43 protein-coding genes (1 of these 43 cut by a window edge) are annotated in these 42,587 nt (G+C 73.1%); 21 read left to right on the forward strand and 22 right to left on the reverse strand.

The features are described 5' to 3' along the window. Both AB0I21_RS13985 and uxaC read right to left on the reverse strand, forming a co-directional pair. On the reverse strand, positions 1-163 hold the beginning of the coding sequence (locus AB0I21_RS13985) for a hypothetical protein (protein WP_360561108.1). The gene continues 341 nt to the left of window position 1, outside the view; only the first 163 of its 504 coding nucleotides appear in the window; it begins with the start codon at positions 161-163; its stop codon lies off the left edge, out of view. 17 nt (positions 164-180) lie between these two features. Further along, positions 181-1,590, reverse strand: a complete 1,410-nt coding sequence (gene uxaC, locus AB0I21_RS13990; RefSeq protein ID WP_360561110.1) for a glucuronate isomerase — start codon at positions 1,588-1,590, stop codon at positions 181-183. Positions 1,591-1,744: 154 nt separating this feature from the next. On the opposite strand from uxaC, the gene AB0I21_RS13995 reads away from it, so the two are divergent. From AB0I21_RS13995 to AB0I21_RS14035, 9 genes are all read left to right on the forward strand, one after another. Continuing rightward, a complete protein-coding gene (locus tag AB0I21_RS13995) occupies positions 1,745-2,743 on the forward strand; it encodes a LacI family DNA-binding transcriptional regulator (protein ID WP_360561112.1) in 999 nt (332 codons plus the stop codon). A 50-nt stretch (positions 2,744-2,793) separates the two neighbouring features. Beyond that, positions 2,794-3,999: an extracellular solute-binding protein gene (locus tag AB0I21_RS14000; protein ID WP_360561114.1), complete on the forward strand. Its 1,206-nt coding sequence runs from the start codon at positions 2,794-2,796 to the stop codon at positions 3,997-3,999. Beyond that, entirely contained in the window at positions 3,996-5,048 is a 1,053-nt protein-coding gene (locus AB0I21_RS14005) for an ABC transporter ATP-binding protein (RefSeq protein ID WP_360561115.1), read from the forward strand. The genes AB0I21_RS14000 and AB0I21_RS14005 overlap by 4 nt, the downstream gene beginning before the upstream one ends. Next, positions 5,048-5,926: an ABC transporter permease subunit gene (locus AB0I21_RS14010; protein WP_344499326.1), complete on the forward strand. Its 879-nt coding sequence runs from the start codon at positions 5,048-5,050 to the stop codon at positions 5,924-5,926. The genes AB0I21_RS14005 and AB0I21_RS14010 overlap by 1 nt, the downstream gene beginning before the upstream one ends. After that, positions 5,923-6,753 (forward strand): ABC transporter permease subunit, encoded by an 831-nt coding sequence (locus AB0I21_RS14015; protein ID WP_360561117.1) that lies wholly within the window; start codon positions 5,923-5,925, stop codon positions 6,751-6,753. Before AB0I21_RS14010 ends, AB0I21_RS14015 begins: the two co-directional genes overlap by 4 nt. Then, entirely contained in the window at positions 6,750-7,958 is a 1,209-nt protein-coding gene (gene manD, locus AB0I21_RS14020; RefSeq protein ID WP_360561119.1) for a D-mannonate dehydratase ManD, read from the forward strand. The genes AB0I21_RS14015 and manD overlap by 4 nt, the downstream gene beginning before the upstream one ends. Beyond that, a complete protein-coding gene (locus tag AB0I21_RS14025) occupies positions 7,955-9,259 on the forward strand; it encodes a mannitol dehydrogenase family protein (RefSeq protein ID WP_360561251.1) in 1,305 nt (434 codons plus the stop codon). The genes manD and AB0I21_RS14025 overlap by 4 nt, the downstream gene beginning before the upstream one ends. Before the next feature lie 69 nt (positions 9,260-9,328). After that, positions 9,329-11,413 carry a glycoside hydrolase family 2 TIM barrel-domain containing protein gene (locus AB0I21_RS14030; RefSeq protein ID WP_360561121.1) on the forward strand — a complete coding sequence of 695 codons (2,085 nt, stop codon included), beginning with the start codon at positions 9,329-9,331 and terminating at the stop codon, positions 11,411-11,413. A 100-nt stretch (positions 11,414-11,513) separates the two neighbouring features. Beyond that, positions 11,514-11,960 carry a nitroreductase family deazaflavin-dependent oxidoreductase gene (locus AB0I21_RS14035; RefSeq protein ID WP_360561122.1) on the forward strand — a complete coding sequence of 149 codons (447 nt, stop codon included), beginning with the start codon at positions 11,514-11,516 and terminating at the stop codon, positions 11,958-11,960. On the opposite strand, the gene AB0I21_RS14040 is transcribed toward AB0I21_RS14035, so the two are convergent. The 9 genes from AB0I21_RS14040 to AB0I21_RS14080 all read right to left on the reverse strand — a co-directional run bounded on the left by AB0I21_RS14040 (position 11,957) and on the right by AB0I21_RS14080 (position 21,207). Further along, positions 11,957-14,281, reverse strand: a complete 2,325-nt coding sequence (locus tag AB0I21_RS14040; RefSeq protein ID WP_360561124.1) for a DUF4132 domain-containing protein — start codon at positions 14,279-14,281, stop codon at positions 11,957-11,959. The genes AB0I21_RS14035 and AB0I21_RS14040 overlap by 4 nt on opposite strands. After that, positions 14,278-14,655 carry a hypothetical protein gene (locus AB0I21_RS14045; RefSeq protein ID WP_360561253.1) on the reverse strand — a complete coding sequence of 126 codons (378 nt, stop codon included), beginning with the start codon at positions 14,653-14,655 and terminating at the stop codon, positions 14,278-14,280. The genes AB0I21_RS14040 and AB0I21_RS14045 overlap by 4 nt, the downstream gene beginning before the upstream one ends. Before the next feature lie 41 nt (positions 14,656-14,696). Next, the gene (locus tag AB0I21_RS14050) at positions 14,697-15,698 is read right to left on the reverse strand and encodes a hypothetical protein (RefSeq protein ID WP_360561126.1); all 1,002 of its coding nucleotides are present in this window, start codon (positions 15,696-15,698) and stop codon (positions 14,697-14,699) included. 109 nt (positions 15,699-15,807) lie between these two features. Continuing rightward, the gene (locus AB0I21_RS14055) at positions 15,808-16,140 is read right to left on the reverse strand and encodes a hypothetical protein (RefSeq protein ID WP_360561128.1); all 333 of its coding nucleotides are present in this window, start codon (positions 16,138-16,140) and stop codon (positions 15,808-15,810) included. Between the two features lie 45 nt (positions 16,141-16,185). After that, a complete protein-coding gene (locus AB0I21_RS14060) occupies positions 16,186-17,268 on the reverse strand; it encodes a VWA domain-containing protein (protein WP_360561130.1) in 1,083 nt (360 codons plus the stop codon). Further along, a complete protein-coding gene (locus AB0I21_RS14065; RefSeq protein ID WP_360561131.1) occupies positions 17,268-18,227 on the reverse strand; it encodes a VWA domain-containing protein in 960 nt (319 codons plus the stop codon). The genes AB0I21_RS14060 and AB0I21_RS14065 overlap by 1 nt, the downstream gene beginning before the upstream one ends. Before the next feature lie 174 nt (positions 18,228-18,401). Further along, entirely contained in the window at positions 18,402-19,298 is an 897-nt protein-coding gene (locus tag AB0I21_RS14070; RefSeq protein WP_360561133.1) for a DUF58 domain-containing protein, read from the reverse strand. Between the two features lie 2 nt (positions 19,299-19,300). Then, positions 19,301-20,293, reverse strand: a complete 993-nt coding sequence (locus AB0I21_RS14075) for a MoxR family ATPase (RefSeq protein WP_344499303.1) — start codon at positions 20,291-20,293, stop codon at positions 19,301-19,303. Between the two features lie 29 nt (positions 20,294-20,322). Beyond that, positions 20,323-21,207: a trypsin-like peptidase domain-containing protein gene (locus AB0I21_RS14080; protein WP_360561135.1), complete on the reverse strand. Its 885-nt coding sequence runs from the start codon at positions 21,205-21,207 to the stop codon at positions 20,323-20,325. A 149-nt stretch (positions 21,208-21,356) separates the two neighbouring features. Between AB0I21_RS14080 and AB0I21_RS14085 the strand changes: the two genes are divergently transcribed. The 3 genes from AB0I21_RS14085 to AB0I21_RS14095 are packed head-to-tail and all read left to right on the forward strand — an operon-like array spanning position 21,357 to position 23,204. Then, the gene (locus AB0I21_RS14085; RefSeq protein WP_344499299.1) at positions 21,357-21,704 is read left to right on the forward strand and encodes a YciI family protein; all 348 of its coding nucleotides are present in this window, start codon (positions 21,357-21,359) and stop codon (positions 21,702-21,704) included. A 5-nt stretch (positions 21,705-21,709) separates the two neighbouring features. Continuing rightward, positions 21,710-22,912, forward strand: coding sequence for a sigma-70 family RNA polymerase sigma factor (locus tag AB0I21_RS14090; protein ID WP_360561137.1), 1,203 nt, complete (start codon positions 21,710-21,712; stop codon positions 22,910-22,912). 1 nt (position 22,913) lies between these two features. After that, positions 22,914-23,204 (forward strand): hypothetical protein, encoded by a 291-nt coding sequence (locus tag AB0I21_RS14095; RefSeq protein ID WP_360561138.1) that lies wholly within the window; start codon positions 22,914-22,916, stop codon positions 23,202-23,204. On the opposite strand, the gene AB0I21_RS14100 is transcribed toward AB0I21_RS14095, so the two are convergent. The 3 genes from AB0I21_RS14100 to AB0I21_RS14110 form a co-directional block, all read right to left on the reverse strand. Then, positions 23,156-23,854, reverse strand: a complete 699-nt coding sequence (locus AB0I21_RS14100; protein ID WP_360561255.1) for a glycerophosphodiester phosphodiesterase — start codon at positions 23,852-23,854, stop codon at positions 23,156-23,158. The genes AB0I21_RS14095 and AB0I21_RS14100 overlap by 49 nt on opposite strands. Before the next feature lie 5 nt (positions 23,855-23,859). Further along, positions 23,860-24,267 carry a discoidin domain-containing protein gene (locus tag AB0I21_RS14105; RefSeq protein WP_360561139.1) on the reverse strand — a complete coding sequence of 136 codons (408 nt, stop codon included), beginning with the start codon at positions 24,265-24,267 and terminating at the stop codon, positions 23,860-23,862. Positions 24,268-24,345: 78 nt separating this feature from the next. Further along, positions 24,346-25,191 carry a hypothetical protein gene (locus tag AB0I21_RS14110; protein WP_360561141.1) on the reverse strand — a complete coding sequence of 282 codons (846 nt, stop codon included), beginning with the start codon at positions 25,189-25,191 and terminating at the stop codon, positions 24,346-24,348. Positions 25,192-25,268: 77 nt separating this feature from the next. Between AB0I21_RS14110 and AB0I21_RS14115 the strand changes: the two genes are divergently transcribed. From AB0I21_RS14115 to AB0I21_RS14130, 4 genes are all read left to right on the forward strand, one after another. Next, positions 25,269-26,873 (forward strand): HD domain-containing protein, encoded by a 1,605-nt coding sequence (locus tag AB0I21_RS14115; RefSeq protein ID WP_360561143.1) that lies wholly within the window; start codon positions 25,269-25,271, stop codon positions 26,871-26,873. Positions 26,874-26,906: 33 nt separating this feature from the next. Further along, positions 26,907-27,629: an ElyC/SanA/YdcF family protein gene (locus AB0I21_RS14120; RefSeq protein ID WP_360561144.1), complete on the forward strand. Its 723-nt coding sequence runs from the start codon at positions 26,907-26,909 to the stop codon at positions 27,627-27,629. 73 nt (positions 27,630-27,702) lie between these two features. Next, positions 27,703-28,233, forward strand: coding sequence for a SigE family RNA polymerase sigma factor (locus tag AB0I21_RS14125; RefSeq protein WP_360561146.1), 531 nt, complete (start codon positions 27,703-27,705; stop codon positions 28,231-28,233). Beyond that, positions 28,230-29,405 (forward strand): hypothetical protein, encoded by a 1,176-nt coding sequence (locus AB0I21_RS14130; RefSeq protein ID WP_360561148.1) that lies wholly within the window; start codon positions 28,230-28,232, stop codon positions 29,403-29,405. Before AB0I21_RS14125 ends, AB0I21_RS14130 begins: the two co-directional genes overlap by 4 nt. A gap of 114 nt (positions 29,406-29,519) precedes the next feature. Here the strand turns inward: AB0I21_RS14130 and AB0I21_RS14135 are convergent, their stop codons facing one another. After that, the gene (locus AB0I21_RS14135; RefSeq protein WP_360561150.1) at positions 29,520-29,858 is read right to left on the reverse strand and encodes a hypothetical protein; all 339 of its coding nucleotides are present in this window, start codon (positions 29,856-29,858) and stop codon (positions 29,520-29,522) included. 90 nt (positions 29,859-29,948) lie between these two features. Continuing rightward, entirely contained in the window at positions 29,949-31,307 is a 1,359-nt protein-coding gene (locus AB0I21_RS14140; protein WP_360561152.1) for an MFS transporter, read from the reverse strand. Positions 31,308-31,369: 62 nt separating this feature from the next. Here AB0I21_RS14140 and AB0I21_RS14145 point away from each other — a divergent pair, with 62 nt between their 5' ends. Continuing rightward, positions 31,370-31,654 carry a hypothetical protein gene (locus AB0I21_RS14145; RefSeq protein WP_360561153.1) on the forward strand — a complete coding sequence of 95 codons (285 nt, stop codon included), beginning with the start codon at positions 31,370-31,372 and terminating at the stop codon, positions 31,652-31,654. Positions 31,655-31,680: 26 nt separating this feature from the next. Here the strand turns inward: AB0I21_RS14145 and AB0I21_RS14150 are convergent, their stop codons facing one another. The 3 genes from AB0I21_RS14150 to AB0I21_RS14160 all read right to left on the reverse strand — a co-directional run bounded on the left by AB0I21_RS14150 (position 31,681) and on the right by AB0I21_RS14160 (position 35,373). Then, a complete protein-coding gene (locus AB0I21_RS14150; RefSeq protein WP_360561154.1) occupies positions 31,681-33,267 on the reverse strand; it encodes a hypothetical protein in 1,587 nt (528 codons plus the stop codon). Between the two features lie 79 nt (positions 33,268-33,346). Then, positions 33,347-34,393 carry a hypothetical protein gene (locus AB0I21_RS14155; RefSeq protein WP_360561156.1) on the reverse strand — a complete coding sequence of 349 codons (1,047 nt, stop codon included), beginning with the start codon at positions 34,391-34,393 and terminating at the stop codon, positions 33,347-33,349. 89 nt (positions 34,394-34,482) lie between these two features. Further along, on the reverse strand, positions 34,483-35,373 hold the full coding sequence (locus AB0I21_RS14160) for an aminoglycoside phosphotransferase family protein (RefSeq protein ID WP_360561158.1): 891 nt from the start codon (positions 35,371-35,373) through the stop codon (positions 34,483-34,485). 48 nt (positions 35,374-35,421) lie between these two features. On the opposite strand from AB0I21_RS14160, the gene AB0I21_RS14165 reads away from it, so the two are divergent. Both AB0I21_RS14165 and AB0I21_RS14170 read left to right on the forward strand, forming a co-directional pair. Further along, entirely contained in the window at positions 35,422-35,931 is a 510-nt protein-coding gene (locus AB0I21_RS14165) for a MarR family winged helix-turn-helix transcriptional regulator (protein WP_360561159.1), read from the forward strand. Next, a complete protein-coding gene (locus tag AB0I21_RS14170; RefSeq protein WP_360561161.1) occupies positions 35,928-36,293 on the forward strand; it encodes a VOC family protein in 366 nt (121 codons plus the stop codon). Before AB0I21_RS14165 ends, AB0I21_RS14170 begins: the two co-directional genes overlap by 4 nt. Before the next feature lie 275 nt (positions 36,294-36,568). Here the strand turns inward: AB0I21_RS14170 and AB0I21_RS14175 are convergent, their stop codons facing one another. The 3 genes from AB0I21_RS14175 to AB0I21_RS14185 form a co-directional block, all read right to left on the reverse strand. Next, positions 36,569-37,045 carry a hypothetical protein gene (locus AB0I21_RS14175; RefSeq protein WP_360561163.1) on the reverse strand — a complete coding sequence of 159 codons (477 nt, stop codon included), beginning with the start codon at positions 37,043-37,045 and terminating at the stop codon, positions 36,569-36,571. Positions 37,046-37,279: 234 nt separating this feature from the next. Further along, a complete protein-coding gene (locus AB0I21_RS14180; RefSeq protein WP_360561164.1) occupies positions 37,280-37,942 on the reverse strand; it encodes a response regulator transcription factor in 663 nt (220 codons plus the stop codon). A gap of 525 nt (positions 37,943-38,467) precedes the next feature. After that, positions 38,468-39,634: a sensor histidine kinase gene (locus AB0I21_RS14185; protein WP_360561165.1), complete on the reverse strand. Its 1,167-nt coding sequence runs from the start codon at positions 39,632-39,634 to the stop codon at positions 38,468-38,470. A gap of 177 nt (positions 39,635-39,811) precedes the next feature. On the opposite strand from AB0I21_RS14185, the gene AB0I21_RS14190 reads away from it, so the two are divergent. After that, the gene (locus AB0I21_RS14190) at positions 39,812-40,576 is read left to right on the forward strand and encodes an ABC transporter ATP-binding protein (protein ID WP_360561166.1); all 765 of its coding nucleotides are present in this window, start codon (positions 39,812-39,814) and stop codon (positions 40,574-40,576) included. Positions 40,577-40,626: 50 nt separating this feature from the next. Then, a partial coding sequence (locus AB0I21_RS14195) for an ABC transporter permease (RefSeq protein WP_360561167.1) occupies positions 40,627-42,587 on the forward strand: 1,961 nt, incomplete at its 3' end.

A 42,587-nucleotide genomic window follows, 5' to 3' on the forward strand; every position in this document is an offset into this window, starting at 1 on the left:
GGTCGGTGAGGGTGAAGGTGCCCGTCACCCCGGCGCCCCGTGCCGCCCGCCAGGCCGGCACCGTCGTGATGGCCGCGCCCGCGGTGCCGACGCCGCCGAGCAGCAGCGCCAAGATGCCGAGGACCAGCAGCTTGGTTCGCGGGTTCGCGGCGATCACCGGCATGCGTCATCCTAGCCTGGTCACGGCGCGGGGCGGGTGTAGACCTCCTTCGGGATCGTGTAGGCGAGGTCGACCGCCGTCTCGATGGCTTCGTCGAGGTCCAGGTGGTGCTGGGCGACCAGGCCCGCCAGGTAGCCGGCGTCGATGCGGCGGGCCAGGTCGTGGCGGGCCGGGATCGAGGCGAACGCGCGGGTGTCGTCGACGAAGCCGGCCGTGTTGTAGAAGCCCGCCGTCTCCGTGACCGAGGCGCGGAAGCGGCGCAGGCCCTCGGGGCTGTCGAGGAACCACCACGGGGCGCCGAGGCGGACGGCGGGGTAGACGCCGGCGAGGGGGGCCAGCTCGCGGCTGTAGACCGTCTCGTCGACGGTGAACAGGATCAGGCGCAGCGCGGGGCGGCGGCCGAAGGACTGCAGCAGCGGGCGCAGCGAGCGGGTGAACTCGGCGGTGACCGGGATGTCGAAGCCGCGGTCCGGGCCGTACTGCTCGAACGCGGCGGTGCTGTGGTTGCGCAGGACGCCGGGGTGCAGCTGCATGACCAGGCCGTCCTCGCAGGACATGGCGGCCATCTCGTGCAGCATGTGGCCGGCGAACGCGCGGGCCTCCGAAGGGGTGACCTGGCCGGCGAGGGCGGCGGCGTAGATGCGGCGGGCCTCGGCCGGCGGCAGCGGGGTGGTGTCGGCGGACTCGTGGCCGTGGTCGGTGGCGAGGGCGCCCGCGGCGATGAACGCCTGCCGCCGGGCGCGCAGCGCCGCCAGGTAGCCGTCGTAGTCGTCGGTGGGGACGTCGGCGCGCTTGGCGAGCGCGGCCACGTCGGCGGTCCACCCAGGACGGTCGAGGTGGACGAGGGCGTCGGGGCGGAAGGTCGGGATGACCCGGCCCTCCCAACCCGAGGCGGCCAGGCGGGCGTGGGCGTCGAGGTCGTCCAGCGGCGAGTCGGTGGTGGCGAGCACCTCGATGCCGAACCGGGAGAACAGGGCCCGCGGGCGGAACTCCGGCGAGGCGAGGCGCGATGCCAGGGCGTCGTACAGCGCGTCGGCGGTGGCCGCGGACGGGACGACGGCGACGCCGAAGACCTCGACGAGCTCGTGAGTCAGCCAGTACCGCGACGGGGTGCCCCGGAAGAGCCGCCAGTTGGCGCAGAACGTCCGCCAGATCGCCCGCGGGTCGGTCGTCGCCGAGGGGCCCACGCCCAGCGCCTCCAGCGGTACACCCGCCGCATGCACCAACCGGGTCACGTAGTGGTCCGGGGTGATCAGCAGCGAGGCCGGGTCGCCGAACGGGGTGTCGTCGGCGAGGAGCGCGGCGTCGACGTGACCGTGCATGCAGACCAGCGGCAGCGACCGGGTCGCGGCGTAGACGGTGCGGGCGAGCTCCCTGGTCGTGGGGTCCGGTGGCAGGGCCCGGTCGGGGTCGAGGTGGAGCTGCGGCACCGTGGTGACTCCTCAGAGGTAGATCCCACAAACGTTCTCATCACTGTGTGCGCACGAAATCGCCGCGTCAAGAGTGAGCGTGAGGAATCTCTTGACATCGACCTACAAACGATTTCATGCTTGCCGTCATCACGAGACCCAGGGAGCGTGCTCGATGCCGGTGACGATCAAGGACGTGGCCCGCGTGGCCGGCGTGTCGCCGTCGACGGTGAGCCGGGCGCTGACCACACCCGCGCTCGTCCAGGCCGAGACCAGGTCCCGGGTCGAGCGGGCGGCCGCCGAGCTGGGCTACCAGCCCAACCGCGCGGCCCGCGGCCTGATCACCGGCCGCACCGGCAACATCGGGCTGATCGTGCCCGACCTCACCAACCCGTTCTTCCCGGGCGTCGTCAAGGGCGTGCAGAGCCGCGCCCGCGAGTCGGACTTCTCGGTCTTCCTCGCCGACACCGACGAGGACCCCAACGCCGAGGCCGGCCTGGTCAGGGCACTGAGCAAGCAGGTCGACGGCATCGTGCTCTGCTCGCCGCGCATGACCGAGGAGGACCTGCGCTCGGTCGCCGGCGAGACGCCGATCGTCATGCTCAACCGCCGGGTCGGCCAGATCTCGGCGATCACCATCGACAACGTCGACGGCATCCGGCAGGCCGTCGCGCACCTCGCCGCCCTCGGCCACCGGCGGATCGCCTACGTCGCCGGCCCGCGGGCGTCGTGGTCCAACCGGGAGCGGGCCAAGGCGCTGCGGGCGGTGACCGCGGCCGGCGACATCGAGCTCGTCGAGGTCGGCAACTTCGTGCCGCAGTTCGCCGGCGGTGTCGCGGCGGCGGACCTGGTGCTGGCGACCGGCGTCACCGCCGTCATCGCCTACAACGACCTGGTCGCGCTCGGCCTGCTGAACTGGTTCGCCACCCGCGGCGTGAAGGTGCCCGAGGCGATCAGCGTCATGGGCTTCGACGACATCGTGCTGTCCCAGATGGTCAGCCCGTCGCTCACCACCGTCGCCCAACCGCAGGAGCCGATCGGCCGCGCCGGCGTCGACATGCTGCTGCAGCTGCTCGAAGACCCCGACCGCGCCGCCCTCGCCCGCCGCGAGCTCCCGTCACAGCTCATGGTCCGCCACTCGACAGGCCGCCCACCCGCGGCCAGCACCACCTGAGCCACGCCGCACGACACCCCCTGAAGCGTGCACCAGAAGGGAATCCCGCTATGTCCCTGACCCGCAGACACTTCGCCGCACTGCTCACCCTCACGCTCGTCGCCGGCTGCGGCGCCCCGGCGAAGAACACCCCGTCGGCCGCGTCCAGCGGCGACCTGCCGCTCAAGCCCGCGTCCCCCGTGACGCTCAACATCCTCGACGTCGCCGGCAACCTGCAGCTCACCCAGGGCATGATCGACGAATTCGTGTCCGCGCACGGTGACACGATCAGCAAGGTCACCTACTCCAAGGCGACCGCGCCCGAGCTCGCGCCGAAGGTCAAGGCGCAGCAGAACGCCGGACGGGTCGACATCGACCTCGTGCTCACCGGTGTCGACGGCCTCGCCGCCGGTGTGGACCAGGGGCTCTGGCAGCCGTTGCTTCCCACGTACGCCCAGCGCCTGTCCAACATGAACAGCTACCTGCCCGGCGCCGCCGCGATGCAGAAGCTCGCCGGGGACTTCGGCGTCACCGTCACCTACTACCCGTCGGGCCCGCTGATCGAGTACCTGCCGGACAAGGTGCCGAACCCGCCGAAGAGCGCCGACGAGCTCCTCGCGTACGCGAAGGCCAACCCGGGCGCCGTCCAGTACGCCCGCCCCGCGAACTCCGGGCCCGGCCGCACGTTCCTGATGGGCCTGCCGTACCTGCTCGGCGACAAGGACCCGAAGGACCCGGTCAACGGCTGGGAGAAGACCTGGGCGTACCTCACCGAGCTCAACAAGTACGTCGAGCTGTACCCGAGCTCGACCAGCGAGACGATGAAGTCCCTCGCGAACGGTTCCGCCAAGATCATCGCGACGACGACCGGCTGGGACATCAACCCGCGCGTCCTCGGCCAGGTGCCGAAGGAGGCGAAGATCGGCTCGCTCAACGGCTTCCACTGGGTCACCGACGCGCACTACGCCGTCGTGCCGAAGGGCGTCTCCGCCGACAAGCAGGCCGCGATCCTGTTGCTGTTGCAAGACATGCTCAGCCCGAAGCAGCAGGCGAAGGCCTACGACAAGGGCTACTTCTACCCCGGCCCGGCGGTCAAGGACGTGCCGCTGTCGATGGCGCCCGCCGACAGCCAGAAGGCGATCACCGACTTCGGCCGCCCCGAGTACGACCAGCTCATCTCCGGTAACCCCCTGGAGGTCCCGCTCGACGCGAAGGCGCTCGTCGCCGCGTTCGACAAGTGGGACCGCGAGGTGGGCGGCGCGAAGGTGAAGAAGTGACCTTCAACCAGCTGCGGCTCGACGGCGTGACCCGGCGCTTCGGCGGCCAGGACGCGCTCGTCGACCTCAACCTGACGATCGAGCGGGGCGAGTTCATCGCCCTGCTCGGCCCGTCCGGCTGCGGCAAGTCGACCGCCCTCAACTGCCTCGCCGGCCTGCTGCCGCTCACCGCGGGCAGCATCTGGCAGGACGACACCCGCCTCGACACGCTGCTGCCGGAGAAGCGCGGCTTCGGCATGGTCTTCCAGAACTACGCCCTGTTCCCGCACCTGACGGTCGCGAAGAACATCGCGTTCGGGCTCCAGATGCGCCGCCTGCCCAGCGCCGAGATCCGCCGCCGCACCGACGAGGCGATCGCCCTGGTCCACCTGGAGCAGCAGGCGCGGAAGCTGCCCGGGCAGCTGTCCGGCGGGCAGCAGCAGCGGGTCGCGATCGCCCGCGCGGTCGTGCTGGAGCCGTCGCTGGTCCTGATGGACGAGCCACTGTCCAATCTGGACGCGAAGCTGCGGCTGGAGATGCGCACCGAGATCCGCCGCCTGCACCAGGCGCTCGGCCTCACCACCGTCTACGTGACGCACGACCAGGAGGAGGCGCTGTCGATGGCCGACCGCCTGGTCGTGCTCCGCAACGGGCGGGTCCAGCAGGTCGGCACCCCGGAGCAGCTGCACACCCAGCCCGCGAACCGGCACGTCGCCGACTTCATGGGCTTCCGCAACCTGCTGCCGATGAAGGTCGTCCACACCGGACCGTCCACAGTGGTGGAGGGCGGCGGGTTGACGCTGCACGGCACCCCCGTCGGCGACCTGACCGTCGGGGATGCCGTTGTCGCCGGTGTACGACCGGAGTCACTGCGGATCGCCGGCGACGGGTTCCCGGCCACCGTCGAGGTGGTGGAGTACCAGGGCCGCGAGGTGGCCGTGGAGGTCGTGACGGAGGCCGGACAGCGCCTGCACCTGCGCACCGGGACCCGGCCCGCGCCGGGCGACCAGGTCCGCCTCGCGGTGGACCCGTCGGCGCTGCTCGTGTTCCCCGCCGAAGGGGAGAGCTGATGGCCAAGGTGGCGCTGCGGCACCGGCTCGCCGAGCGCGGCGTCGACCGGCAGCTGCTCCTGCTCGGCCCCGCGCTGCTGTTCGTGGTGACGCTGTTCGTCTACCCGTTCTTCTACGGCATCGGGCTGTCGTTCCAACCCGAGGAGGGCGGGCCGTTCGCGGCCTACACGTCGTTCTTCAGCGACGCGTACGAGCGCGGCACCCTCACCACCACGCTGTGGCTGTCGCTGCCGGTGGCGCTGCTCAACGTCGGCGCGTCGGTGCCGATCGCCTACCGGATGCGGGGCAGGTTCCGCGGCAAGCGGCTGCTCACCACGCTCCTCGTCGTGCCGATCACCCTCGGCACGGTCCTCACCGCGCAGGGGCTGCTCAACTTCCTCGGCCCCACCGGCTGGTTCAACCGCACCCTGATGGCGGCCGGGATCATCGACGACCCGGTCCGGCTCACCCACAACTACTGGGGCGTGTTCTTCTCCCTCGTCATCACCGGCTTCCCGTTCGCGTTCCTGCTGGTGCTGTCGTACCTGTCGGGCATCGACCCGACCCTGGAGAAGGCCGCCGCGACCCTCGGCGCCGGCTGGGCGCAGCGCTTCCGGCGGATCACCCTGCCGCTGCTCGCGCCGGGCCTCGCCACCACGTTCTGCCTGACGTTCGTGCTCGCGTTCAGCGTGTTCCCGTCCGCAGTCCTCGTCGGCGACCCCGCCGGCGACACCCGCGTCATCTCCATCGCCGCCTGGCACGCCGGCTACGAACAGTACGACTACCCGAAGGCGTCCGCGATCGCGGTCGTCATGGGCCTCGTCGAGCTCGCCGTCATCGCCGCCGTCCTCGGCTGGCGGTCGCTGCTGTACACCGGATCCACCGGAGGCAAGGGATGAGACTCACCGCGCGTCCTGCCGCCTGGCTCGTCTGGGGTGTCGTCGCGTTCTTCTTCGTCAACCTGTTCGGCCTCGTCGGCTCCGTCGTCGTCAGTTCGTTCGGGACCCAATGGTTCGACACGTGGATGCCTTCCGGCTTCACCGGCCAGTGGTACGGCGAGGCGTGGCGCGACTTCGGGCTGCTCCCCGTCCTCGTCACCACCCTGGAGGTGTCCGCGCTCGTCGTCGGCATCTCCGTGCTCGTCGGCGTGCCCGCCTCCTACGTGCTGGCCCGCCGCGCGTTCCCCGGCCGGCGCGTCCTGTACCTGCTGTTCCTGCTGCCGATCCTGATGCCGCCGATCACGTACGGCATCCCCCTGGCGACCGTCCTCTACAAGTACGGGTTCGCCGGGCACATGACCGGGGTGGTGCTGGCGAACCTGGTGCCGTCGGTGCCGTTCGTCATCCTCACCATGACCCCGTTCATCGAGCAGATCGACCCCACCATCGAGCGTGCCGCCCGCATGTGCGGCGCCGGCACCCGCCAGATCTTCACCCGCATCCTCGCCCCGCTGCTCGTCCCCGGCATCCTCGCCGCGTCGATCCTCGTCCTCGTCCGCACCGTCGGCATGTTCGAGCTGACGTTCCTGACCGCCGGGCCCGACTCGACCACGCTCGTCGTCGCGCTCTACAACTCGATGTCCGCCGCCGGCATCCGCGCGCAGCAGTCCGTGGACGCGATGGCCGTCATCTACACCGGCACGATGCTCGTGCTGCTCGTCCTGGCGCTGCGCCTGGTGAACCCGACCCAGCTCGTCGCCCGGGTCAAGGAGGAGGACGTCACATGAGGATCAGCGAGGCCCGGGTCATCGTCACCTGCCCCGACCGCAACTTCGTCACGCTGAAGATCATCACCGACGAGGGCGTCACCGGCGTCGGCGACGCCACCCTCAACGGCCGCGAGCTGGCCGTCGCCAGCTACCTCACCGACCACGTGGTGCCGCAGCTCATCGGCCGCGACCCGACCCGCATCGAGGACACCTGGCAGTACCTGTACAAGGGCGCGTACTGGCGGCGCGGACCCGTCACGATGAGCGCGATCGCCGCCGTGGACACCGCCCTGTGGGACATCCTCGGCAAGATCGCTGGGCTGCCGGTGTACAAGCTGATCGGCGGCCGCTCCCGCGAGGGCGTCACCGTCTACGGCCACGCCAACGGATCCACGGTGGACGACGTGCTGGTGGAGGTCGCCAGGTACGTCGACCTCGGCTACAAGGCCATCCGGGTGCAGACCGGCGTCCCCGGGCTCGCCAGCACCTACGGCGTCTCCGGCGACAAGATGTACTACGAGCCCGCCGACGCCACCCTGCCGACCGAGAACGTGTGGTCCACGGCGAAGTACCTGAAGCACACGCCGTCGGTGTTCGCCCGCGTCCGCGACGAGTTCGGCCCCGACGTCAGGCTGCTGCACGACGTGCACCACCGGCTCACCCCGATCGAGGCCGCCCGGCTCGGCAAGAGTCTGGAACCGTACGACCTGACCTGGATCGAGGACCCCGTCCCCGCCGAGCTGCAGGACGGGTTCCGGCTCATCCGCCAGCACACCACCACCCCGATCGCCGTCGGCGAGGTGTTCAACACCGTCTGGGACTGCGAGCAGCTCATCCGCGAGCAGCTCATCGACTACATCCGCGCGACCGTCGTGCACGCCGGCGGCATCACCCACCTGCGGCGCATCTTCGACCTGGCGGCGCTGCACCACGTGCGGTCCGGCTCGCACGGCGCCACCGACCTGTCCCCGGTCTGCATGGCGGCCGCCCTGCACGTCGACGTCGCCATCCCGAACTTCGGGCTCCAGGAGTACATGCGGCACACGACCGCGACGGACGAGGTGTTCCCGCACGGGTACCACTTCGACGGCGGCTACCTGCACCCGTCCGAGGAGCCGGGGCTGGGCGTCGACATCGACGAGGAACTCGCCGCGCGGTACCCGTACAAGCCGGCGTCGCTGCCGGTGAACCGCCTCGAAGACGGGACGATGCACAGTTGGTGACCCGCCTGTCGATGTCCGCGCTGCGGTCGCTGCCCGCGTTGCCGTACGACCCGGCGGACGTGCGGGTCGGCATCGTGCACCTCGGCGTCGGCGCGTTCCACCGGGCGCACCAGGCCGTCTACACCGACGCCACCCTGGCCGCCGACCCGACCTGGGGGATCGCCGGCTTCACCCAGCGGTCCACGACCGTCCGGGACCAGCTCGCGCCGCAGGACTGCCTGTACACCGTCCTCGAACGGGGCGTCGGCGCCGGACCGCCGCGGATCATCGGCGCCCTGCGCGAGATCGGCCTGGCGTTCGAGCTGGTGAACAGGATCGCCGACCCGGCCGTGCGCCTGGTGACCCTCACCGTGACCGAAAAGGGTTACCGGCCCGGCAACGCGGTCGAGCGGCTCGTCGCCGGCCTGGAGCTGCGCCGCCGCGCCGACGCCGGGCCGCTCAGCGTGCTGCCGTGCGACAACCTGCCCGCCAACGGCGCCACCCTGCGCGGGATCGTCCTCGGCCACGCCGCCACCCTGCCGGCCGGTGACCGGCTGGTCGAGTGGATCGGCTCCTCGGTCGCGTTCCCGTCGTGCATGGTGGACCGGATCGTCCCCGCGACCTCCGCCGCCGATCTCGCCGATGTACAGCGGATCCTCGGCGTCCGCGACGAAGGCACGGTCGTCGCGGAACCCTTCAGCCAGTGGGTCATCGAGGACACGTTCGCCGCCGGGCGCCCCGCGTGGGACGCCACGTTCACCACGGACGTCGCGCCGTACGAGGCGGCGAAGCTGCGGCTGCTCAACGCGACCCACTCGCTGCTCGCGTACACCGGCGCCCTCGCCGGCCACGAGACGATCGCGGCGGCGCTGACCGACCCCGTCCTCGCCGACGCCGCGTGGCGCCTCATGACCGAGGACGCCGCGCCGACCCTGACCCTGCCGGACGGCTTCGACCTGCGCGGCTACCAGGAGTCGATCCTGCGCCGGTTCGCCGACCCGGCGCTCGGCCACCGGACCGTCCAGGTCGCCGCCGACGGGTCACTCAAGCTGCCGATCCGGCTGCTCGGCACCGCCCGCGACCGTCTCGATTCGGGACACACTCCACAGTGGACGGCTCTCGCCGTCGCGGCGTGGATGGTGTACGTCGCCACCCGCCAACCCGTCGAGGACCCGCAGGCGGCGGCGCTGGCGGCCGCGACGGCCGGCCGCTGCACCCCCGCCTCGCTCGTCGACGCGCTCCAGCCGTTCCTCGGGGACCCGCTCGGCACCACCTGGCGGGACCTGCTCGTCGAACAGGTCGCACGCCTGCGTTTCAACTGAACACGGCACCTCACCGCTGCCCCACCCGGGGCGGCGCGTACCGCCATACGTCCCGTTCGGGAGTGAACAATGCCCAGGATCGTCACGTGGCTCGCCACGGCCGTCATGGTCGTGGCCGCCAACGTGATCGCGGCGCCCCACGCGTCCGCGGCCACGTACACCCCGCCCGCGCTCCGGCAGCGGGTCGACCTCAACTCCGGCTGGCGCTTCACCAAGGGTGACGTCGCCGGCGCCGAGGCCACCGCCTTCAACGACAGCGGCTGGCAGCAGCTCAGCGTCCCGCACACCTGGAACGCCGCCGACGGCGCGGACGGGGGCGACAACTACTACCGCGGCGTCGGCTGGTACCGCCGGCACTACACCGTCCCGGCGTCCTTCGCCGGCAAGATGCTGTTCCTGCAGTTCGCCGGCGCGAACCAGGTCGCCGACGTGTGGGTCAACGGCACCTACCTCGGCAAGCACTCCGGCGGCTACTCCCGCTTCCGCTTCGGCGCCACGTCGGCGTTCAAGGTGGGGCAGGACAACGTCATCGCGGTCAAGGTGAACAACGCCAACAACGCCGACATCCCGCCGCTGTCCGCGGACTTCACGTTCTACGGCGGCATCTACCGCAACGTCAGCCTGCAGGTCGTCGACCCCCTGGCGGTGCGGATGCTCGACTCCGCCGGGCCCGGCGTCTACCTGCGGCAGCGGTCCGTCACCGCGGTGTCGGCGACCGTCGACGTGACCACGAAACTGTTCAACAACTTCACGTCGAGCCGCTCCGTCGTCGTCCGCACGGTCGTCACCGACGCGGCGGGCACCATCGTCGCGGACCAGTCGCTGCCCGCCCGTACCGTCGCCGCGAACGCCGGTGTGGACGTGGTGCAGACCGTCACCATCGCCAACCCGCACCGGTGGGACGGGCTCGCCGACCCGTACATGTACAAGGCGAACGTCGAGATCCGCTCCGACGGCCAGGTCACCGACGTGGTCACCGAGCCCCTCGGCCTGCGCACCTTCGGCGTCGACCCCGACACCGGCTTCACCCTCAACGGTCACCCGTACGACCTGCACGGCGTGAACCTGCACCAGGACCGCGCCGGGGTCGGCTGGGCCGTCGACGACACCCAGCACACCCAGGACTTCGACCTGATCCGCGAGATCGGCGCGACCACCATCCGGATGGCGCACTACCAGCACGACCAGAAGGACTACAACCTCGCCGACGAACGCGGCCTCGTCGTCTGGGCGGAGATCCCGCTCGTCAACGACACCACCAACTCCGCCGGCTACACGGCGAACGCCCGCCAGCAGATGATCGAGCTGATCCGGCAGAACTACAACCACCCGTCGATCGTCTTCTGGGGCATCGGCAACGAGCAGCGGGTCGACAACGCCGCCACCAACGCCCTGCTGGACAGCCTCGCCGGCCTCGTGAACACCGAGGACCCCGACCGGGTCTCGGTCTACGCCAGCTGCTGCGTCAGCGACACCGGCGCCGTCAACAACCACGCCGAGGCCAGCGGCTACAACAAGTACTTCGGCTGGTACAACGGCGGCTACAACGACCTCGGCGGGAACCTCGACAGCCTGCACGCCGCGAACCCGTCCCGCCGCATCGCCCTGTCCGAGTACGGTGCGGGCGCCAACACCACCCAGCACGCCCTCAACCCCGCCGCGCCCAGCCCCGGCGGCCAGTACCACCCCGAGGAGTACCAGGCGCTGCTGCACGAGGCGTCCTGGAAGCAGCTCGACGCCCGCCCGTACGTGTGGGGCACGTACGTGTGGAACATGTTCGACTTCGCCGCCGACGCGCGCAACGAGGGCGGCCAGCCCGGCATCAACGACAAGGGGCTCGTCACCCGTGACCGGGTCACCCGCAAGGACGCCTTCTACTTCTACAAGGCGAACTGGTCGGCGGCGCCCACCCTGTACATCACCAGCCGCCGCTGGACCCAGCGCACCACCGCCGCGACCGAGCTGAAGGTGTACTCGAACGCGGCATCCGTCACCGCCACCCTCAACGGCGTCTCGCTCGGCTCCCGCACCAGCGCCGACCACATCTTCAAGTGGACCGGTGTGACCCTGCGCGCCGGCGCCAACACCGTCCAGGTCACCGCCACCATCAACGGCACCCCCGTCACCGACACCGTGACCTGGAACTTGAACTGAGTGCCACGGGCGGTCCTTTCCGATGTCGAGAACGTGTTGCCGGCTCCGTCCATGGGGTAGGAACAACCGGTACCGTCCGCATCAGAAAGGACCGCCCGACATGGCTGTCGCCGAAGACCTCGACCGCGCCACCGACTCGAAGTGGGACTGGGTCGCCGAGCACACCCGCAAGTACCTGGCCTCCGGCGGCACCGAAGGGCACGAGTCGAACGGCGTGCTCACCCTCGTGCTCGCCACGACCGGCCGCCGGACCGGCGAGCCGCGCCGCAACTGCCTGATCTACGGCACCACGGGGGACGACTTCGTCGTCGTCGCCTCGAAGGGCGGCGCCGACGACGACCCGGCGTGGTTCAAGAACCTCGAGGCGGACCCGAGCGTCGGGGTGCAGGTCGGCACCCGCCGGTTCACCGCCCGCGCCCGCGTCGCGTCCCCGGCCGAGCGCGCCCCGCTCTGGACCCAGATGGCGGGCATCTTCCCGCTGTACGACGAGTACGCCCAGAAGACCGACCGCGAGATCCCGATCGTCCTGCTCACCCCGGTCGCCTAGGTGAGCTGGCGCAGGATCGACGGGTCGGTGATCTTGTGGTCGTCGGCCAGCAGCATGGCCTTCGACAGCACGATCGACAGCATGGCGTCGCCCTCGAAGGGGATGAAGCGCACCCCCGGGGTCTTGCCGGCGCCGGCCGGCACGATGCACAGGTAGCGGTCGTTCGGGGACATGAGGATGTTGCCGCTGCCGATGTGGATCCGGTACGTGTGGCGGCGGCCGTCGACGACGAGGTAGTGGCCGTCGAGCCGGGCCCGGTCGCGGATCTTCAGCCGCGGCAGCAGGTGCTCCAGGACCTGCCGGCGGACCTGGCCGTTGGCCGTCAGCTCGCCGAACGCGAACGACCGCCAGTAGCCGAACCGCGCGTCGTCGTCGCCGCGGTCGGCCCAGGTCGGGTCGGTGGCGATGGAGGTGACCCCGACGAACAGGTCGACGTCGCGCATCGCCTCGCTGAAGACCCGTCCCGGGACCTCAGCGAGGGGGACGTCCTGCCGCGCCCGGCCGCGGCCCCGCTCGAACCGGACCCGGTCGGTCGAGCAGAACTGCACGGGGTCGCCGCCGCCGTCGACGGCCTGCTCGTGGTGGAAGACGGCCGTCAGGCCGGCCGCGGGGAACTCCCGCTTCGCCTCGCCGTCGTAGCCGCCGTCCCAGCCGCCGAGGTAGTTGCTGCCCCACCGGCGCTCCTTCATAAGCGCGTAGGCCTGCTGGTACCGCAGGATGTGCGCCGCGAACCGGTTGGAGTAGAGGCGGGTCTCCTCCTCGGCGGGGGTCAGCAGGTACACCTCCCGGAATGCCTGCTTGAACGGCTGCGCCAGCTCGTGGTCGAGGATGTGCGCGCGCCAGGCGCGGACCTCCTCCGCATCGGCGTCCACCGGGTGCCACAGCCGCACCCGCGCCGCGTCGCCCGGTGTTTCCCCGCCGGGCAGGGTGAACCCGCCGTCCGCGTCCGGCAGGCCGGTGTACCGGTGGTCCCCGTCGCTGACCGTCCACAGCAGGCGGGTGGCGAGGCTGCCCGTGACCGGGTGCTCGGTGTACCGCTGCCGCCACACCGGGAAGGGCCAGTCGCGGTCCTCGACGAGCAGGTCCTCGAGGCGGGCGCGCTCGTCGGCGAGGGCCTTCTTCAGGTCGGCGGCGGCGCGGCGCACCTCCGCATCGGTCCTGTCCGCACCGTCGTCCCACGTCACGCGGACCCGGGCCCGCTCGTCGACCTCGATGAGCGCGGCTCCGAGGCGCCGCTGCCGCCGGCGGTCGAGGCCGCAGTCGGGAATCGTCAGCTCGGTGAGCTCCGAGCGGCTGATCCCGGCGGCGGCAGCGGCCTCGTCCAGCGCGGCCGCGATCTGCTTGAGCTTCCCGCGGTGCCGGGTGCCGCGCTGCATCCGCACGAGCGCGGCGATCGCGTCGGCGTCGCCGCGCCGGCCCAGCACCGCGTAGCAGGCGTTGAGCGGCTTCGGCTCGCGCAGCGTCGGCTCCAACGCCAGCACGACGTGCACCAGCCACTCCTCGCCGGACACCTGCGCCGCCCACAGCAGCCCCCGCACCAGGTCGGCGTTGTCCCGGCTGACCCGCAGGTGGAACGTCGCGTAGTCCTGCTCGACCGGTGCGGGCCGGCAGTTGTGAGCGAGATGCAGCAGGCGGTGCAGCAGCTCGAGCAGCCCGGCCCGGCCGTCCAGCAGCCCGGCGGCGCGCTGCACCCACGCCTTCGTCGGCCGCGGACCGGACGTCAGGGTCAGCGCGTGGTCGAGCAGCGGGCCGAGGTCATCGGCACCGGTCGGCGCGGACCGCAGCAGCGCGACCGCGGCCCGGCTCCAGCCGTCGCCGAGCCGGATCCGCCCCGCCCAGCCGGGCACGCCGCTGCCGGTGGTGTCCGCGAGCAGCGTCAGCCGCCGCACCAGCTCCGCCCGAGCCGCGGTGGACGCGCCGATCGCCTGCGCCTCCCAGAAGCGCTCCACGAGCTGGGCCCGGCCGGCCGCGTCCAGTCCTTCGGCGGCGCCCACGGCGACCCGGAGCACGGCCTCCGCCGACCCGCTGGACGCCTGCCGGGCGAGGTCGAACAGCAGCCCGACGTCGGTCACCGTCCACGCCGGCCAGCGGGCCTCCAGGTCGGGAAGGAGGCGGCCGGGCGCCCACGCTCCCCACCCGGAGTTGCCCGCCGCCCGCTCGACGAGCGCGACCGTGACGGACCGGACCTGCTCGTCTTCGAGGGACGGCAGCACGCGCCGCCGCACGTCCTCGACCGCGTCGGCGTTCAGCCCGGCGGGGTTGGGGAGCACCTGCGCGGCCCGGTCCCGGTGCGCGGCGAGCGCCTCGGCGGCGGCGGTCATCCGCCGACCAGTTGCACGAGGCGGATGAACACGACGCGGGACGCCTCGTCGAGCGTCAGCTCCTCGTCGAGGTCCTCCACCTGCCGGTCCCCGACGAGCACGAAGAACCCGTTCCGCTCGAAGGCGGCCTCCGCCGCGTCCGCCTGCCGCTCCCAGTCGATCCGCGCCGGCGTGGGCATCAGGTACCCGTTGAGATCCGCCTCGGCCGCCGTCGGCCGGACCAGCCCGTGGAACCGCTCGACCGGCCGCGCGTTGTACCGCGCGACCTCCTCCCGCACCCGCAGCCGGATCAGCTCCCGCAGCCGCACCGGCCCGGCGACGTCCAGCTCCAGCGCCCCGACGATCCGCCCGCCGGCCGTCTCGTCATGGATCATCACCCGCACGGCCGGAGCCTAGGCCACCCCGCCGACCCCTGTCACGACCCGCCCGCGCCCCGATCCCGATCCCGGAGCAGCGCCCGGCAGGCCTCCCGGTCCGGTGGCAGCCCGACCTCGGCGAGGCGCGACGGCGTGTCCGTCGCCCAGCCGCCCCAGACGGAGTCGTTGCCGACCAGCCGCCGCAGGAACTCCCGCTGGTTACCGGTGAGCGGCCGCTCCTGCCACCCGGCCGGAAACGCCACCCGCAGCAGCGGCCCCCACCCGTTCCCGGTCGTCCGGGCCTCCGGCGTGGCGACCACGAGGGCGCCGGGCACGAGCTCGTCGAAGCCGCCCGCCCGCTCTCCCGCCGCCGCCGCGAACTCCATGTGCAGCCGCAACCGTTGCAGCCGCGACCCTGGATCCAGCCAGTCGTCGTTGTCCGGGGTGTGCCGCAACGCCTCCTCCAGCGCCGCGACCGCACGGGCATCACCGGCGCTCGCCGGCGACAGCGCCGCGCAGGCCCGCACCGCCAACGCCGGCCGGTCCAGCAGGTCCGCCGTGTCGGCACCCAGCTCCGCCAACGCGTACGCCGCCGCCGCACCCACCCCGCCGTCATCCCGGCCGGCGACCGCCCGCAGCCGCCGAACCACAACCGCAACGCGATCCGCCACAGCAGTGCCCGCCATCAGGCCGCGGCACTCCGGCAGCAGCAACTGGACGCACCGGGTCACCGCGAACACCGCGGCGTGGCCGATCCGGACGTCGGCGTCGTCGAGGTACGGCAGCACGGCGTCGAGCACATCCCCGGCCACCGCCCGCACCCCGAGCCGCTCCGGCGCCTCCTCCCCGGCGATCAGATCCGCCAGCAGCAGACCTTCGGCACCCGCCGCGACGGCCGCCGCCTTCGCCCGCAACTCCTCATCGGTGCCGCCCCATGCCGGCGCGGTCGCCGCGTTGCCCAGCATCTCCAGCAGCCGGGCCCGCAGCGGCAACCGCGGATCGGAGAAGCCGGACACCCACACCCCGGCGGACCGCGCGTCGGTGAGCGCCGCAACGATCACCGGGATCAACGGCACGGTCGCCGGACGCGACTGCCCGCACGTCAAGCCGGCCCTCTCCAGGAAGTCGACCGCGAGAAAGCGCCGGCGCTGCGCAAGCACACCGGCGTGGTCAGGTCATCAGGAGCAGGGCGGCCACGGCCAGGGCGCCGAGGGCGAGCTCCGCCAGGGTCAGGATCAGCACCACGCGGCGCCTCGTCCACCAGGAGACGGAGAGCACGACCATCGGGGCGATGAGGACGTAGGAGAACGTCGTCCAGTGCGCGACGCGCAGCGCGCGGGACTGCTCGGGGGTCGGGTCGACGTCGGAGTCGGGGCCGAGCTGGCCGATGGCGTAGAGCCAGATCATCGGGCTCAGCAGCCACAGCAGCATGAGCGCGAGCAGCAGCATGGACAGGGGTGCCCGGCGCCAGGTGAACGGCGCCGGGGCGGGCCGGGCGGACATGCCGGTCAAGGTAGCCGCGGTGATCAAGTGCGCCGCCGGAGCGGGTCAGCGGCGGCTGGCCGCCGAAGCCGCGGGTGGCCGCATGCGGTTCCACCACTGGGACAGCGCGACGGCGAGCAGGACCAGCAGGGCGCCGGCGAGGGCGAACCACGACGTCAGCTCGGTCTTCTTGCGCTGGAGGGTGACCTGGCTGGGCAGGTCGCGGAGCACGTCGCCGAGGGCTTCGGCGTCCTCGGCCTTGAAGTACTTGCCGCCGGTGGTTTCGGCGACCTTCGTGAGGGTGCCCTCGTCCATGTCCTGGAAGCGGCCGCGGCCGCCGAACTGGCCGCCGGGGCCGGGGCCGCCGCGGAACTGGCCGCCGCCGCTGCTGATCTGGTCGCTGGAGCAGACCATCGGGGAGGGGACGGAGGTGCCGAAGCCGATCGTGTAGACGCGCAGGCGGCGGGCCTCGGCGGCGGCCGCGGCGGTCATCGGGTCGACGCCGTCGGTGTTGCGGCCGTCGGTGAGCACGACGATGGTGTCGGGCTCGTACTCGCCGGTGGCGGCGCCGTCGTCGGGGACCTCGACGCCGGTCGGTGGGACGTCGGGGTTGATCTCGGCGATGGCGTCGATGGAGGTGAGGATGGCCAGGCCGATCGCGGTGCCGCGGGCGGTGCGCAGGCCGTCGATGGCGTCGAGGAGTTGCTTGGTGTCGGTGGTCGGCGGCACGATCAGCCCGGCGATGCCGGAGAACGCGACTAGGCCGATCTTCTGGTTGCCGTCGTGGTCCTTGATGAACTCCCGGGCGGCCTTCTGCGCGGCGGTGAGCCGGTTGGGTGAGACGTCGGTGGAGCACATCGAGCCGGACACGTCCATCGCCAGGATGATCGTCGCGGCGCTGTCCGGCACGACGACGGACGCCTCCGGCCGGGCGGCGGCGGTGCCGGTGACGAGCAGTCCAGCGGCGAAGAGCCACAGCGGGATCCGGCGTTTCCATGATGTACGGCCGGGCAGCGCCGCCCGGATCAGCCCCACGCTCGGCAGCCGGACCGCGGCGCGGCGGCGACGGCGGCGGGTCCACCAGCGGACCGCGAGGAGCAGCGGAAACGCCAGCAGCGCGACGAGGGCCCACGGCCAGTGCAGCGACATCAGAGGATCCGTCCGAACCAGGTGGTCATCAGTACTCCCCCGATGGTGAGCAGCAGCACGGCGAGCGCCGCGGCGGCGCCGGTCAGCTCGACCGGCTTCGTCTGCACTGTGAGCCGGAGGTCCAGCGACTCGTACACGTCGTGGAGGGCCTCGGCGTTCTCGGCGCGGTGGTAGCTGCCGGTGGTGGTCTTCGCGACCTCGGTGAGCAGCTCCTCGTCCAGGGATGTCGCGACCTGGAAGCCGTCGACCTCGACGGTGGTGCCGTCGACGGTGCCGACGCCCACGGTCTCGATGTGGACGCCCGCGGTCGCTGCGAGCTGGGCGGCGGCGACGGCGTCGGGTCCGCCGGTGTTCTCGCCGTCGGAGAGCAGCACGATGGTGGCGTTGCCCCAGTACCCGAGGTCCGGTGCGGGCCGGCCGTCCTCCGGGAGGGTGGCGGGCTTGCCGGCGATGACGGTGAGGGAGGCGAGGATCGCCTGGCCGAGGGAGGTGCCGCCGTTGACCCGGAGCCGTTTGATGGCGGCGGTCGTCGCGGCCCGGTCCTCGGACGGCTGCTGGGTGGTGAGCGCGCCCTCGTCGAACGCGACGACGCCGATGCTGACGCTGTCGGGCTGCGCGTCGGCGAACTCGATCGCGGCGGCCTGGGCAGCGGCGAGCCTGGTGGGTGCGACGTCGTCGGCGCCCATGCTGTTGGACACGTCGAACGCGAGGATGACGGTCCCGGCGGCGCGGGCCACCGGCAGCTCGGCCTGGGGACGGGCGACGGAGAGCAGCAGCAGGGTCAGCGCGACGAGAAACAGCACGGGCGGCACGTGGCGGCGGATCCGGTCCTTGCCCACAGCGAGGCCGGCGGACCGCAAAGCCAGACCACGCTGCCGCTGCAGCCACCAGTAACCGCCGGCGACAGCGGCGGCGACGACCACTCCGGCAACCAGCAGCCAAGGGTTCTGAAAGGTCATGCCGACGCCTCCGCTGCGCTCCGGCACCGGCCTGAGCTCCACCCTGCACCCATGACTCGCGGGTCCTCGCTCCGCTGCGGCCCGCTCACGCCGACGCCTCCGCTGCGCTCCGGCACCGGCCTGAGCTCCACCCTGCACCCATGATTCGCGGGTCCTCGCTCCGCTGCGGCCCGCTCATGAGCGGCGCCGCTTCGACCAGCGGACCATGTCGACCAGGGCGAGGAGCGGGTCCTGGTCGGTGGTGACGAGGTGCGGGGTCACGCGCGCCCGGCGCATCGCCGCCGCGACCGCGGCCTCGCGGCCGTCGACCTCCTCGCGCAGCCGCTGCTGGAAGAGCGGGTCGCTGGTGTCGACGAGGACCTGCTCCCCGGTCTCGGCGTCCTCGACGAGGACCAGGCCCAGGTCCGGCAGGTCCAGCTCCATCGGGTCGGCGACCCGGATCGCGACGACCTCGTGCCGGTGGGTGAGCCGCGTCAGCGACGACTCCCAGTTGACGGTGTCGCCGCTGATGAAGTCGGAGATGACGAACACCAGGGACCGGCGGCGGGCCTGCGACGCGGCGAGGCGCAGCATCCCGTCGACATCCGTGGCGGCGCCCGGCTTGTCCCCGACGGCCGAAGCGGCCCGGGAGATCTCGTGGGCGAGCCGCAGGACGTGGTTGCGGCCGGTGCGCGGCGGGACGACCCGCTGCAGCCCGTTGTCGTAGAGGACGGCGCCGATCCGGTTGCCTCCTTTCGTGAAGAGCCGCGCGAGGCAGACCGCCAGCTCGGTGAGCAGGCCGTCCTTGCCGCCGGAGGTGCCGAAGCGCATCGAGGCCGACAGGTCGAGGACCAGCCAGGCGGTGAGCTCACGGTCCTCGGTGTACTGGCGCACGTAGGGCTCGTCCAGCCGCGCCGTGACGTTCCAGTCGATGTGGCGGACGTCGTCCTCGTGCGTGTACTCGCGCGGGTCGGCGAAGTCGATACCGGAACCGCGGAAGACCGTGCGGTAGGAGCCCAGCAACTGCCCGTCGAGTCTTCGGATCACCTGCCACTCCAGGCGCCGCAGCAGCCGGTCGGGTGCGCTCGTCACGGTCAGCGGCTTCCGCTGCGCACCGGCGCCGGCACCGGCAGCGCCGCCATGACCCGGGTGAGGATCGTGTCGGCGGTGATGTCGTCGGACAGCGCCTCGTAGGACAGCACGAGCCGGTGCCGGAACACGTCGAGGGCGAGCTCGGTCAGGTCGCGTGGGATGACGTAGTCGCGGCCGCGGATGAACGCGAGGGCCCGCGCGGCGAGGACCAGGTTGATCGAGGCGCGCGGGCTGGCGCCGAAGCTGATGTACCGCGCGAGGTCGCCCTGCCCGACCTCCTCGGGCCGGCGGGTCGCGTTGGCGAGGCGGACGGAGTACTCGATGAGCGCCGGGTCGACGTAGACCTGCTCGACCTCGCCCTGCATCTCGATCAGCCGGGTGGGGTCGACGATCGCCTGCAGCAGCGGCGCCGGGGAGATGGCCCGCTCGACGATGACGAACTCCTCCGTCGGGCTCGGGTAGCCGACGACGACCTTCATCATGAACCGGTCGACCTGCGCCTCGGGCAGCGGATACGTGCCCTCGGACTCGATCGGGTTCTGGGTGGCCATGACCAGGAACGGCCGCGGGATGTGGTGCGTCTCCCGGCCGATCGTCACCTGCTGCTCCTGCATGACCTCCAGCAGCGCGCTCTGCACCTTCGCCGGCGCCCGGTTGATCTCGTCGGCGAGCAGCAGGTTGGTGAACACGGGTCCGAGCGACACCTGGAACTGGCCACTGACCTGGTGATACACGCGGGTGCCGACGATGTCGGCGGGCACCAGGTCGGGGGTGAACTGGACGCGGTGGAACTGCCCGCCGATCGCCGACGCGAGCGCCTTCACGGCGAGGGTCTTGGCCAGACCGGGGACGCCCTCGACGAGGATGTGCCCGCGCGACAGCAGGGCGACCATGAGCCGCTCCAGGAGCGCGTCCTGCCCGACGATGGTCTTCTTGACCTCGTACAGGACCTGCTCGACCGCGCTGGTGATGCCGCTTTCGGATGGTGTGTCCACGTATCGTCCTTACGTCTGCGAGCGGGTGCTTACTGCTGTGGTGCCTGGTCTCCGCCACCCGCGCCGAGGGCGGCGCCGATCGGCACGGCGAAGCCGACGCCGACGAACGTGCCGGCGGAGGTCGGGTTGGCGAGGGCCACGACGATCGCGATCGTCTCGCCCTTGGCGTTGAGGAGCGGGCCGCCGGAGCTGCCGGGGTTCACAGCCGCGTCGAACTGGATGAGGCCGGTGAGCTTGGTGCCGTCGGGGTTGGTCGCGGTGCGTTGCAGGCCGGACACGACACCGGCGGTGGCGCTGCTGGTGAGCCCGAGCTGGTTGCCGATGGCGATGACGGTGTTGCCGACGGCGAGCCGCTCGGAGTTGCCGATGACGGCGGGGACCAGCACGTCCGGCAGTCCTTCGGGGGCGAGCGCGGCGATGTCGAGGGCCGGGTCGGACTGGGCGACCTTCGCCGGGGTCCTGGTGCCGTCGGCGAAGACGACCTGGATGCCGGCGGCGCCCTCGACGACGTGGAACGCGGTCAGGATGATCCCCTGCGCACTGGCGACGACGCCGGTGCCGGTCGCGGTGACGGCCTCGCCGTTCATGGCCTGGATGGTGACGACCGACGGGGCGACGGCCGCGTAGACCTGCGCGATCGTGGGCGGCCCGGACGCCGACGGCGAGGGCGACGCCGACGGGCGCGGCTTCGCCGTCTCGGCTCCGCCGCCGCCGGCCTGGAACGCGACGTAGGCGGTCAATGCCAGCGCGAGCAGGACCACGGCGGCGAGCACCACGTTCCTGCGGGGAGCGGGCAGCTTCGGCCACTGCCGGGGCGGGCGCGGCGGGGCGTCGGCACCCTGGGCGAGGACGTCGCCCTGGGCCGGGACATCGAACTCGACCTCAAGGTCGCGTGGTGCCTCCTCGCGGCGCATGCAACCAACGTAACGGTGCTTCCTGGGAGCCAGGTAAGAACTTCCTGCCAAATCAAATTCTCATCCGGCAATCACCGGGTCCTGATGTCCTTTCCCGGCGGGTGCCGATCGTTCCATGGTTGAGTTCCCGAGATGGAAGGAGCGGTCCGATGCCGCAGTACCTCGCACTGACCTACACCGCCGACGTCGACTGGTGGGCGCCGGAGCAGGCGGCCGAACTCGCCGAGTACCGGCAGTTCGCGGTCGACAACGCCGGCAGCCTCCGGGCGAGCGCCGTCCTGCACCCGACGGCGACGGCGACCGTGGTCCGGGTGGAGGGCGCCCGCGGCGGGAAGGTCGTCACGACCGACGGCCCGTACGCGGAGACGAAGGAGGCCCTGACCGGCTACTACCTGATCGAGGCCGCCGACCTGGACGAGGCCGTCGCGATCGCCGCGCAGATCCCGGCGGCGTGGGGCGGCGCCGTCGAGGTCCGCCCGGTCATCGCCGCCAGGTAGGCGGCGTGCACGACGCCGTCGCCGAGACGGTCCGGGTGGAAGGGGCGCGGATCCTCGCGACCCTGATCCGGACCGTCGGCGACGTCCAGATCGCCGAGGACGCCGTGCAGGAGGCGGCCCTCGCCGCCCTCGGGGCGTGGCCGGTGACCGGGGTGCCGCCGCAGCCCCGCGCGTGGCTCACCGTCACCGCCCGCCGCAAGGCCATCGACATCCTGCGCCGCGAGCAGGCCCGCCGCGGCAAGGAGGAGGAAGGCACCCGGATGATCGAGCTGGCCCGCGCGGACCTGCCGCCCGACGAGGTCGTGCACGACGACCTGCTCCGGCTCATCTTCACCTGCTGCCATCCGGCGCTGTCGCCCCCGACGCAGGTCGCCCTCGCGCTGCGGACGCTGTGCGGCCTGTCGCCCGCGCAGATCGCCGGGCTGCTGCTCAGTACCGAGGCGGCGACGGAGAAACGGCTCACCCGCGCCCGGCAGAAGATCGCCGCCGCGCACATCCCCTACCGGGTGCCGGCGCCCGCGGAGCTCCCGGCGCGGCTCCCCGCGGTGTGCGGCGTGATCCACAGCCTGTACACGTCGGGGCACGCCACCTTTGACGTGGACGCCTGCCGTGAGGCGGTCCGGCTCGCCGAGCTGCTGCACGCGCTGCTCCCCGGCCAGCCCGCGCCCGGCGCCGTCCTCGCGCTGCTGCTGCTCACCGAGGCCCGCCGGCCCGCCCGCCTCGACGCCTCCGGCGCCGCGGTCACCCTCGACTGCCAGGACCGCACGCGGTGGGACGCGGCGGCGATCGCCCGCGGGATCGCGCTGCTCAACGCGTCGCTGGAGGCGTCGCGGCGGCGCGCCGACCCGTATCAGCTGCAGGCCGCGATCGCCGCGGAGCACGCCCGCGCCGCCTCCTACGACGGCACCGACTGGCCGGAGATCGTGCGCCTGTACGACCTGCTCATGTCGGTCGCCCCGAACCCCGCGGCGGGGCTGGCCCGGGCCGTCGCCGCCGCGGAGGCGTCGGGTCCGGCGGCCGGCCTCGCCCTGCTCGCGGACCTGCCGCCGGATCCGCGCTGGCACGCGGTGCGCGCCGATCTGCTCGCCCGGGCCGGCCGCCACGCGGAGGCGGTCGAGGCCCTCACCTCGTCCCTCGCCGGCACCGTCACCGACGTGGAGCGCCGCCACCGCGAGCAGCGCCTCGCCGAGCTGCGCGGGCTGGCCTGACATGTCCGACATCCTGGCGGCGGCGCTGCGCCGGTACCCCGGCGACGAGATCGGCCGGATGCTGGGTGCCCCGGCGCTGCGGGCCGGCGGGCGCTGCTACGCCTTCGTCGCCGGCGACGACCTGATCGTGAAGCTGCCGGCGGCCCGGGTCGCGGAGCTCGTCGCGGGCGGGGCCGGCCGGCCGTGCTCGCCGCGCCCGGGCCGGCCGATGCGCGAGTGGGTCCGCGTCCAGCCCGACCTGTCCTACGTCGTGGAGGCCCGGACGTTCGTCGCCGGCCCGTCACCCGGCTGATCTCCAGGCTGATCACCGGCGATGCCCCGCAGCATCGGCAGGTTCTTGCTGATGATGCCGGAGACGCCGAGCTCGCGGGCCCGGGCCAGGTCGCCCTCAGTGTCGACCGACCACACCATGACGAGGTCGCAGTGCTGGTGCAGCTCCTCGACGACCTGCGGGGTGAGCAGGCTGAGCCGGATGGACAGCCCGGCGACCCGCTGCCGGCGGACCAGCAGCCGCGCCTTGGCCAGCTCGCGCTTGTTGCCCGCCGAGTAGATCCGCCGTACGTGCGGCTGGTCCTCGAACGCGTCCAGCATCCGCCACTGCCTGGAGCACACCGCCACCGGCGCCCCGGGCGCGGCCTCCCGCAGCGCGGCCGCGGTCGCCGGCGCCACCCCGAGGAACGGCCCCTTCAGGTCCAGCATCAGCCGTGGGTCCCCCGCCGCCGTCGCGAGCACCTCGGCCAGCAGCGGCACCGGCGTGTCGCGGCGGCGCGCCACGTCCCGCCACGGCTCCCACAGCAGCTGCGGCCCGAGCGCCTTGGCGTGCCGCATCTCCAGGGCACCCCGGTACAGCCGGACGTCCGCCTCGACGAGGTCGACCCCGGCGTCGAGCGCGTCCCGCAGCTCCGCCAGGTTGTTGCCCGCCCGGTGCGCACACAGCAGCATCCCCGTCACCGCGACACGATAACGCGCCTGGCGGGCGGCCCGGCAAAGCCCGGCCGCCCGTGTGGCGAACGGTCAGTAACCGATGGCGGTGGCGGCGACGTCGCGCATCGAGGTGGCGGTCGCGGCGGCGGCGTACAGGTTGCTGAGCGGGCGGGGCGACTCGCGACGCGGCTGAGCGCGGCGGGCGCGCCGAGGTCGACCTGGATCCACGCGTTGGCCGTGAAGGCGCTGGACCAGCGGGTGCCGGTGTTGCCGTCGACGGCGGCGGTCGCGGGCGTGCCGGCGTGCTCCACCGACGACGCGGTGACCGGCTTGTTCTGGGAGAGGACGGCCTCGGCGGCGCCGGCGGGCGGCGGGGCCGCGACCAGGCCGGCGGTGAGGAGGGCGAGGACGGCGAGCAGGCGGGATCTCATTGCGATGCGCTCCAAGCGATGGCGGGGTCGAGAGAGCGCTCTCTCAGACCGCCACTGTGAACCGCATGCGCACGCCTGTCAATCCCTCGGAGAGCGCTCCCCCACCGAGGCGATCGGACGCAGGGCGCGGCGGCGCACGTCGTCGCCGCGGTCCCAGACCAGCTCCTCGAACCGCGCGCCGGCCGGGTCGTTGCCCTCGGCGATCAGCTCGCGCCGGGCGGCCCGGGCCGCCGACACGCGGTGCCGGAAGTCGTTGAACACCTGCACCTCGCCCTCCGGCCACTCCAGCTCCAGGTAGTCCATGCCCCGGTGCGCGTTCTGGCCGAGCAGGTAGGCGCCGGGGGCGTAGGCGCGCAGGTCGGGCGCGGACGCGGTCAGCGCGAGCAGCCCGCCGACCCGGCCGATCCGCGTCCGCGGTCGCCGCACCGGCACGAACGGCGGCGACTCCACGCTGCGCGTCCGCTCATACCAAGGGATCGCCCGCTCCGCCGCCACCGGGTCGAGGCCGTGCGTGTGCCAGCGGACGGTGCCCTCGGGCGCGCCGCGCAGCGGCAGCTGACGCCGCAGGTCCCGGAACGCGCGGGTGCTCATGCCGGTCAGGTCCGACGGCACCAGCACGATCGGATCGCCGGGGACGGCGTCGAACGGGTTCGGGTCGATGTGCGGCAGGTCGATGACCACCAGCGTGTTCTGGCGCCGCTGGAACGACAGCCCCCACAGCAACCGGCCCAGCAGCCGCGCGCTGCGCCAGTCGCCCAGGATGTGCCACGTCCCGTGGTGGAAGTTCGTGCTGAACCGGCAGTCGGTGCCGGGCCGCGGCGAGATGACCGTGCGCGCGCGGCCGTCCAGCCACACCGTCCTGCGGTGCAGCTTCATGCGGTCCCCGACGTGACCGGCGCCCGCCGGCCGCTGCTGACGTTGCACGTCCACCTCCGGCGCACAGTGCAGCACCGGCGCCGCCGCACCGGCAACGCATTTCGATGCCGGGTAAGGTCGGCCGGGTGTTCGACGCGTTCTTCCGGCGCGCGACGGGTGGCCCGCCGGACCCGGTGCTGGCCGGCCTCGCCCGCGACGGGATGCCCGGCACGGTCCCGGCCGTCCCTGACCCGTCGCACCTGGTGCTCGTGTGGCTTTGGCGGCGTCTGTACGAGCTGGCGCCGCGCCGGCTGCTGCTCGCGCTGCCGCACGGGGCCCCGCTGGAACCGGTCGCCGGGGACGTCGCGCGGTGGCTCGAGGCGCTCGACCTGACCGGCGAGGTCAGCGTGCACGTGGTGATGGGCGGCGCCGGCGAGGCCGACCGGCGGTGGCGCCTGCACCCGCACCGGCCCGCGGTGGTGATCGGGTCCGCCGACGCGCTCGCCAGCAAGGCCCTCAACCGTGGCTACGGGCTGTTCCCGGGGACGTGGCCGATCGACTTCGCCCTCGTCACCAACGGCGCGCACTGGATCGTCGCCGAGCCGCACCGGTCCCCCACCGCGACCGCCACCCTGCGGCGGCTGCTGTCGTTCGCCGCGCCGGACGGGCCGTGGCCGACCGCCGAGCCGCTGTCGCTCACCTGCGTGTCGCCGGCTCCGGCCGCCGCGTCGCCTCCGCTCGGGCAGGAGGATCTCCTCGCCCTGTTCGACACGACGGCCGCCGTCGACGTGACGCCGTACCTCTCCGAGACCGGCGACTTCGACGTGCAGGTCGCGTGGGCGCGGTGGACGCCGGCCGACGGCTCGGGACGGCCCGTGCCGGAGGTCCGGCCGCCGGAGCAGCGGTGGCGGACCCCGGTGCCGTCCCGCACCGTCCGGGCCTTCGCCGGCCGGGTCGCCGTCTGGTGGTTCGACCACGCCGGCGGCGGCTGGGCCCGGGTGACGGCGGACTCGCCGCTGCGGCCCGGGGAGACCGTCCTCGTGGCCGCGCACGACGGCGGCCTCGACGCGTCCCCCGGCGGGCCGGTGGACCCGGCGCCCGACGTGGACCCGGTCCCGCGGCCGGTCGGTCCGGGCACCGGGTGGCTGTCGCTCGACCAGCACAGCGCCGACGTCCGCGACCAGGTCCGGGCGCTGCTGAGCACCATCGGCCCCGACCTGCCGCCGGGCGCGGCGCACGCCGCCGTCACCGCCGGATTCGCGCACGACCTCGGCAAGGCGCACCCGACGTGGCAGGACGCGCTGTGCCGCCTGGCCGGCGACCCCGAGCCGGCGTGGATCACCGCGGGCCGGCCGTGGGCGAAGTCGGGGATCGACGCGCCGCTGCGGTTCCGCGACGACGTCGCCTACCGGCACGAGTTCGGGTCGCTGCTGCTGCTCGACGGGCCGATGCGCGGGCTGCTCGACGGCGTCGACGACCCCGACCTCGTCCGCTACCTGGTCCTGGCCCACCACGGCAACCTCCGCCTGCGCGTGCCGCTGCCCGGAGACGTCGGCGCCGGCCTGGCCGTCGCCGTGCCGGCGTTGCTCGGGCAGCCCGCCGGCGTCCTGACGGGCGACCCGACGGTCGGGTGGCCGGCGACGGCTGCCGGGCTGCGCGACCGGCACGGGCCGTTCGTCCTCGCATACCTGGAGATGCTGGTCAGGGTCGCGGACTGGCGGGCGAGCGCGGGGCTGCCGGACGCGTCGTGACCGGGCTTGACCGCGGGTGTCAGGCTCGGGGTCATGCCTTCGAAGCCGGCGCCCCCGGTCGGGGCGGCGCCGGCGCGCCGCCGCTGGTGGCAGTGGCGCACCGTCCGTGGACTGGCGATGCTCGCCGCCGCCGGCCTGCACAGCGTGCTGCTGCTCATCGTCGGCAGCGTGCTCTGGGTCCGTTCGTCCGCCGACGGCCACCTGTACACCGAGCAGACGGTGCCGGTCGCGCCGGTCGCGCTGGTGTTCGGCGCGCAGGTGTACGCCGACGGGACCCCCTCGCCGTTCCTGGAGGCGCGGCTGGAGCTCGCCCGCCGCCTGCTCGAGACCGGGAAGGTCAAGGTGCTGCTCGTCTCCGGCGACAACATGCACCACGACTACGACGAGCCCACCGCGATGCGCGCCTGGCTGATGGAGCACGGCGTGCCCGACCGGAAGATCGTCCGGGACTACGCCGGCTTCGACACCTACGACACGTGCGCCCGCGCGAAGCGCGTCTTCGGCGTCACCCAGGTGACCGTGGTGACGCAGTCGTTCCACCTGCCCCGCGCGGTCATGCTGTGCCGCCGGCTCGGCCTGGACGCCGCCGGGGTCGGCGACGACAGCGTCAGCAAGTACACGTCCGTGTGGCGGGCCAACGCGCGCCGCGAGTACCCGGCCTGCGTCAAGGTCGTCTACGACGTGGCGTCCGGCCGCGACCCCGTCTACCTCGGGCAGCACGAGACCGGCGTGGAGGACGCGCTACGCTCCGGCTGATTTCCGCGGACCGCTCAACCTCCGCCGCGCCCGCCCCCGTCGGACGGGGTGAAGGCGACAGGGAGGAGCCCGGATGCGCGGCGACAGCGAGGCCGACTACACGACGTACGTGTCGGCGCGGCTGACAGCGCTCCATCGCGCCGCATATCTGCTGTGCGGCGGGGACCAGGACCGTGCCGACGACGTCGTGCAGGTCACCATCACGAAGCTGTACCGGCACTGGCGGCGGGCCAGCGGCGCCGAGAACCTCGACGCGTACGTGCACCGGATGCTGGTGCGCACCTACATCGACGAGAAGCGGCGGCTGTGGTCACGGGTGCGGCTGCTGCCGCACGCCGACGACGAGCGGCCCGGCGCCGACCGGCCGTACGACGCCGCCGACGACCGGGGCGTGCTCATCGCCGCGCTGCGCGGGCTGCCGCCGCGGCAGCGCGCCGTGATCGTGCTCCGGTTCCTCCTCGACCGGCCGGTCGAGGAGGTCGCCGAGACGCTCGGCTGCTCCGCCGGCACCGTCAAGAGCCAGTCCTCCAGGGGCCTCGCCGAACTGCGGGCCGCGCTGACGCCCGCGCCCGCTCCGGCCAAGACGATCGGAACACTGCGTTGAACACAGATGAGGAGCTCCGTGACCTGCTGCTGGCGGTCGAGGTGCCACCGACGACCGCCGACATCGGGCTGGCCATCGCCACCGGCCGCCGCCAGGCCGCCCGGCGCGGCGCGATCCTGGCCGGTGCGGCGGCCGCGCTGGTCGTCGCCGGCGGCACCGCCTACGCGCTCGGCGCCACGGCACCGGACGGGCACCGCGGCGCGCCCGCCGCGCAGGGGCCGCAGGACCCGCCGATCGCGGCGTGCGCGGTCGACACGATCCAGGTCCCGGGCGCCCCCGGGACCCCGGTGGTCGACCCCTCGGGGCGTTACGTCGTCGGTTCCGTCGGAGGGATCGCGTCCCGGATCACCGACGGGCAGGCCGTGGCCTACCCCGGCGCGACCGGCGAGGTGGTGGCGGTCAACGTCGACGGGGTGATCGCCGGCTACGACGACGCTGTCGGCTCGACCCACCAGCTGGCGTGGACCTACCGCGACGGCGCGAAGACGATGCTGCCGAAGCTCCCCGGGTACCCGTTCACGACGCCGACCGCCCTCAACGCCCGCGGCGACGTCGTCGGGTACGCCTCGGGCGAGGCCGGCGACGACAACGTCCCGGTCCTGTGGCCGGCGGACCGCCCCGGCACCGTCGTCGCGCTGCCGATGCCGCCCGGGTTCGGCACACCGGGCACCGGCGGCTCCCACGCCAGCGGCGTGTCCGACGACGGCATCATCGTCGGTGTGGTCCGCGGGGCGGCGGTCCGCTGGGTGCACGAGGGCAGCCCGGCGCTGCTGCCGCTGCCGGCCGGCTACGAGGGCGCCGAGGCCGTGGCGGTGCGCGGCACCATCGCGTACGGCTGGGCGGCGGTCACCGGCGGCAACCGGGTCGTGCCGGTCCGCTGGTTCCTCTCCTCCGCTGCGGGCGACTCCGCGTTCGTGATGGAGGGCGCCCCGTCCGACATCGCCGACGGCACCCCGACCGGCTGGTCGATCACCATCGGCGGCGACCTGCGCGAGCCGGTCCGGCTCTCCCCCGGCGGCACCGTCCAGCGGCTACCGCTGCCGCCGGGCGTGCGGCCGCTGCCCGCCGGACCCGGTGCCGGCGCGCGCTCGATCAGCGACGACGGCCGCACCGTCACCGGCTCGACCGGGGACCGCCGGTTGCTGATCTGGCACTGCGACACCCCGTCCTGAGCTCTGAGGCTCCGTTCATTGGAGCTCCGCTGCCGGGCCGCCTTCTCGGGCGGCCCGGCTTCAGGGGCGCTTCATTACGCCCTTCGTTCAGGGGCGCTTCGTCACGCCCTTGGTTCAAGGGCGCTTCGTCAGGTCCTTGCCCTCGATGCCGAGCAGGGGCGCGGTCGTCGGGCAGTCCGTCGACGGGCACTCGCGCGGGTGGGCGAGGAACGCCGCGTGGTCGATCGGGACCACCGTGACGGCGAGGGGCTGGAACGGCCCGCGCGACCAGTAGCGCTCGGTGCTGGCCGCCCGCCGCAGCGCGCGGTCCAGGGTCGGGCTGAACTGCGTGAAGTCGTGGCAGACGAGGACCGGACCGTAGCCCGGCCAGTCGATGCGCACCGCGAACCCGTCGCCCGGCGCCGGGCGCCGCAGCACCGCGCGGACGAGATCGGTGAGGTCTTTGCGAGGCATCGGCGAACCACCCTTCCAAGGACCAACGACCGACCAACGTAGACGTTATTCGTACACGTGTACGAACGCCAGCGTTGCGGGTGGTCTTTGTCAGGACGGTTCGGTGACCTTCTCCACCAACGGCGCGGGGGTGGCCTCGAAGTGGTTGCTGAGCCGGCGGTACGGGCGGCTGCGCAACGCGACGACGCTGGCGGCCAGGCCGACGAACCCCGTCAGGACGAACACGAGCGCCAGGCCGCGGTCGGCGCCGGTGCCGAACCAGTCGCCGATCAGGCGGGCGCCGGCGCCGTCGGTCATCAGCGGGATGAACACGAACTGGGCGACCGGCGCGATCAGGAACGCGGTCAGCGGCGACGCGGCCTGTTCGACACTCTGGGCGAAGCCGAACACGCGCCCCTGCCGCTCGTACGGGACCACCTTCTGCAGGATCGTCTGCTCGGCGGCCTCCGCGTAGGGGACGAGCAGCATGTACACGAGCATCCCCGCGCCGAGCAGGACGATCGACGACCGGGCCGGGAACAGCACGGTGACGGTCCACAGCACGACGTTGACCAACAGGAGCAGGCGGACCGGGCGGCTGCCGAGGCCGGTCCGGGCGACGCACAGGCCGCCGACGATGAGCCCGGCGCTCAGCGCGCCCCACAGCAGGCCCCACGTCCGCACATCGACGAGCGACAGCCCGTACGCGTCCATGAGCGCCATGTAGACGCCGCCGAGGAAGTTGTTGAACGTCGAGAACAGGATGAGCGCGGTCAGGCCGGGCACCTCACCCACGACGCGCATGGTGCCCTTGAGGTCGACGCTGCGCCGCGGTGCTTCGCCGTCCTCGGCGGTCGCCACGGCCGCCGGGACCACGCGCAGGAGCGACATGTGCACGACCGCCGCGGCCAGGACGGCGAGGGCCATGACGAGGACCCAGAACATGCCGCCGATCGCCACCAGGAAGCCGCTGATCACCGACGTCACCAGGAACGACACCCCCGACGTCGTGCCGACGAGCCCGTTGGCCCGGTCGCGGTCGCCCTCCTCGATGAGCGCCGTCACCATCGTCGGCAACGCGATCGTGCGGATGTTGCCGGCGATGACGCCGAACATGAGCAGCACGATCATCACCCACAGCGGCACGCTCGCCGGGTCCTTGAACTCCTCCCGCGGCACCGTCTGGTAGACGCCGAACGCGGCCGCGTACAGCAGGAACGACGCGACCGCGGACACCTGCATCATCGTCGTCTTGCTGTGATGGTCGACGAGACTGCCGAACCAGATCCCGGTCACGGCCGTCATGACCAGGAAGATGCCGGACACGAGCCCGGTCGCGAACACCGACCGCGTCTCCAGGTACACGTAGAAGGTGATCGCGAACCACACCGTGAAGTTGACCACCGACACGAGCAGCGTGTTGACGAGCAGCTGGTAGAAGGTCCTGCGATCTCCCCGAATGGCGGCCATGCAGAAGATCGTAGGACCTCACCGGGACTTCAGGTCCAGTTCGGATCGCCTACGATGCGCCGATGCAGATCACCATGTGGGTGCCCTACGACGAGCGGCGCCTGCGCCGCACGATCGCGGTCGTGATGCGCCCGCAGGTCCGCCGGATGCGCATCATGGGCGGCATCCTCCTCGCGCTCGGCGTGCTGTTGATCGCGACCGGCGGCCCGCTCGAGCTGATCGTCATGACGCTCGTCCTGGGCGTCCTGATCGCCACCGTGATCGGGCCGCTCACCGCGAGCCGGGCCGTGCGCATGCAGTCACACGTCATCAAGGACGGCTTCCAGATGACGCTCACCGCCCGCTGACCTCCCTCGCTGTCGGCCCGCCCCAGCTACATCCCCCACTTGCGCAGCAGCGCCCGCATCCGCCGGTCGATCCCGGGGTCCGGTTCGACGCGCGCCGCGGCGGCGACGGCCTGCGCCGCGGCCGGGGTCCCGGCGGGCCAGGCGTCCAGCGCCCGCACGGCCATGTTGCGGTTGCGGACCGTCGCGTTGGCCAGGGCCGCCGCGATCAGGGGCCAGCCCTTGCCGGGGTACGCGTCGAGGCGGCTGACGACGATGTCGAGGACGTGCTCGGGCCGGTCGCTGCCGAGCCCGAGGTCGAGGGTGGGCCCGGTGGCGAGGTCCGCCAGCGGGAGGAGTTCGGCCGCCAGGTCGAGCACGCCGTCGATGTCGCTCGTACCGTCGATGTCGCTCGTACTGTCGACGAGGGAGAACCACAGGTAGGTGTCGAACGGCGCGCGGCGCAGGTGCTCCCGGAGCAGGCCGTCCATCGGCACGCGCAGCTCCTCGGCCACCCAGATCGCCCGCCGGAACTCCTCGGGGTCGGGCCTGTGCAGCGCCCGGTCGAGCAGTTCCCGCCAGGCGGGCCGGGCGGTCAGGGCGTCGCAGGCGTCGCGGAGCCGGGCCCGCTCGGCGGCCGACCACGCCACCGCGTCCGGGCTCGGACCTGAACCCGACGGCCGCACCGTCTGCCCGGCGATGAAGTTGCGCAGCGCGCCGACGACCCCGACCCGGCTCAGCTCCGGCGGGTGGTTGCCGGCGTGGGTGAGGTACCGGTCGATGACCCGCGGCCCGTCCGGGTAGTGGGTGATGTCGGCCGCCGGCCCGCCCTGCAGCAGCGCGAGCAGGATCCCGCCGGCGCCGGACAGCAGCGGCTCGTCGATCGCGTCGGGTGCCAGCGCGTCCAGCAGGCCACCGGTGGTGGCGGCGAGGTGGGCGAGGTACTCATCCATGATCGTGTTGCGGTACCCGTCGCGGAGCAGCCACGCCCGGATCTCCGGGTCGCCGGTGCCGCGCAGCTGCTCCACGGCGTGGATGCGTCCCCAGCCGTCGACCCGGCGGGCCAGTTCGTACACGGCGCGGTCCGGGTCGGGCTGCGAGCCGCGCAGCGCGGCCACGGCGTAGCGGGTGAGGGTGTCGAGGGCGCCGAGCAGGAGCAGCAGGTCGCGGTCGCGCCGGTCGCCGCTGACGCCGAGCAGCATCACGCCGGTGGCGACCTCGTCCCGGCCGGTCCCGTGCCGCGCCAGATGCAGCGCCAGCTCGCGCAGGCGCCCGGTGGGCAGGTCCCGGCCCCGCAGCTGCCGGAGGAGGTCGTCGGAGCTCGCGGCCGTCGCCGCGGCGCGCAACCGCCGGACAGCGCCGGCTTCCGGCGGCAGGCGCACGACCGCCTCGATGAGGTCGGCCAGGCCGGGGCTCGCGGTGGGCGCGGCGGCCCGGGTCATGTGCTGGGAGCGGATGCCCTCGAGGACCGTGTCGGAGATCAGCGGTGCGGCGGCCGGCCGCGCCTGCCGGTCCGGGAGCGGGTCGCCGCCGTCCGGCCAAGGGCCGGGGCCGTGCGCGGCGCGCAGCGCCAGCGCGTGCGCGAGGACGGTCGGGCGGTCGTCGGGCGGTGGCAGGTGCCACCCGTGCGGGCTCATCGAGCCGGGCGGAGGCCGCCCTTCCGGTTGATCATCATGCGGTCATGATGCCGGATCGTCGATGGGCCCGCAAGCGAGATCAGCAGGGGCGGCCGTAGTCGTACGGGAGAGCCTGCAGCCGCTCGACGGGGATGTCGCCGAGGATCAGGTACTTCTCGGCACCGTCCGGGACGATGTCGTCGGGGTCCATGAGGGCGAAGTACGGGTCGACGCCGCCGTTGGCCGCCATGTACGGTCGCGGGTCCTCGGCGTACGTGACGAGCGCGCCCGCCTTGTCGGTCATGATCAGGCCGTACTCCTGCATGGCGCGGGCGATCGTGCGGGCGGCGGGGCTGCGCACCACGCTGATGTCGAACGCCGGGTCGAGGCGGAACCGCTGGCCCTCGCACGGGATGTCGGCGCCCTCGGTGTTGCCGTCGTTGCGGGTCGCCGGCCACGAGTTGCAGTCCTTGCGGGTGCGGACGGTGGCGATGTTGACGGCGTGGTCGATCCTGCCGCGGCGCAGCTCGTCGATGCGGATCGTGAACGCGCCCATCGGCAGGCCGGTCGCGGTCGCGCCGAGCGGGTTGGTGAAGATGCCGGGGTTGCGGGAGTAGTGCTCGATCTTCCCGCCCCAGCACGCCGACCAGTGCCCGGCGGCGTCCCGCTCGGCGCGCCAGAAGTCCCAGTACGTGTCCGTCGACGGCTGGTAGATCGTCACGGCGGCGTCGGTGCCCTTCGACACGATCAGATCCGCGGGGGTCGGCACCGCCGCGAGGCTGTCGGCGATGACCGGCGCGAGGTGCGGCAGGTTCAGGCAGTCGGAGAACGTCCACCGCTGCGTCGGAGTGTCCCTGCCGACCGTGAAGATCGGCGTGGAGTACTCGTCGGTGTTCACCGCCCACGAGCCGTAGTTGTTCACCTTGTCGAGGCGGATGTTCTCCACGACCGCGGCGGAGTTGGCGGCGAGCGGCACGTGCCGGGGCAGTTTCGTGTTCCACGGACCCTGTCTGGAGAACCCGTTCACCGTCTTGGTGTCCTGCCCGCCGGCGTGCTTGGTGTGCTGCCCGCCGGCGTGTGCTGGTGCTGCTGACACTGCTTGCGCCACGAGCACCGTCGCCAGCGCCGCCAGGATGCGTGTGAGCATGCCGCGCAGCGTAGGGCCGCGATGACCGGCCGTGGTGGTTCCGTTCATGCGGTGCGGCCCGGACCTGGGCCGGCCGGTGAAACTTCCACTCACAGCCGGGTCCGCAGCCACCTGAACGCGGCCCGTCCGAGGCGGAGCTTCTCCTCCGTGATGCGCTCGAGGCCGGGCAGCGGCTGCGTCAGGCCGCCGGCCAGCAGGAATCCGGCGTGTGCGGCGAGGATCGCCGTGGTGGTGGTTTCCGGCGTACCGGCGGGGAGGAACGGCTCAGGGTCGATGCCGTCGGCGGCCGCGCTCGACAGGAACGTCACCAGGTCGATGACGGGCGAGCCCCGGCGGGCGTGCGGCCAGTCGACGAACACCAGCCGGTCGCCGGTCAGCAGGATGTTGTGCGGGTACAGGTCGCCGTGCACGAGCGACTCGCCGCGCGCCGCTTCGAGGCCCCTGCGCTCCAGCCCGGCGAGGCGCTGCACGTTGGCGGCGGCCCATTCGTCGTACCGGCGCAATCCCGACAATCGGGAGGGGTCGGACGCGAGGTCGGACCATCCGCCGAGCCGCGGATGACTGGTGGGGAGCGGGACCGGCGACGGGGTGGCGGCCCGGGCCAGGTCACCGATCGCGCCGACGACCCGGCGGATGTCCCGCGGCGTCCACGGGCGGCCCGGCGACCGGCCGTCGACGTCGTCGAAGGCGAGCACGCACCAATGGCCGTCGTCGCGCACGCCACGCAGCCGCGGCGCGGGCACCGCCGGCGGCAGGGCTTCGCCGATCCTCGCCTCGGTCCGGTACGCGTCGACCTCGTGCGGCCAGGCGTCGGCGTCGATCCCCTTCACGAACCGGCGCCGCCCGTCCGCGCGGGTCAACCGCACCGCGAACCCGGGCGAGAACCCGTCCGGGCACGCGTCGACCCGGCCCGCACCTCCCACCAGCGCTTCGACCGCCTTCCGCGCGACCTCCGGCAGATCTGTCCACTGTGGACGCATTCGGTCCTCCCTTGCAACTGTGTGCGGATCGCACGTAATATCTGTGCGATGCGCACAGATATGGTTCAGGGTGGCGGGCCGGCGCTGTTCCGGCTGGTCCGGTTCTGGTCGCGGCGGTGGGCGGCCGGCATCACCCACGACGAGGGCGGCGACGTCGCGCACATCCTGGTGCTGGAGGCGATCTCCGCCGCGGGCCGGCCCGCACAGATCGGCGCGGTGGCGGTCGAGCTCGGCCTGGACCGCTCCAACGCGAGCCGCATGCTGGCCGCGACCGTCGCCGCGGGCCTGGTCACGAAGACCGTGTCGCCGCAGGACGCCCGGCGGACGTGCCTCGACCTGACCCCCGCCGGCGAGGACCTTCTCGCGGGGGCTCGGGCGTGGCAGGAGCAGACGTTCGCGCGGCTGGTCGCCGACTGGCCCACGGCGGACGCTCGCCGGTTCGCAGCCTATCTGGTCCGCCTGGCTTCGTCTTCTTCGTCTTCTTCGTCTTCGCTGTCTTCCTCGCCCACGTCTTCCCCGCCCGCGTCTTCCCCGGACCGTCCTTCAGGAGCGTCATGACCATCGTGCTGAACCACACCATCGTCCCGGTCGCCGACCGCCACCGTGCCGCGCAGCTGCTCGCCGGCCTTCTCGGCGTCGAGGCGGCCCCTCCTGCCGGCCCTTTCGCCCCTGTACGCGTGAACGCCGACCTCACCCTCGACTTCGACGACCGGTCCGGCGCCCGCCCGGGCCACTACGCGTTCCTCGTCGACGACGCCGTCTTCGATGCCGCGCTCGCGTACGCCGAACGAACCGGCCTCCAGTGGAGCTCCGCCCCACACGTCATCGACCACCAGATCAACCACCTGTCCGGCGGCCGCGGCGTCTACGTCCTCGACCCCGACGGCATCGCCTACGAACTCTTCACCGCCGTGCCCTGACCCCCTTGCGACGGCCGCACTCCGTGCACCGCTCGACGGCCTGCCCGGGGCACGGCAGTTGCGACCACGACCGGCGCCTACGGCCACCCGACGACTACGCCCTGCGCCCCGCACCGGCCACTATCCGACGACCCGGCAGTAGCGACCACCCCCACGACCGGCGCCTACGGCTATCCGACGACTACGCCCTGCGCCCCGCACCGACCGCTATCCGGCGACCCGGCAGTTGCAACTACCCCCACGACCGGCGCCTGCGGCTATCCAACGACTGGCGGCTACCCGACTACCGGCGCAGACGGCCTGCGGAAGTACGCGTTCGACGCCGGCAACGCCAGCAACACCCCCGCAGCGACCACCCCAGCCACCGAGGCACCCGCGAGGACGACCGTCAGCGGCCCGTACCAGCCAGGCATCGCCACCTCCGTCGCCGCCGCGATCTCATCCGACCCCGCTCCACTGCCGACCATCCGCGCCGGCGCCGCCACCCCTCCCCCGAGCAGCCCAGGACTCAGGCAGCACACCCCGATCGCGCAGACCACCCACGCGCCGACCCGCACCCAGTTCCGCGGCCGCCCGAGCAACAACGCCGTCACCGCACAAACCCCCGCGACCACCACCGCACCGATCACCCCCGCGATCGCCGCCCCGGTCGCCTCGTCCCCGCCACGCATCCCGCCGTACGCCGAGATGTACGCCCGCCGCAGGTCCTCCAGCAACACCACCCCCAGCAACGCACCAACCACCGTCAGCACCGCAACTCCGAGCAGCAACCACCTCGCCGCATCCACCGTCCCGGGCCTGCGCACCGCTGAAACTCCCACCGTCATACAACCCCTCCGCTCAACGCCCCAGAGCATCCCCCGCCCCGAGCTCCTCCCGCCGCATCAGGTCGCAATACCGACATCCCAACGCACACCCAGCGCCGTGCACGCGTCGAACACCGGTGACCGCGCCGGCAACGGGCCGTGTCCACTGGCCGGCGGCGCTCACTGCGCGACGGTGACGAGACCCGTCTCGTACGCGACGATGACCAGCTGCGCCCGGTCCCGCACCTCAAGCTTGGCCAGTAACCGGCTCACGTGCGTCTTGACAGTGGCGAGGCTCAGGTTCAGCTGCCCGGCAATCTCCACATTGGACGAACCCCGCGCGACCAGCGTCAGCACCTCCCGCTCCCGACCGGTGATCCCGTCCAACCGCCGGTGCACCGCCGGCACGGCGACCGGCCGCTGCGCGAACTCCCCGATCAGCCGCCGCGTCACCGACGGCGCGAGCAGCCCGTCCCCCGCCGCCACGACCCGGATCGCGTTCAGCAGCTCCCCCGGCGGCGTGTCCTTGAGCAGGAACCCGCTCGCTCCCGCCCGCAGCGCCCCGTACACGTACTCGTCGAGGTCGAACGTCGTGAGGATCACCACCCGCGTCGCAGCGGTCACCGGGTCGGCACAGATCCGCCGGGTCGCCTCGATCCCGTCCATCAACGGCATCCGCACATCCATCAGCACCACATCCGGCCGATGCTGCCCGGCCAGCGCCACCGCCTCCACCCCGTTGCCCGCCTCGCCGACCGTCGTGCAGTCCTCGCTCAGGTCGACCAGGACCCGGAAGCTCCCCCGCAGCAACGCCTGGTCATCCGCGATCAACACCCTGATCACGCCACCACCTCCACCGACAAGCCCATGCACCTGACCGGTCCCCACGCTCTCATGCACGCCCATACCCACGCCGAACACGCCACCGCTCCAGCCCACCAAGCCCCACCGCCGACAACCCCAGCCACGCCTTCACCGCAACCCACCCAGACCCCACCGCCGACAACTCCAACCGTGCCACCCCAACGCCCCACACCCAGCCGTCGACGAACCCACCCGCGCCATCCGAACCCGCCCAAGCTCCACCCTCGACAGCACCACCGCCGACGGCCTTATCGCCACCAGTCCCAGCCGTGCCATTACCCCAAACCCGCCCAGGTCCCACCGCCCACAACCCCAGCCGCGCCTTACCCCAACCCGAACAGGACCCGCCGCCGGCAACCCCGGCCGCGACAACCTCGACGCGGCCGAACTCCACCGCCGTCAGGACACGACGGAGGCACGCCGTCTCGCTGGGCCGCGCGGGTTCCGTCGCCGGAGGTGCGGGTCGCGCCGGCGCGGAAGCCCGTGCGGGGCGTTGCGTGGTGGTCATGTCGGCACCCCCACCGGCGTGTACGGCAACCTCGCCGTGACGACGAACCCGCCGCTCTCCCTCGGTGCGGCGGTGAAGTCGCCGCCGTGGGCGGCGACCCGCTCGCGCATGCCGATCAGTCCATGGCCGGTGCTGTGCGTGCGGATCGGGCGGCGGCCGTCGTCCGCGACCTCGACGCGGACATCCGCAGGGGCGATCGTGACCGTCACCCGGCAGCGGGCCGGCGCCGCGTGCTTCACCGTGTTCGTCAGGGACTCCTGGACAATCCGGTACACCGCGAGCCCCACCGACTCGGGCACTGCCTCCTGCGGCACCGTCCCGGTGACCTCCAGGCACGCCTCCACGTCGCCGAACGAGGCCTGCTTGGCCAGCGCGGGCAGCTCTGCCAGACCGGGCGCCGGCGCATACGGCGCGTCGTCGCGCAGCATGCCCAGGGCCCGGCGCATCTCCAGCAGCGCGCCCCGGCCGGTCGCCTCGATGACCCGCAGCGCGTCGCGGGCCTCCTGCGGGCTCGCCTCGGCGACGTGGTTGCCGACGGCGGCCTTGACCACGATCAGGCTCATCGTGTGGGCGACGATGTCATGCAGCTCGCGGGCGATCCGCAGCCGCTCCTCCGCGACCGCCTGCCGGGTCACCTGCTCGCTCTGCCGTGCCGCGTGCGCCCGCCGCTCCCGCAACGTCCAGCCGATGAGCCAGCCGGGCATGGTCATCACCGCCCCGTACACGACGGCGAAGCTGCTCGACCAGAGGGTGCCGCCGGTCGTGGCGAGCGCCGCGACGACCGCCGCGAGGCAGCCGGCCGCCACCGGCAGCGACCATCGTGGCGGGGTCGTGACGGCGAGGGTATAGAAGGCCAGCGCGAGCGAGAGGGACGGCGCGGCGGCCGCAAAGTTGGGGATGATGCCGGTCGCGAGCGCGGCGGTGGTGGCGAGGCTGACCGTGACGGCGACCGCGACCGGGAAGCGGCGGCGCACGGCGAGCGGCAGGCCGATGACGAGGCCGGTCAGCACCGACACCCATACCGGCTCGACCACGCCTGTGCGCTCGGGTGACTCGAGCGCCGCGTAGGCACACAGCGAAGCACCCAGCACCACGGCGAGGACCGCGTCGACCACGTAGAGGTCGACGGGCCGCAGGCGGCGGGTCAGCAGGAGTTCGCGCACGAGGTCGACGGTAGCCGCAGGTGAGGCGGGGACGCGTCATTCTCAGGTCTGCCCCGCGAGGTCATACTTAAGAACTACGCATCGGGCTCAGGTCCCGGTGCCTCCGACTCAAGTACGACGCAATCGAACGACCTGAGTCGGACGCGGCGAGACCCGCCCGCGGGCAGGCTCGTGGGCATGACACCGACGGTGCTTCTCGACGACGTGCGAGCCGTGTACGGCTCCGGCACACGGCAGGTGACGGCCCTCGCGGGCGTGACAGTGGGGTTCGACCGGGGGACGTTCACGGCCGTGATGGGGCCGTCCGGGTCGGGCAAGTCGACGCTGCTGCACTGCGCCGCGGGCCTGGACCGTCCTGCGTCAGGCTCGGTCACCGTCGACGGCACCCGCCTCGACGACCTGGACGAGGACGCGCTGACGCGCCTGCGCCGCGATCGGATCGGGTTCGTGTTCCAGGCGTTCAACCTGGTGTCGACGCTGACCGCCGCGCAGAATGTGGCGCTGCCGCAGCGTCTCGCGGGCCGCCGGCCGGCAGGGGACGACGTCGCGGCCGCGCTCACCGCCGTCGGGCTGGCCGACCGCGCCGGGCACCGGCCGAACGAGCTGTCCGGCGGTGAGCAGCAGCGGGTCGCGCTCGCCCGGGCGCTGATCAGCCGGCCCGCAGTCGTGTTCGCCGACGAGCCGACCGGCGCCCTCGACAGCAGCGCGTCCCGGCAGGTCCTCGCGCTGCTGCGGGCCCTCGTCGACGAGCACGGGCAGACGGTCGTGATGGTGACGCACGACCCGGTCGCCGCGGCGTGGGCGGACCGGGTGGTCATCCTCGCCGACGGGCGGATCGTGGACGAGCTGGTCGGCAGCGGCGGGCGGGGCGAGATCACCGCCGAGACGGTCGCCGCACGCACCGCCGCCGTCGAAGCGGGTGCCGCGGGGTCGGCATGCTGACCCGGCGGCGAGCATCGCATTCAGTCAGCGGTGACGGGTGGCGCACGGCGGTGGCGCGGACCGTCCGGCGGTTCGCGGGCGCGTTCGTCGCCGTCGCAGTCGGCATCGCGCTGGTCACGGCGGCGACGTTGCTGTTCGCGTCGGGACGGCCGCAGGTCCCCGACCGTCTCGCGGCAGCCGGCGTGGTCGTCCGCAGCGTGGACGCCGTCGCGCCCGCCGACTCGTTCCCGCCGCCGGTGCCGTTGTCCTCCGACGCGGCCACGGCGCTCGCCGGGCGCCTCGCCGCTGTCCCTGGTGTCGCGGCCGCCGTCCCCGACCGCACGTTCTACGTGCAGGCGATCGTCGACGGCCGGCCGTTTGCGGCCGACGGGCGGCGGCAGGATGCCCGCGAAGGGCACGGCTGGGCGAGCGCCCAGCTCGGCGGGCTGCGTCTGACGGCGGGCACCGCCCCGCGCGGTCCCGGCGAGGTGGTCGTAGACCGGGCGCTGGGGCTGTCGCCGGGCGACCGGGTCACGCTGCTGACCGCAGCCGGGCCCACGTCGTACACGGTGAGCGGCACCGTCGACTCGCCCGGCTTCCACGTCACCGACGAGGTCGCCGCGGCCCTCGCGCCGGGCGTCGACACGATCGGCCTGATGCTGCGCCCCGGCGCCGACCCCACGGCCGTCGCCGCGGCGGCCCGCGAGGTCACCGGTCCCGGCGCCCGGGTCCTGACCGGCGACGAGCGGGGCGTGCTGGAGCCGCGCGACGACGCGCGCATGCGGTGGATCGGGATGCAGGTGCTGACCGCGGTGGCGGCGCTGTCCGGGTTCGTGACGGTGTTCGTGGTCGCGTCGACGTTCGCGTTCGCGGTGGCGCAGCGGCGGCGGGAGTTCGGGCTGCTGCGCGCCGTCGGCGCCACGCCACGCCAGATCCGGCGGACGGTGCAGGGCGAAGCGCTCGCCGTCGGCGCCGCCGGCTCTGTCGTCGGCATGCTCGTCGGTACCGCCGCCGCAACCCCACTGGGATGGGCGCTCGTCGATGCGGGGTTCGAGCCGGCGACGTTCCGGGTGCGGTTGGTGGCGTGGCCGTTCGTCGTGGCGCTCACGGCCGGTCCGGTCGTCGCGCTGGCCGGGGCGTGGTCAGCGGCGCGACGGGCGGCCCGGGTGCGTCCGCTCGAGGCGTTGCGGGAGGCGGTGGTCGAGCAGCGGCCGATGGGGTGGGCGCGCTGGGTCACCGGCCTGCTGCTGGTCGCCGCCGGTGCCGCGCTCGGCGTGGGGACGGCGACGTCGGGCAGCGCGCAGCATTCGGCGACGTTCGCGCTGTACAGCATGATGGCCCTCGTCAGCGGTGTCACCGTCCTGGCGCCGGCGGTCGTCGGTCCTGTGGTGCGGCTGCTGCGTTCGCCGCTGCCGTCGCGGGGCGGCGCGATCGGCATGCTGGTCCGTGGCAGTGCGCTGACCGCGGCCCGGCGCACGGCGTCGACGGCGGCGCCGGTGTTGCTGACGGTTTCGTTCGCGGTGCTGGTGTCGGGCATGGTCCGCACGTCGACCGGGGCGTACGCGGCGGGGCGATCCGCGCGGGTCGACGCCGGCTGGGTTGTCGCGCCGGACCGGGCGCCCGGTCTGTCCGACGCGGCCGTCGCGGCGGTGCCCGGTGCGGCGATCCTGCCGACGACGGTGTTCGTCCCGCCGGCCGAGGGCGGTGACGGGCGGGCGCCGCGGACCGCGTTCGGAGTGGAGCCTGCGGCGTTCGCCGCGGTGAACCGGCGTCTCGAGGTGGTGAGCGGCTCGCTCGCGGATCTGCGCGGGGACGACACGGTGGTCCTGACGGCATCTGTTGCCGCGGCGGCCTCGGCGACCGGATCCGGCACCACCGTTGGAACGGGCACGGCCGGTGCATCCGACGCTGCGGTGCCGTCCGGTGGCGCGGTGCCATCCGGTGGCGCGGTGCCATCCGGTGGCGCGGTGCCATCCGGTGGCGCGGTGCCATCCGGTGGCGCGGTGCCATCCGGTGGCGCGGTGCCATCCGG

The organism is Dactylosporangium sp. NPDC050588 (genome assembly GCF_040654975.1).
GTDB classification, from domain to species: Bacteria; Actinomycetota; Actinomycetes; order Mycobacteriales; family Micromonosporaceae; genus Dactylosporangium; species Dactylosporangium maewongense.

Bases quoted from the DNA above. Each gene is read 5' to 3' on its own strand.
- AB0I21_RS14140 (WP_360561152.1), bottom strand. From the start codon at position 31,307: ATGGCCGCCATTCGGGGAGATCGCAGGACCTTCTACCAGCTGCTCGTC.
- AB0I21_RS14015 (WP_360561117.1), top strand. From the start codon at position 5,923: ATGAGACTCACCGCGCGTCCTGCCGCCTGGCTCGTCTGGGGTGTCGTC.
- AB0I21_RS13995 (WP_360561112.1), top strand. From the start codon at position 1,745: ATGCCGGTGACGATCAAGGACGTGGCCCGCGTGGCCGGCGTGTCGCCG.
- AB0I21_RS14030 (WP_360561121.1), top strand. From the start codon at position 9,329: ATGCCCAGGATCGTCACGTGGCTCGCCACGGCCGTCATGGTCGTGGCC.
- AB0I21_RS14055 (WP_360561128.1), bottom strand. From the start codon at position 16,140: ATGTCCGCCCGGCCCGCCCCGGCGCCGTTCACCTGGCGCCGGGCACCC.
- AB0I21_RS14040 (WP_360561124.1), bottom strand. From the start codon at position 14,281: ATGACCGCCGCCGCCGAGGCGCTCGCCGCGCACCGGGACCGGGCCGCG.
- AB0I21_RS14000 (WP_360561114.1), top strand. From the start codon at position 2,794: ATGTCCCTGACCCGCAGACACTTCGCCGCACTGCTCACCCTCACGCTC.
- AB0I21_RS14095 (WP_360561138.1), top strand. From the start codon at position 22,914: ATGTCCGACATCCTGGCGGCGGCGCTGCGCCGGTACCCCGGCGACGAG.
- AB0I21_RS14150 (WP_360561154.1), bottom strand. From the start codon at position 33,267: ATGAGCCCGCACGGGTGGCACCTGCCACCGCCCGACGACCGCCCGACC.
- AB0I21_RS14080 (WP_360561135.1), bottom strand. From the start codon at position 21,207: ATGCGCCGCGAGGAGGCACCACGCGACCTTGAGGTCGAGTTCGATGTC.
- AB0I21_RS14105 (WP_360561139.1), bottom strand. From the start codon at position 24,267: ATGAGATCCCGCCTGCTCGCCGTCCTCGCCCTCCTCACCGCCGGCCTG.
- AB0I21_RS14100 (WP_360561255.1), bottom strand. From the start codon at position 23,854: ATGCTGCTGTGTGCGCACCGGGCGGGCAACAACCTGGCGGAGCTGCGG.
- AB0I21_RS14010 (WP_344499326.1), top strand. From the start codon at position 5,048: ATGGCCAAGGTGGCGCTGCGGCACCGGCTCGCCGAGCGCGGCGTCGAC.
- AB0I21_RS14190 (WP_360561166.1), top strand. From the start codon at position 39,812: ATGACACCGACGGTGCTTCTCGACGACGTGCGAGCCGTGTACGGCTCC.
- AB0I21_RS14145 (WP_360561153.1), top strand. From the start codon at position 31,370: ATGCAGATCACCATGTGGGTGCCCTACGACGAGCGGCGCCTGCGCCGC.
- AB0I21_RS14165 (WP_360561159.1), top strand. From the start codon at position 35,422: ATGCGCACAGATATGGTTCAGGGTGGCGGGCCGGCGCTGTTCCGGCTG.
- AB0I21_RS14065 (WP_360561131.1), bottom strand. From the start codon at position 18,227: ATGACCTTTCAGAACCCTTGGCTGCTGGTTGCCGGAGTGGTCGTCGCC.
- AB0I21_RS14035 (WP_360561122.1), top strand. From the start codon at position 11,514: ATGGCTGTCGCCGAAGACCTCGACCGCGCCACCGACTCGAAGTGGGAC.
- AB0I21_RS14170 (WP_360561161.1), top strand. From the start codon at position 35,928: ATGACCATCGTGCTGAACCACACCATCGTCCCGGTCGCCGACCGCCAC.
- AB0I21_RS14045 (WP_360561253.1), bottom strand. From the start codon at position 14,655: ATGATCCATGACGAGACGGCCGGCGGGCGGATCGTCGGGGCGCTGGAG.
- manD (WP_360561119.1), top strand. From the start codon at position 6,750: ATGAGGATCAGCGAGGCCCGGGTCATCGTCACCTGCCCCGACCGCAAC.
- AB0I21_RS14125 (WP_360561146.1), top strand. From the start codon at position 27,703: ATGCGCGGCGACAGCGAGGCCGACTACACGACGTACGTGTCGGCGCGG.
- AB0I21_RS14085 (WP_344499299.1), top strand. From the start codon at position 21,357: ATGCCGCAGTACCTCGCACTGACCTACACCGCCGACGTCGACTGGTGG.
- AB0I21_RS14120 (WP_360561144.1), top strand. From the start codon at position 26,907: ATGCCTTCGAAGCCGGCGCCCCCGGTCGGGGCGGCGCCGGCGCGCCGC.
- AB0I21_RS14135 (WP_360561150.1), bottom strand. From the start codon at position 29,858: ATGCCTCGCAAAGACCTCACCGATCTCGTCCGCGCGGTGCTGCGGCGC.
- AB0I21_RS14160 (WP_360561158.1), bottom strand. From the start codon at position 35,373: ATGCGTCCACAGTGGACAGATCTGCCGGAGGTCGCGCGGAAGGCGGTC.
- AB0I21_RS14155 (WP_360561156.1), bottom strand. From the start codon at position 34,393: ATGCTCACACGCATCCTGGCGGCGCTGGCGACGGTGCTCGTGGCGCAA.
- AB0I21_RS14060 (WP_360561130.1), bottom strand. From the start codon at position 17,268: ATGTCGCTGCACTGGCCGTGGGCCCTCGTCGCGCTGCTGGCGTTTCCG.